Genomic DNA, 57,671 nt, shown 5'->3' on the forward strand with positions numbered 1-57,671 from the left:
TAACCCAAATCAAGAAGAGTAACTTGAAACTTATAATTAATAAAACCATCGTTAGATGGAACGCGGAATGCTTGGAAACTGGCACGTTCCGTGCGGAGCAGGGGAAAAGTTGGAGATAACTTCAAAGGCTTACCTATTGCTACTTTTATTGAAGATGGATATTGTCTAGATAAGTGTATTTGAAGTAATTGAATCTTGAGGAAAATAAAAAGAGGAGAGTTTACAGAGGGAGGTAGTTTGTTAGTGGAAAACAGTTTTGTAAAGCTGATTTTAGTGTTATCTATTTTTGGATTAGTCCTCTTTTTTGTTAATAAAGTTTTGAGAAAGTGGCTTAACATTGGAAGGAAAAAAATGTTTACATATGGTCATGTAAACGATAAACACAAAATAATAGATTGGACCATAAGATTCATTTTTATTGTCCTTTTGTCTTTTGGTTATTTCATTAACGTTCTACGTGACCCAATAAATCGAATTTGGTTTTTACAAACGCATATCCTTTTGTTCGCTTTAATAATTACGACTGAAACAGTTCGTGTAATTATGGAAAAGAAATATGCAGAAAACAGGAATGACCATGTATTTTCGGCAATTCAATTAGCAATAATATCAATATTTTTACTTTCGTTGTTTACGACAGATTTTTTTGGACTGTTAGAAGGGTGAAAAAAACTATCTTCAGTAATCGGGTGCGATAACTGTATACGTGTTGCATTTCAATCAGGCTAGTTAGAGGGAAAGGAGGAAACGGTATGATGAGTTTTGGAGTTAGACTTCTTATGGCTTTTGTACTTATGGCTATTTTATTTACCCTTATCATCTCATTTGTTGAACCGATAATGCTACGCTGGTTTTTAGTCGGTCTTAGTGTAACGATGGTTTTGACGTTTTCTAAATCCTCAATATTTACAAAACGAAATCGATGAATAGTGCCTGATACCCATCACCATTCCCGAATCGGGTGCGATTGTGTCACAAGTATTTTATGCGGACACCTAGTTAATCGGAGTGGAAGCCGGCGACTCTGGGAGGATCAGCAAGACAGGTGAAACAACAACGGGTTGGTCCACCGCTTGCCCTCCAGAACGCGTCCGGCTGCAACGCAGATTAACGAGTTTAACCCTATTCCAGATTCGTGTGCGATTGTTGAATATTTAATAATACAAAAGGGCCTTGATGGTCTTTTTTTATTGGGGTAGCGAAATGGATCATTGTGTTTTGACACGCAAATTGACAGTGGTATTAACACATACCTTAGCGGGATTACAATAGAAATTGTAATCTCGCTAATAGGCTTGTCAATAGGGTGTCTAATATAGGTGTGTTTCACTCACAAACCTTATTACATAGCAAAAAGAAAAGGGTCCAATTCCTATGCGAATTGGACTTAATAGTGTGATTAATTTCATTTTTGTACCACTCAACCGAACGGGTTACAATCAGATGTACACTACTTTTCTTATCATTTTCCCGTAATCCGTTGAACATAAAAAAGTAAGTCAAGTCACCCTAACTAGACGAAATTGTGCGTGGGGTAACCTGTCTTACTACATAGACTTTGATTATCGTCTTATAAATGTTTCGCTTGCTTTCCACTGATTAGATACTTCTCGGAATTACCTGCCCAATCCCGACAACATCCAGTACATTTATTGTTCCCTTCCTGCTTGAACAGGAACCATTGCATTACTACTTTGATTGAGCTCAATTTCTTTTTGACGCGTCGTTTTCCAATTTGATAAAAATATACCTACCAGAATTAACACTCCTCCAAATATGAAGGTTCCATTCAATTGTTCATTCAGAAAGAACCAACCGAAAGCTACAGCAAAAAAAGGAGTTAAAAAAAGAAACGCACTTGTTCTTTCTGGATTGCTCTTTTCTAAAAGATAAAACCAGATGGAGAATTGTATAATAGAGGCACCTACGACTAGCCATAGTAAAATAAATATGGAACTCGTATTTATTATGAAGAATGGTTTTTCGAAAAGGAAGCTAATTACAAAAAGAATGATTCCACCAAAAAGCATCTGATATGCAGTCATCACCCAACTATCAAATTTATGCCCTTGTGTTTTAATTACCAAGGTAGATATCGCCCAGGTTAAAGCAGATATTGAAGCTAGTAAAGTGCCTATTTTTATATTTATAAACCCGCCCATTATTATAAAAACTCCGACAAAGCCAAGAAGTACGCCAATCCATTGGTGAATTTGGTAACGAATCTTTAAGAATATCGTTCCAAATATAATGACAATTAAAGGATTCATAGATGTTAAGATAGAACTTTCCCCTGCTGAAATCGTACGCAATGCCATAAATAAAGCACCCATTACACATGTCGTTTGCAAAAAGCCGATTAGTAGGATCCACATCCAATCCGTTTTTTTTGTAGGATGTGGTTTTTTTAATATTTTAACAATAACAGCCATTATCATTCCAGCCATTATAAAACGTACCCCTGTTAAAAAAAGTGGCGATGCATAAGCTAGTCCAAACTTTCCAACTGTAAACGAAGACCCCATTAACCCCGTTGTCACTAGTATTAAGACTATGAAAAGTGTTCTATTCACCAAATTCCCCCTTATGTCCAAACCCCATACACTCTTTACTATACACTGAATGTATTTAATAGTTAGATAATTTGATTGGTAAAATAGTAAATCCTCATCTTTAAATTATGAACCCTTGACGCTTCGGAGGCCTCGAGAAACGAAAAGGGTTACGTTCCTTTGTAGTCCTTCTTGAGCTACCCTAACAGCAATAGCCGGCCTCTCTGCTAAGTAAATACGATTATTTTCTAGTGGACAACATTAATACAAGTGATTTTACTTGTAAATTTATTCTTGCTTATTCAATCACTTATTCGAAATGCAATTTTACCGAAGTTCTTACTTTCTTCAACATATTCAAATGCTTTTACTGCGTCTTCCAGGACGAACACCTTGTCCACAACAGGATGCAATCCGTATTGCTCTACATGTGCTATCATTTCACGCAGCTCTTCTCGACTTCCCATCGTTGAACCAAAAAGTTGGTGTTGATTATAAAAGAATTCGCGTAAGTTCAAATCAACATTATCTTCTGTTGTCGCACCAAAAACGACGATACGTCCACCTTTTTTCAAGATTTCCAGGGAACGATTAAAAGTGGCTCTTCCAATACTTTCAATGACTAGATCAATCACTTCTCCTTGAAGTTCTTTTTTCCAATCGCTAGAAGTATCTAGTGCAACGTCTGCCCCTAAAGCTAATGCTTGTTCCCGTTTCATTTCACTACGCGATGTAACAATGACTCGTGCCCCTATACTTTTGGCGAATGAAATGAGGTAGGTTGCGACGCCGCTACCCGCTCCAGGGATAAAAACAGTCTCTCCTTCTTTTATATTCCCTTTCGTAAATAATGCACGGTATCCAGTTAAACCTGCGAGTGCCAACACCCCGGCTTCCTCCCATGATAGATTTTTAGGTTTTGGTTCTACTTGGTCTACAGAAATAACAATCTTCTCTGCAAATGTACCATTGTCAGGCATTCCTAAAATATCAAATCCCTCAGGTGGTGCAATTGTATTATCTGCCCATCTTAATGAAGGGTTAATGATTACTTCATCACCTACTGAGACTGTTGTTACATCTTTACCGACTGACTCTATTATCCCCGCGCCATCAGAACCTAATACAAGGGCATCTGGAGTACTCCCTCTTCGGCTTGGTATATTTAAGTCTCTTCTGTTAATACCAGCTATACGAAGCTTGACGACAACTTCACGGTTACCAGCAACCGGGCTAGGAATTTCCTTGATTTTAAGCTCCCCATCTTCATGAACAAATGCTTTCATTTTTCTCATCCACCTTTTCTTATAGTGTTTTTTATAGATAGTAAAAACCTATTTCTACATCAGTATCCTGTTTTTTGACGTATGTAATTTTCTTCATTTTTCAATATATAAGCATCGATAATATTCTCGTAGGTAAATCCAAGATTTTTTGCAATCGCTCCGTAGTGAATCCAGACATTCTCATATGAATCTACTGTTAGTTCATTCAAAAACAGACAAATACTTTCCGTTGTTCGCAAGAATAATTCTGTTAAACTACCATCCAGTTCCGCTTCTGGCCAGGTGGTCATACAATCCAATTCTTTTTCGATACCTAAAGACAGTAGAAAATGGATTGAGTCAACGTACTCTTCAAGTATCACACTTTTTTCTGAGGGCCCTTTACTACTCCAAAATTTAAAACTCCGTGTTTCATTTGCTAGTTCAGCAAGTTCGACAAGGAGAGCTAAGCCTTTTTCTCTGAAAACATCAACTTCCTTTGAACTATTTCTCTGAATAAATGCGTCAAGTTCTCGTTGCATTTTAAAAAGCTGTGACAACTCCATAAAAAAACCTCCAATTTAATTATTAATTATTGAAACCTTTTCCTAAGTCATCCGTATATCAAATGACTAAACCTAATTAAGGGGGATCAATTATTATGATTTTCGCACTTCTGATCCGCTTTGTCATCGTAGCATTCATCGTTTATTTATTTTACCGTGGCATACGATATTTGACAGACCCGAAGCGAAAGCTAGACGAAGCTTACGAAGAAGAACGTTATTATTTTTATGATGACGTGAAAAATGTCCGAAAAAACTTTTTTATAACATACAAAGGTGCCATGTTTGAAGGCGAAAAGTATTTAGGTACTACCGAAAACTCTTTTGACGTTATAACTATTTTTGTTTGGGTAAAAAATGAAGCGAAGTTACAAGGGTTTACAAAAGATGATTTCAATTTCTTGAAAGCGGAAATTTCAACTTACTATCCAATGGCTACTATCAGTTGGAAAAACCCAATCGAAGAACTAATGAATAAGTAATTCCTCCCCTCCACTAATTTAGCGGAGGGGCTTTTCACTTTTCTCAAGAAAACTATACTCCCGGATTTCCAGTTACGTTAAAACCCAATAAATATAATATGACAACGCAATAAATTAGTGTTAAAAAAAGGAAGCCTATTCGAAATGATGTATGCCTAGTTTTATGGCGAAATGAGAGCATTCCTAAATATGCGCCAATACCCCCACCAAATATTGCAAGCATCCATAAATTTTTTTCTGGTACACGCCTACCTTTTTTAATCGCTTGACGCTTATCGTATCCCATTGCAGTAAATGCCCATAAGGACATAATTCCTATCAATAGTAACAAGGATTTCTCTATAATCTTCTCCCCCTTTGCCCTTTCTCCATCTTACACAACTTGAAGTTGTATAAACAAAAAAATGCCTTCTGATTGGATGAACCAATTCAGAAGACATGAATAAACCTCTTATTTTGCGATTGATTTTTTAGCTACATCTGCAAGTTGCGTGAACGCTTGTGCATCTGTTACTGCTAAATCAGCTAGCATTTTGCGGTTTACATCAATTCCAGCTACTTTCAAGCCGTGCATTAATGTGCTGTATGATACGCCATTAAGACGTGCTGCAGCGTTAATACGTGTGATCCATAATCTACGGAATTCACGTTTTCTTTGACGACGGTCACGGTATGCATAGTTATATGATTTCATGACCTGTTGGTTGGCTACTTTAAATAGTTTATGTTTAGAACCATAGTAACCTTTTGCTAACTTCAATACTCTATTACGACGCTTGCGCGTGACTGTTCCACCTTTTACGCGTGGCATAGTTCATAACCTCCTGCTATTCTATCCGAATTTAATATTATTTCATGTACGTAATCATAAAGCGAATGCGTTTGTAGTCGCCTGAAGAAACAAGTGATGCTTTACGTAAGTGACGTTTTGCTTTTGTTGTTTTGTTGGCGAAAAGGTGACTTGTGTATGCACGGCCACGTTTAATTTTACCAGTACCGGTTTTTTTGAAACGTTTCGCTGAACCGCGGTGTGTTTTCATTTTTGGCATATCGGGTTCCTCCTAAATCATTCATTGTTACTGCTTCTCAATAGTTGGAGCTAGTATGAGAAACATACTACGACCTTCCATTTTCGGCCTTTGTTCAACTGTCGAGAGTTCTTTACACGCTTCTGCAAAACGGTCTAATACGCGCTGTCCGATTTCTTTGTGCGTAATAGCACGCCCTCTAAAGCGAATTGAAGCTTTTACTTTATCGCCATTTTCAAGGAATTTGATCGCATTACGAAGTTTCGTCTGAAAATCATGCTCATCAATAGTTGGGCTTAAACGCACTTCTTTGAGAAGAATAATTTTTTGATTTTTTCTTTGTTCGCGTTCCTTTTTCTGTTGCTCAAATTTGAACTTTCCATAGTCCATTACACGAGCAACTGGGGGCTTTGCTGTTGGAGCAACAAGGACAAGATCCAAATTCGCTTGAGCGGCAAGTTCTAACGCTTCAGCGCGAGATTTGATTCCGAGCTGTTCACCATTATGATCGATAATGCGAAGCTCGCGGGCACGTATACCCTCATTTACATACATGTCTTTGCTAATAGTAATCCACCTCCGGATATTTCTCTAGTGAATACTCGGTTTGGGTACAATGTCCATTATGGACATTCCCGCAAGTCCATCAAAGCAAGAATAAACAATCCCTTGCTTAGCTTCCGTCTGTAAAGATGGTAGCCATTTGCTGAACAAAATAAAAAAAGACGGGTAGACAAATTGGATTTGTCTACCCGCGTATGTGTTACGCACACTAAATGTACGTTACCATTCACTATTGTACTGACCTGTCAACAACGCAATGGCGTCGATCAGGTGAGAAGCGGGTAGCCTCTTCTTATACCTCAAACTGTATTCATTAACCTTATTTACTTTAACACGGTGCATTTACTTTGTCAACAGTAATTATTTTAATGAACTTGTTTCCTCTTGCAATCTAGCTAGGAAGTCTTCGAAAGGCATGCTTTCCGAATTCTGTTCACCGTATTTCCGAACGTTTACTTCACCAGACTCTGTTTCTTTATCACCCAGCACAAGCATATAAGGAATTTTTTGCATTTGTGCTTCACGAATCTTATACCCAATCTTTTCTTCACGCTGATCCATATCAATACGGTATCCAGCGGCAACTAGTTTTTCTTGTACGTCTTTTGCATAATCGAAATGTACAGTTGGTGAAACCGGAATAACTTGAACTTGAATAGGTGCTAACCAAGTTGGGAAAGCTCCTTTGTACTCTTCTATGAGAAGTGCTACAAAACGTTCCATCGTTCCAATAACTCCTCGGTGGATAACAACCGGACGATGTTGTTTACCATCCTCTCCGACATAAGTTAAATCGAAACGTTCTGGAAGTAAGAAGTCCAACTGAACTGTAGAAAGAGTTTCTTCCATTCCGATAGCTGTTTTTACTTGAACATCGAGTTTAGGGCCGTAAAATGCCGCTTCCCCCTCTGCTTCAACATATTCAACATCTAGCTCATCCATTACTTCTTTTAACATGCCTTGTGCACGTTCCCACATAGCATCGTCATCAAAGTATTTTTCTTTGTCTTCAGGATCTCGGTATGAAACTCGGAAAGAATAATCTTTTATATTGAAGTCTTTATAAACACCAATAATTAGTTCGACAACTTTCTTAAACTCATCTTTGATTTGATCCGGGCGTACAAATAAATGTGCATCATTCAACGTCATCCCACGAACTCTTTGCAAGCCAGAAAGTGCTCCCGACATTTCATATCGGTGCATCATTCCTAACTCCGCAATGCGAAGTGGAAGGTTACGATACGAGTGAATGTCATTTTTGTAAATCATCATATGGTGCGGACAGTTCATTGGGCGAAGCACAAGATCTTCATTGTCCATACTCATTACAGGGAACATACCATCTTCATAATGACCCCAGTGACCGCTCGTTTTGTAAAGCTCTGAACTACCCAACACTGGCGTGTATACATGATGATAACCAAGCTTTTCTTCTTTATCTACAATATACCGTTCTATGATACGTCGGATTGTAGCGCCTTTTGGAAGCCACATTGGCAGACCTTGACCTACTTTTTGTGAGTTCATGAATAGATTCAATTCTTTACCAATTTTACGGTGATCACGCTCTCTAGTTTCTTCAAGCATTTTCAAGTGTGCCACCAATTCTTCTTTCTTGAAGAATGCTGTTCCGTAAATACGTTGCAACATTTTGTTGTCTGAATTTCCACGCCAGTATGCACCAGCAATACTCAATAATTTAAATTCCTTCAATTTTGCTGTCGATGGAACGTGAACACCACGACACAAATCAACAAATTCACCTTGTTGATAGATTGTTACTTGCTCATCTTCTGGAATCGCTTCTAGAAGTTCAAGTTTATATTCATCGCCAATTTCTCGGAAGATTCTTTCAGCCTCTTCACGAGATACTACAGATCTGTTAAATGCGACGTTTTCATTTACAATTTTCTTCATTTCTTTTTCAATTTCGATTAAATCATCTGCCGTAATTGGCTCAGGAGAATCGATATCATAATAAAAACCATTATCAATCGCAGGACCGACACCGAACTTTGCGCCTTTGAAAAGTCTACTAACTGCTTGAGCTAGTACGTGAGCCGTGCTATGACGTAAAATTTCAAGTGCCTCTGGATCTTTAGGTGTAACAATAGATATAGCTCCATCTTGTTCAATTGGAGTTGTAAAATCAATTAGATTCTCATCTAATTTTCCCGCAATTGCACTTCTTCGAAGCCCCGGACTTATTGAAGCAGCCACTTCTTCTGTAGTTGTTCCTTGTGGAAATTCTTTAATTGTTCCATCTGGAAATTTTAAGTTTATTAACTTTGACATGTAAATACACTTCCCTTTCATTTTAGACAAACAAAAAAAGCCCCATCCCTGGAAAGGGACGATGCTTTCGCTCGTGGTTCCACCCTTGTTTCTTCATTCAAGCACAAATAAGCCTGAGGTTAAAGAAGCTTTACATCGGCTAACGGGCCGGCACCGTCATCAGCTACGAATTAAAACAACAATTTTTCACTGATGCTGCTCCGAGGTGGTCAATCGATTCGTCTTGCCTTAAGGGTTTCCAGCCAATGACCCTTTTCTCTGTAGGTTAACGAAATAATTGGTGTCCTCATCCATGCATTTAATCACTTTAATAGTGTTGATTATACGATGAGTTGTTCTGAATTGCAAGTTCAATTAAGACTTTTTCATCGGTATGCCTTATTCATCACGTCTATTTCTTCCTAATAATTCGATAGGTGCAGACACAGTTCGTATTCTCTCCATTATCCGAGCAGCTTTAACAACTTCTTTATCTCCTCGTTGTGAGAACGTCAAATGATGTTCTAAATCTTTCAGATTAAAGTTAGATGTAAAAAATGTTGGTAATTTCTCTGCCATTCGGTGCTGTAAAATTGTACCAAGCACTTCATCTCGGGTCCAGGCAGACATCGTTTCTGCCCCAAAATCATCCAACATAAGAACTTGAGCTTTTTTTACAAATTCGATTTTTTCATTCAATGAGTTGTCTTGAATAGATTGTTTCATATCACGTAAAAACTCAGGAACGTAAACAGCAACGGTTCGTATTCTTCGCTTTGCTAGCTCATTGGCCAGTGCTCCAAGAATATAAGACTTCCCCGTCCCAAATGGACCATGTATGTATAAACCACGCTCCGGTAGTGTTCCTGTTTCATCAATAACTTTCAGGAATTGTTTTGCTTCCTCCACAACGTCAAGTCGACTATCGTCATAAGAGATATCTATATCTGGAAGTTGTGCCTTCATGACGTCTTTTTGCATATGCATACTTTCAATCATGCGAGAAATCATCCGTTCATCTTCATCCAACAATTTATTCGGACACTTCATATATTCAACGTCGATAAGTCCTCGTGCTAATACTAATTTAGGTTCAAAGCCCTTTAACATATTGATACAGTTAGCCAGATCAGTACACTTATCGCATCGATGCGACCCAGAAGTATATTCATATAACTTACCGAGACTTTTTTCAACGACATCAGTATTTATTTCACTGGAATGCTCTTTCAAGAATTGTTGCACGCCTGGATTTCGAATAATCTCCTGGCGCATCTCATCGTAACGATTCGCAAAGTTTGGTGCTTTTACAACACGATTTAGTGTATCCCCGATTCGTTCCATTTACTTCACCTCATTTCTCATTGCATCTAATTCAGCTTGCAATCTACGACGTCTTTCCATTATCTCTGCACTTGGTTTCGTTTCTTTTTCAATTTGTTTTTCTTCTTTTTTATAAAACCAATCCGGCACTTTTTCCTCACGTGTGGATTGAGTCCTTCTTTGGGCAGGTTTTTGCCCCTCGTTTTTCCACTGCATATACTTATCATGTTCTTTTCTAGAGAATTCCAACGCTTCTTTTGCTGTTGCTACTTTCTTATTCATCCAGTGAGAGGCAATACGCTCCACATAATTGTTCGTGATTTTTCCATCATTTCGAATGTGAACATACTGCATTAACACATTGACAACACCAATTGGTAAGGCATGTGTATTTACAAGCTTCTCGACTAGTTGCACATCAACAGAAAGCGGTTCCTTCCCGTTAATATCTCTTAGCATTGAAACTGGGGGTGTTTGCTCCAGGTATTGGAGGAGCTCGTCTTCGCGAGTTAAAACACCACTTGAATCCTCGTTTTGTACGGGTTGCACAAACACCTTTTGGAGTACTGGTGCTTCTTTAGAAACGCTCATTTTATAAAAATCAATCGCGGACTTTCGAAGTTTCACTTCTGATAACTTCATATCCTCATCAAGTGCCATCATTACAACCTTTTGCATATCAAGAGGTGTTAATGAGTAAAGAAAGGCTAGTTTAGCAATTGTTTCTCTAGGAACTGTGGAAAGTGCGGATTGCGGAACCATTTGTTCAGATAAACCCGATTTAAAAAGGTCATAATCAAACCCACTTGAATCGAACGGTATGTCTTTTGGCTCACTTCTACCGACTAATTCGTCAGCATCAACGACTTCCCCGCTGTACCCGTTATTAATTGGTTTATATACGTCAAGAAATGTTCTAGATACCTCTTCAAACCCTTCCATTCCTTCTACATTTGCAGTAAATCTTGCTCTTAAGCTGCGGTAAGCATGCTCGCCAATTTTACTGAATAGAAATGTGGATAGCAATGGATCTGTAAAAAACGCCTTCGCATCAAGAGGAGGGAGTAACTCATAAACAAATAAGCGATTTTCTCCATCTTTTTTCATTAACGTTCGAAGTAGTCCAATTGCTTCAAGAGATATACGGGCTTCAAAAATCGGCCCAAGTGGCAACGTCAATACGTTCATTAAATGATAATGATTGTACTCCGTCTCTTCCCCCTGTTCAGCATCCGCCCAAAGAGTCATAAATAAGCTCATTGAATCCGACCCGATAAGTGGTTGGTAAAACAAAGTAAGAAGTTGCCGGTCATAATCCGAAAAAGGATAGGGCAACCGAATTTTATATGTGTCAACTGGCTGTAATTCTTTATATAAGGTTACCACCAAAACTCCTCCTTTTAAAGCATGCAAAAGAAGTCCCATCTTAAGCTAATCACATATAGATAGTTAAACTTTCATGCGTTAATTAGTCATCTGAACGATTTTGAAGATTCTTTAATTCTTCGATAAATACGGATATATCTTGATATTGACGATACACCGAAGCAAACCTTACGTAAGCCACTTCATCGACATCTGCCAATCGCTCCATCACCATTTCTCCTACTTTATCGGAGTTGATTTCAACAATTCCAGAACTACGAAGTTCTTTTTCAATTGAATAAACAATATCTTTAAGGTCGTCCAATGATACCGGTCGTTTCTCACACGCTCGAATTAAACCACGAAGAATTTTTTCTCCACTAAATTCATCACGCGATCCGTCTTTCTTAACAACAATTAAAGGCGTGTCTTCAATTTTCTCGAAAGTAGTAAATCGAAATGTACATGATTCACATTCTCTACGTCGCCTAATTGACCTACTTTCATCTGCTGGCCTTGAATCAATGACCCGAGAACCATTATATTGACATGCTGGACATCTCATTGAAGTATCCTCCGCTTTTTCATTTTAATCAAAGTAAAAAACCTTTGCTAATACAAGTTGAATTAATTATAACAGAAGATGTCGATAAAAATCGAAAAAAGCAGAGGTTTGTACCTCTGCTTGTGAATTTCATATTTATTTCATTATGCTTTTACAGTTGTTTTCAATGCATTTCCAACTTTTTTTGCTAGATCTACAACACGCGCGGAGTAACCCCACTCATTATCATACCATGCTAGAACTTTGATTTTGCGATCACCAATTACAATTGTGGAAAGTCCATCAATAATGGCCGATTCCTTTGTAGAGTTAAAGTCAACAGATACAAGCGGTTCTTCAGTCAAGCTAATAATCCCTTTCATAGCACCATTCGATGCATCTTTAAATGCATCGTTAACCATTTCAATCGTTACATCTTGTTTTACATCAACTACAAGGTCAACTAAAGAAACATTTGGTGTTGGAACACGCAGTGCCATCCCATGAATTTTACCATCCAATTCTGGCAGTACAAGTGACAGTGCTTTCGCAGCGCCAGTTGAAGTTGGAATGATTGACTGTGCGCAAGCCCGTGCACGACGAAGGTCTTTATGTGGGTTATCTAAATTATTCTGATCCGTTGTAAAAGCATGAACAGTAGTCATTAGCCCATTCACAATGCCGAATCTATCGTTTAATACTTTTGCTACTGGAGCCAAACAATTCGTTGTACAACTTGCATTTGAAATTACGTCATGCTTTTCGATATCAAGCTGATCATCGTTGACACCAAGTACAACCGTAATATCTTCATTTTTACCTGGAGCTGAAATGATTACTTTTTTGGCACCTGCTTCAAGATGAAGTGCTGCTTTATCACGAGAGTTGAAAACTCCTGTTGCTTCGATAACAACATCAATTCCGAATTCTTTCCAAGGTAGTTGAAGCGGGTCTCTATTCGAGACAATCTTAACACGTTTCCCGTTTACAATAACGGCATTTTCTTCCGCAACTACATCCCCTGGGAATGTTCCATGATTCGTATCGTATTTAATTAGATGAGCCAGTGTTTCAGATGGATACGTAGCGTTTATCGCAACGACTGTTACATCTTCCTCCATGATCATTTGGCGGAATACCATCCGTCCAATTCGTCCAAACCCATTAATCGCTATAGAAGTTGTCATGTATTGATCCTCCAGTAAGTGTGTTATACTCTACATCTTATATTCGTTAATTAGTATAACACATTACCCGTTAATGTATCACTACAAATAACTAGAAAGTAGTATTCTCACTTTTCAAACTATATTTCATCTGATAGTCGGTTATCTTAAAGTTTCACATTCCAACGAGAGAGAATAGCGTTAAGCTGGTTTTCAGATTCTTGAACAGTACCGTTATTATAAATTACTGCGTCAGCACCCTCTTCTTTTTGATGAATGGGAAGTTGAGATGCAATTCGCGCAGATGCGTCCGCTTCGGTTAATTCATTTCTCGACATAAGACGTTGCTTTTGTATTTCTGGGGTTACAGATACAACGAGTATTTTATCAACAAAATGTCCGAGTTTACTTTCAAATAATAAAGGAATATCCATAATGATTGTGTTGGAACCATTTGTAATCCATTCATTTTTCTGCCTCAACATTTCGGCTCGTATGGCGGGATGAATAATCGCATTTAATTTTTCACGTTCTGTTTTATCGCCAAAAATAATTTCTCCTAGTTTTTCTCGATTTAAAGTTCCGTCATTTTTAAAGACAATATCCCCAAAAGCCGCTTGTATTTTCAACATCACTTCCGTCCCAGGTTCAACAACTAGACGAGCAATCTCATCAGCGTCGACTATGGGAAAACCTTTTTCCTTCAACATATTCGAAACTGTAGTCTTTCCACTAGCAATACTTCCGGTTAAGCCGATAATCATAGTTGCATTTCCCTCCATCATCTCTGACAACTTGGACAATACACGGATGTCCTTCCGGCGATTTTCATGCTTTTAGTCTCCACTTGACAGCTCGGACATTTTTTCCTACCATACATTTGCAGATGATTTTGCATGTTACCCGATTCACCGTTTATTGTTCTGTAGTCCGAAATCGTACTTCCACCCGCATCGATGCTTTCCTGTAGAACGTTTACAATAACTTCAAATAACTCTATTTTGCGTTTTTCACTAATTCGTTCCGCTTTTCTGCCCGGATGGATATTCATCCGATACAATGCTTCAGTTGCATATATATTGCCACAACCCGAAATTACATGCCCATCCATAATCACTTCTTTTATGGCCTTTCGTGCATACTTAGGCTTTGCGGCAAATTCAAGAAAATGCGCGCAGGCTGTTTCATCGAAAGGTTCAGGTGCCATTTTCAATAACGGCGGATGATCCGCTTCGCGGGTTAAGAATCGAAGCTCTCCAAAACGACGTATATCTGAGTAAACCAGCATTCCGCCATCTTCCATCTCTAAAATAACATGAATATGTTTTCGAAATTTCAGTTCTACTACTTCATCAAGGGAATTAACGGCAAACCAAGCGCCTGACATTCCCAAATGGCTTACAAGAAGATAGGTTTGCCCCTCTTTTTTCAAATCAATATAAATATATTTACTTCTACGGGTTACATTTTTAATAGACATTCCAATCAAATCTTGTGTAAAACGATCCACACTCATCCCTTTTACAATTGCTTCCTTACCCTGTGCTTTTGATTCAATAACAATATCTGAAATGATTGCTTGACGGATTGTTCTTCCGATTGAAACAGGTGCAAGTTGGCGAACAAGACCCTCGACTTCAGGTAATTCAGGCATCTATATCCCTCACTTTGTATCGTACCAAGACTTACCAAATTCCCATTCTACTTTTAGTGGTACATCGAGAGCAATTGCGGACTCCATTACTTCTGGTACGATTTGTTTAAGTTTCTCAAGTTCTTCTTCAGGCGCTTCAAAAATAAGTTCATCGTGTACTTGAAGAAGCATGCGTGTTTTCATTCCTTCACTTTCTAGACGCTTGGACATATCAATCATTGCTTTTTTAATAATATCCGCGGCACTACCTTGGATAGGTGTATTCATAGCCGTTCTTTCTGCAAATCCTCGTATGTTAAAGTTGGAGCTTGTAATTTCTGGCAGATATCTTCTTCGATTCAATAAAGTCGTCACAAAGCCTTTTAATTTCGCTTCTGCTACGATGTCTTGCATATACTGTTTAACTCCAGGAAAGCTATCTAAGTAAGCCGTAATAAAAGATTCTGCTTCTTTTCGTGTAATATTTAAGCTCTGCGATAAACCATAATCACTTATTCCATAAATAATTCCAAAGTTAACAGCCTTAGACGATTGGCGCATATCCGAAGTAACCTCATCGATTTCTACTCCGAAAACATCCGCCGCTGTTCTCGTATGAATATCTGCGCCTTCTCTAAATGCTTCAATTAATTTCTCATCTTGTGAAATATGCGCTAATACTCGTAACTCAATTTGAGAATAATCCGCTGTAAACAAACTCCATCCTGGCTCAGAAGGAACAAATGCCGCCCTTATTTTCCTACCTTCCTCTAAACGTACTGGTATATTTTGTAGATTCGGGTTGATGGAACTAAGGCGCCCAGTTTGTGTAAGTGCTTGCTGGAATCGTGTATGAATTTTACCATCCTCATGAATCTCTTTTGAAAGACCGACAATATAGGTTGAATTCAGTTTAGCAAGTTGACGGTAAGTTAGTATATGACGAATCACCTCATGCTCACTTTCCAACTTCTCGAGTACATCCGCAGCTGTCGAGTAACCCGTTTTCGTTTTTTTAATTGGTGTAAGCCCCATCTTTTCAAAAAGAATCACACCTAATTGTTTCGGTGAATTTAAATTAAAACTTTCCCCTGCAATTTCATAAATAATTGTTTCAAGTTCAAGGATTTTGGCTGAGAGTTCTTTACCAATCTCTGCAAGCGTTTCTTTATTTGTCTTTACTCCAGTCGATTCCATCTTCCCTAGAATCGTTGCAAGTGGCAGTTCCAAATCATGATATAAATCGAACTGATCGTTTTCTTTTAATTTTTCTTCTAATGATTCACGCAACTCCCAAATTGCTTGCGCTTTTCTACTGGCATGATCTGCAAGTACATCTTCCGTTGGTACTGCCATTTTCGCACCTTTTCCATATACTGATTCATCTGTTTGCACGGCACGATAACTAAACTCCCTAGCAATTGAAGCGACGTCTGTATACGTTGTCGCTGGGTTAACAATATATGAGGCGAGCAGCAGGTCAAACTCGATGCCTTTAATTTCAAAGCCGTGATTTGCCATTGAAGCTAAAGCAGCTTTTGAATCTGAAGCGTACTTCGTTTTGCTGCTATCCAGAAGCCACTCTTTAAATAGTGCCGATTGTACAGCTACTTCAACTGGAATGTATAGAGTTTCTTTTTCCGATGCAAGACCAATTCCTAATATATCTGCACGCAAATAATTTTCTTCCATCATTTCAACGTGGATCGCCATTTTATCTAGTAGTTGACTTTCGGTTATTTCTGTGGCGATTGTAACTTTGATTTCTTCCTGAGGTTCTTCCTCTAACTCTGGTGCAATTTTTTCAAGAAGGGTTTTAAAGCCAAGTTCTTTATATATATTTATTAATTCTTCTGTATCTGGACCTTCATAATCTAAATCGTCAATTGCGATTGTTATAGGAGCATTTACTTCAACCGTTGCCAATTCTTTACTCATAAATGCTTTTTCTTCGTTTTCCGTTAAGTTCTGGTGTAATTTTTTGGCCGTTATTTTATCTAATGATTTATATACATTTTCAATTGAACCGTATTCCTTAAGCAGTTTTAATGCTGTTTTTTCTCCAACTCCTGGTACTCCAGGGATATTATCAGATGGATCGCCCATTAATCCCATCATGTCAATAATTTGAAGTGGTTCAATTCCATACTTCTCCATTACATGTTCAGGCGTATATTTTTCAGTATCCGTAATCCCTCTGCGAGTGATGACAACCGTTGTGTTCTTCGTTGCGAGTTGTGTCAAGTCTTTATCTCCGGAAATAACAACAACTTCCGCATCCTCTTTATTTCCATCTTTACTTAACGTTCCAATAATATCATCTGCTTCGTACTCGTCTAATTCATATTGTGAAATATTAAATGCTGTTAATAACTTTCTTATATAAGGAAACTGTTCCGATAACTCCGACGGTGTTTTCTGGCGTCCTCCCTTATATTCCTTAAAGGTTTTATGCCTAAATGTCGTCTTACCCGCGTCCCACGCAACAAGGATATGTGTTGGTTTTTCATCGGCAAGTATATTTTGAAGCATCATAGTAAAGCCATACACCGCGTTCGTATGAACACCATGATCATTTGTTAAAGGGGGCAATGCAAAAAAGGCTCTGTATGCAAGGCTATTTCCATCTATTAAAACTATTTTCTTTTTCGTCAAGTAAGCTCCACTCCTATTCATCAGATTAAACGTATATTCCATGTGATAAAAAAACATCATCTCCATCTATCTTACACGAGGTAAGGATAAATGAAAATGATGTACATTGATAAGCTAAATCCCTATAACTAGTTACTCGAGGTAACCCGTCAATATTTTTGCATATGGAGAATCTGATGGTAAGATGATTACCGTGTCTTCACCAATTGTTTTAGAATACGATTGCAGCGTTCTGTATAAATTATAAAACTCTGGATCTTTGGAGAACGCTTCGTTATACGTTCTTGCTGCTTCAGATTCACCTTCTGCATGAATAATAGCCGCTTCTTTATTTGCAGTTGCAAGCATTTCTTGCACTTCGCGATCTGTTTCTGCTTCAATCCGCCTCTTATCTGCGTCACCTTCAGACAAATACGTTTGCGCAGTCGATTGTCTTTCAGAAATCATTCGAGTATAAATCGACTGTTCGTTTTCTTCAGGAAGATCAATTCGTTTCATACGAACATCAACCACTTCAATACCAAAGTTTCCTGATTCCAAGAACTCATTCACTTTTTCAGTTACACGATCGTTCAAGTTTCCACGTGAAGGGTTTTCATCATTTACGACATCAACATAGTCAAGTTGACCAAGTTCAGATCGAACTACCGAGTAAATAAACTCTTGCATTCTTGATTCTGCATTTACAATCGTTCTTGCGCTAGAAATCATTTTTTGGGCATCAGTGATTTTCCAAACTGCATAATTGTCAATAATAATCCGTTTTTTATCGCGTGTATTTATTTCTGCTTCAGAAACATTTGACGTCATCTGACTCTTTAGTAATGTTGTAACGTCTTGGATAAATGGTATTTTCATACTCATACCAGGCTCATCTACAATACGTACAATCTCACCAAACTGACGAACAACTTTATATTCATTCTCTTTAACTATAAATAGATTAGCAATAAGAATAAGTACAATAGCAAAAATAGCAGTTAGAGTTAGCGTTAACTTAACGTACTTCTTTCCTTCAATCGGCTTTTTAATTTGCCCTGGCTCGTTTGGTCCACCTTGTACTTTTCTCTTCGCTTTTTGTCTTTCAAGAAATTTTTGTTCTATACTTTTAAATGGATTGTTTTCGTTACTCAATTTCCTTCTCCCCCTTCTACTTTTTCTGTAATTGGCGGAGTCGTATTATTATCTAATTGTCCTAAAGGTAAATACTTAAGGGTTTCACCAGTGTCGTTCATTATATATATTTTCGCCTTAGGTAAAACTTTTTCTAACGTTTCAAGTACTAGACGCTGACGAGTAATTTCTTTGTTCTTGGCATACTCTGCATTTAATTGATTAAACAAAGAAACATCACCAAGCGATTGCTCAATACGTGCTGTTTTTGTACCTGTTGCACGTGAAATAATCGCGTCACGTTCTCCAATTGCTTCATTCTTTTTCTGGTTTTCATATTTCTTTGCTTCGTTTATCTTCGTGTTTTTAGTTTCTCGGGCATCTGTTACTGCAGTAAACGCTGCACGTACTTCTGCATTCGGGAGTTCAACATCTTGTAATTTAACACTTTGAATTGCGATTCCAATGTTATATTTTTCGATTAATGTTGAAAGTAAATCCCTCGTTTTAGCTTCAATTTCTGCTTTCCCATCCGTTAAAGCCGAGTCAATCGTTGAACTACCGATAACTGAACGAATAGAAGCTGATGTTGCATCATGAAGGATTTCTCTTGGATTTTCAGAGTTAAATAAATACTGTTGTGGTTCAGTAATTTTCCATTGAACGACAAGATCCGTTAAGACAATATATTCATCACCAGTAATCATTTTTGTTTCCTTATCAAACTCAACCAGTTCTCCACCTTGATCTTGTTTAAAACCAAAACTAAGGCTAAATGTTTCCTTCGATAATTTTTCTACATGTTGGATTGGCCACGGTAATTTGAAATGCAATCCAGAATCAGTAATAGGCATATCTGCTTTACCAAATGTAATTACAACCGCTTGTTCCGATTCATCGACAGTGTACCACGTTGTGAAAGCTGCGACGACTAGAATAAAGCCTGTAATTACTAAACCGAAAACGGTTAATATACGGCGCGAACTCATAAAAATAAACCTCCTTAAATTATGTATCAATAGTCTATACGTACCTAAAGCGTAAAGGTTTCAACTATTTACCCTAGGTAGTTGAACTTTAAAGCTGGTACCCTTACCTAATGCACTTTCAACAACAACTGAACCATTATGCGCTTCAACCAAATGCTTGACGATTGCAAGACCTAATCCAGTTCCACCAGAGTCTCGGCTCCTCGCACGGTCCACACGATAAAACCTTTCAAATAGACGTGATAATTCTGAAGGGGCAATCCCAATCCCTTCATCTTTTACTTCGATAATGACATAACTCTTATAATCCTTAACCGAAACTTTGACCGTTTTTGCTTCTTTCGAGTACATAATTGCATTGGTAAGAAGATTAACCATGACTTGCATTAGCCTTCCTTCATCACCTTCAATTAGAACTTCTGATGGCATGTCTACTTCTAAATTCATCTTTTTACGTTCAATCTTGACAGATACCGAATTTAAAGCATCATTAATCAGTTCCATTAAGTTTACTGTAGAGTATTTGAGTGTAAAGCCTTCACTTTCCATTGCTGACAACGCAAGTAAATCATCAATAAGAATTTGTAAGCGATCTCCTTCTTTTTGAATGATTTGTAAAAAATCGCGCGCTACTTCTGGTTCATGCATTGCCCCAGAGAGCAACGTTTCCGTAAACCCTTTTATAGATGTTATCGGTGTGCGAAGTTCATGGGAAACATTCGCAACGAAATTCTTTCTTACTTTCTCCAGTTGAACAAGTTTTGTAATGTCATGCATAACAACAACAATTCCAAGCCAGTTTCCATGATCCCCAATAACAGGTGCTCCATATACACTTACATACGAAGAAGTAGATCCATTCGTTAAACGAACTTGTTTCTCACTTGGTTGTTCGGTCATAAAAACCGATTCGATTAATTGCGTAATTTCCTCAGGTAAACCGATTCGATTATACGTTTTTTTAATGATTTGCTCGGATGTAAATCCAAATGTTTCTCTGAAAACACCATTAACTAGATTGACAGCACCTTCACGCCCAATCATTAAAAGCGCGCTCCCCATACTTTCAACTAACGTATTCAGTCTTTCTTTTTCCATTACTCGTAGAATAGACATCTCATGCAGAGTACTAGCTATTCTGTTAATCGCTGTAGATAATTCATTTTCTGTTCCCGGTTCAGTAAACTCGATACGTGCATTAAAATCTTCTTTTGATATACGTAAGGCAGCTTCAGTAATATTATCAATTGGTATTGTATATCTCTTCAGCAATCGGGCAGCCATAAGTAAGGATAAGATAAATGCTACACATAAAATCGATAGTAGAAAAACAAGATACTTTTGTTGTATCTCATCATTGGGGCTATCCAAAACCAATGGAAAAAACTGGCCAAGGACAACTCCTAGACCAGCAAACACTGCTAACAGTAAAATGGCGTAAGCGAGAAATAACCGCCTATATAGACCTTTTATCATTTGTTTTGCTCCTCAAACTTATACCCAATGCCCCGTACAGTCTTAATAAAAAACGGTTTCCTCGTGTTCTCTTCAATCTTTTCACGCAAATGACTTACATGAACATCTACAATTCGTGTATCTCCTACAAAATCATAGTTCCAAACTGCGCTTAGCAATTGGTCACGTGTCAATGCCCGATTTTTATTTTGAATGAAAAACAGAAGTAGTTCAAATTCTTTAGGCGTAAATTCAAGTTCAGCACCATTTAAATAGGCTTGATATCGATCTAAATCAATACTAAGCGCACCTGAAACGAGTAACTTACTAGAAACTTGAGAATCGATTGATCGGTCTGAACTTCTCCTCAATACAGCCTTCACACGAGCAACAACTTCCCTAGGGCTAAATGGTTTTGTCATATAATCATCGGCGCCAATTTCGAGGCCCTGCAACTTGTCTAGCTCGTCACCTTTTGCAGTAAGCATAATTATAGGTATATTAATGCCTTTATTGCGCAAAGTCTTACACACTTCAATGCCATCCATTTTGGGCAACATTAGATCTAAGAGCAGAAGGTCAGGATTTTCAGATTCTACCTTACGTATTGCTTGCTCACCATCTGCAACAAGTATCGTTTCATAGTTTTCTTGTTTTAAATTATAATCAAGTAATGTTCGAATCGATTGTTCATCTTCCACGACCAGTATTTTTTTACGAGCTACTTCCATTCCAATCATCTACTCCCCATTAAAAGTTATCCATCGCTTGAGAAGTTAGCCGATCAACCACTTTAGGTGGAACTACTGTTATCACTCCTGAAATAACAGTATCTTTTTGCTCATCTATTGCTTCTATATTGACTTCTATTAAATTTTTTTCTGTATTAACAAGTGCAACTTCGAATGAAAACTCAATTGTGGAATAATGGTAAACCACTTTCGGAAATTGAAGATTCTGCCCAACTACATGAGACCCTGGTCCAGGTAAATACTTTGACGTTGCAGAAGTTACGATACCAGTAAGCATAATTGAAGGAACAATCGGTTTTTCATAGACCGTTTGTGAAGCAAAATCATGCTGAATATAAAGAGGGTTTGCATCATTGGTAAGTCCTAAATACAAAAGTAAATCCTTATCCTCTATTTTTTCAGTTAACATTAACTTTTCTCCAACTTTAATGTCTTCAATCTTCCTACCGAGACGTCTTTTCTTCCCAAGTATCAACATAATTCCCCCTTGTTCATAGTACTACTAGTCTAACAATAATCAGAAAAAAAATCGAGTGGCTTAAGCCACTCGATTTTCAGTAGAATTCAACTTAGAAGTCAAAGTCTCTTCTAAAATTAAAGGTTCTTGATAAGCTCGTTTGCAAATTCAGAAGTTTTCACTTCAGTTGCTCCGTCCATTAGACGTGCAAAATCATAAGTAACAACTTTTGAAGCGATTGTTTTCTCGATAGAGTCTTCAATCATTTTTGCAGCTTCATCCCAGCCAAGGTGTTGCAACATTAGAACTCCAGATAGAAGTACTGATGATGGGTTTACAACGTCTTTTCCAGCATATTTCGGAGCAGTACCATGTGTAGCTTCGAAAATAGCATGTCCTGTTACATAGTTAATGTTCGCTCCAGGCGCGATTCCAATACCACCTACTTGTGCAGCAAGTGCATCAGAAATGTAGTCACCGTTCAAGTTCATCGTTGCAACAACGTCAAACTCTTTCGGGCGTGTCAAAATTTGTTGAAGGAAGATATCAGCAATTGCTTCTTTAACAATAATCTTCCCAGCTGCTTCAGCATCTGATTGTGCTTTGTTTGCTGCGTCTGAACCTTCTTCTTCTTGAATCTTGTCATACTGTCTCCATGTGAATACCTTATCGCCAAACTCTTCTTCAGCAACTTCGTATCCCCACTTAGCAAAAGCACCTTCAGTAAATTTCATGATGTTTCCTTTATGAACAAGCGTTAATGATTTACGGCCTTCTTTAAGAATATACTCAAGCGCACCACGAACTAGACGCTTTGTTCCATCTTCAGAAATAGGCTTAATTCCAATTCCAGAAGTTTCTGGGAATCGAATATTTTTAACACCCATCTCATTTTGAAGGAAATCAATTAGCTTCTTCGCTTCGTCTGTACCTTTTTCATATTCAATTCCTGCATAAATATCTTCAGTGTTCTCACGGAAGATAACCATGTCACAGTCCTCTGGACGTTTTACTGGTGAAGGTACTCCATCAAAGTAACGAACAGGACGTACACACGTGTAAAGATCTAGTTCTTGACGAAGCGCTACGTTCAATGAACGGAACCCTCCACCAATTGGAGTTGTAAGTGGTCCTTTAATAGCAATCAAATACTCCTCAATTGTGTCAAGCGTTTCCTGTGGTAGCCATTCGCCAGTTTCGTTGAATGCTTTTTCACCAGCAAGAACTTCTTTCCAAACAAGCTTCTTATTACCATCATATGCTTTTTCAACAGCCGCTTCAAGAACACGTGAAGCTGCATTCCAAATATCTGGACCTGTACCGTCACCGATAATATAAGGAATTATTGCGTGGTTTGGAACATTTAATACACCATTTGTTACTGTAATTTTTTCACCGTTCGTCATTAAAATTTCCTCCTCAATTCAAAATCATAGGGCTAGCATAGATTTATGCCGCCCTCTTCATTTTTATCTTTCGTCAATTGAAACATATTTTTGCATGCCTGGTCCAGTGTACTCAGCACGTGGACGAATTAACCTATTATTTGCATACTGCTCAAGAATGTGAGCAATCCAACCCGAGATACGAGAAACTGCAAAGATAGGCGTAAACAGGTCATGGTCAATATCTAATGAGTGATATACAGATGCTGAGAAGAAATCTACGTTAGGTGGTAGATTCTTTTCACCCGTTACGATTTCTTCGATTTGAATACACATATTATAATATTTCTCTTCACCACGAAGTGTTGTTAGTTTTTTGGACATTTCACGAAGATGCTTCGCGCGTGGATCCCCTTTACGGTATACGCGGTGTCCAAAGCCCATAATTTTTTCTTTGTTGTCTAATTTCTCTCTAATGTATGGTTCTACATTCTCTTCCGAACCAATTTCCATTAGCATTTTCATTACTTGCTCATTCGCACCACCGTGAAGTGGTCCTTTAAGTGCACCTATTGCAGCTGTAACACCAGAGTATACATCAGACAACGTTGCTACACATACACGAGCAGTGAATGTCGATGCATTCAACTCATGATCTGCATGAAGCACAAGTGCCTTATCAAACGCTTCAATCGCAATATCTTTCGGCTCTTCGCCAGAAAGCATGTAAAGGAAGTTTGCAGCATAGCTAAGTTCTGGCTTAGGTGCTACCGGCTCTAGGCCTTTACGAATACGAGAAAATGCAGTTACAATCGTTGCGATTTTAGCTTGTAATTTAATTGCTTTTTCATAGTTTGCTTCGTCAGACATATCTTCTGCTTTGTCATCGTATAATCCGAGAAGGGAAACCGCTGTACGCAAGGCAGCCATCGGGTGTACTTCCCCGATAGGATAGGTTTTAAAGTGATTAAGAACTTCTTGTGGAACAGACATGTTATCTGCAAGTTGTTTTTTCAACTCTGCCAATTCCTCTTTCTTTGGCAAACGCTGATGCCATAAAAGATAAACTACTTCTTCAAAACTGGCATTATCTGCAAGATCGTCAATGTCGTAACCTACGTATGTAAGTGTGTCATCAATGATTGAGCTTATTGCTGACTGCGTTGCTACGATGCCCTCCAACCCTTTGGGTGATGTCATGTGAATCGCTCCTTCTTTCAATGTTGCCGTTCTTCCCATAAAAAAAGGCAGGAAACGGCCTGTCTGCTAGTGCGCTATTTAAAATGCTTACAGAATCCATTATAATCAACTTTGTCCGTTTTGTGAATAAAAACGCTTAATATATTTTGTTTTTCCCGAAAGGAAGGTTTAAAATGTCACTTAGCGCTGCTAAAAAAAACCTACTACAAACAGTATTTATTAAATGGACTCCTGCATTAATAACCGCGGTAATGATTTACCTCGTCCCACCAGTAGCTCTAGCTATCATTCTAGCATACTTTTCAGCACCAATCCTACTTGCTGTAAAATCAGTTACAAAACTACCGTTGACGATCGCTACTTTACTCGTTATGTCGTTATTACTTTTTTTGACAAGCACATTTACTTATGTTGCTCTTCATGGTTTTATCGACATCGTGCCAACTATTGAACAGCATCTTTCACCGTATACAAAAAACACAGATATCCCAGGTAAAACAATTACTTTCCTTGAGGAAAAAATTATTCAGTATGGACAGGCAATGTTGGAATATGCGATCACAACTATACGAACAATACTTCAGCAACTGTTTAGCCTCTTTATTTTCCTAGTTGCTTTCTTTTTCAGTTTAAGAGAATCTGGTAAAAACAAATTTTGGTTTCTCGCATACTTTCCAACTGTAATTCGACAATCGGCAAGACGAATGTTGACAGCTGCCGGCAAGCTTGTCGGAACATTCATCTTCGTAGAACTACGACTCGTATTCTTTACATTCATTATTCTAGCACTTGGGTTTGTGTTTCTAAAGTTCAAATCCCCCATCGGTGTAGCTTTTATTATCTCACTTGTAGACAGTCTTCCTTTTTTCGGAGTCGGACTGTTCCTTATACCTATGGCCATATTCTTTCTATACTTAGGCGATTTGTATATTGGCATCGCACTGGTCTTACTCTATATTTTCACACTTGTTACCCGCCAAATTGCAGAGTCTTACATGTATGCTTCCACTTTTCAGCTTAAACCAATCCATACATTTTTCATTATGGCTAGCTCTTTTTATTTATTTGGCCTCGTGGGCATATTACTGACGCCTTTTCTCTTATTTGCAGCGACAAAAGTAAAAAGCCATCCACTTTTCACCTCAAAATAATTTGTCTGTTTTTCATTTTCTTGTAAATCCATCTCTGAATAGATGGACGGATTAAATTTCTTGGCCAGCTAAAAAGCAATAGAAAACCAATTATATCCGTTAAAAAACCGGGCATGAGAAGAAATATACCGCCAGTAAAAATACAGGCACTGTCAATTAATGCATCTCCAGGTGTCTCCATAACTTCCATGCGTCTTCTTAATTCATTCCATGCTTTCATCCCTTGCCGCTTTGCCAAATAGGCGCCACCTATTCCTGTAGCAAGGATAATTGCTATCGTTGGTAGTAATCCAATCAACTGGCCTGAATAGATCAATAAGACGAGCTCGGCTGTAGGTATAATGATAAACGCTAGTGCAATCCATTTCATTCGTAAAGCCACCTCTTTCAATTATCAAATGCGAGTAAGTTCATTAAATAAAAAAAGAAAGCTGCTACCGAAAGTTTTCGGAAGCAGCCGTTTTTCAAAGAACACTCGCGTGTCCGTTATAAATAACTCCTGATTCGGCATCCATAGTAATATCGTTACCTTTTTTAATTAGTTCTGTTGCATTTTTCACTCCAACAATTACTGGAATTCCAAGGCTTAACCCTACGATTGCGGCATGGCTAGTTAGACCGCCTTCTTCAGTGATCAACCCTGAGCATTTCTCGATGGCAGGCATCATATCTTTATCAGAGCTTTGTGTTACTAAAATTGCGCCTTCAATGTTTTGTGCCAGTGCTTCATCAAGCGTATTGGCTACGACTGCACGACCAAAAGCAACTGATTTACCGATTCCCTGTCCTTTTGCTAGAAGGTCACCAACAACATGAATTTTCATCAAGTTTGTTGATCCAGCTTTACCAACTGGAACACCTGCTGTAATAATAACAACGTCACCATGACTCACATATTGGTGCTTCACACTTTCTTCTATTGACTCTTCTAAAATTGCATCGATCGAGGATACTTCCTGACCTACAATTGGATAAATCCCCCATACTAAAGTAAGTTTATTAGATATACTTTCGGAAGAAGTTAGTGCGATAATTGGGCACCCTGGACGATACTTTGAAATCATTCTTGCAGTTTGTCCACTTTGTGTTGGTGCTAAGATTGCTTTAACTTTTAGATTAATAGCTGTGTAAGAAGCAGCTTGGCCAATCGCTTCCGTCATATTACCATGCTTTTCCCGACGGCGTGTTGAAACAACTTTTTGGTAATCAACAGCAGCTTCAGTACTACGTGCAATTCTATCCATTGTCAATACAGATTCAACTGGGTACAAGCCTGCAGCTGTTTCACCCGAAAGCATAATGGCATCTGAACCATCCAAAATGGCATTCGCTACGTCACTCGCTTCAGCACGGGTTGGACGAGGATTACGCTGCATAGAATCTAACATTTGAGTTGCTGTTATTACCGGCTTCCCCGCTTGATTACATTTTTCAATTAATCTCTTTTGGACTAGAGGAACTTCTTCAGCAGGTATTTCTACGCCAAGATCCCCACGTGCAACCATTAATCCTTCTGAAACTACGAGTATTTCATCGATATTATCGACGCCTTCTTCGTTTTCAATTTTAGGAATGATTTGGATATGTCCACCTTTATTTTTATCAAGCAATGTTCTAATTTCTAAAACGTCAGAAGCTCTTCTTACGAAAGAAGCTGCTATAAAGTCTACGTCTTCTTTAATTCCAAATAAGATATCTTCTTCATCTTTTTCAGTCATCCCTGGAAGTTGAACCGTAGCACCTGGCACATTCACACCTTTATTGTTTTGTAAAGATCCAGAATTGATTACCATCGTATGAATGAGTCCTTGTTTTACGTCTTTCCCTGTAACTTCTAGCTGAATCAATCCATCATCAAGTAAGATTGTGGAGCCCTCGTTAACGTCTTCAATCAACTTACTGTATGTAACCGAAAATACCTCATTGGTTCCTGTAACTTCAGTCATTGATATGTTAATTTGTTGGCCTGTTTGTAATTCAATTCTGTTATTTTCCATCGAATGGGTTCTAATTTCAGGCCCTTTAGTATCTAGTAAGATTCCAACAACCTTCCCTTTATTGCGGGCTACTTCCCTAATCCTGTCAATTCGAATTTTATGTTCCTCATGATTACCATGAGAAAAGTTTAATCGGGCAACGTTCATACCTGCGTCTATGAGTTGCTCGAGCAATTCCTCGGATTCACTTGCCGGTCCTATCGTACATACAATTTTCGTCTTTCTCATCAATAATCGCCTCTTTTTATGTGATTGTATAAAGTTATATACATGTATTTCTTATAGTAAAGTTCTCGCTGATCACGAAAGAACAACAACTTATATAGACAGTTCCTTGGATAGCTTATACATTGAAGCATCCAATTTATTACTTTTACTGAAAACGTCCTGTAAATCATATTCTATCACGACATTATTTTTCATGCCAACAGCTAAACTTCCTTGTCCCTTTAGTAAAACCTCCACCGCCCGAGCACCGAACTGACTCGCAATTACTCGATCGCGGGCAGAAGGTGAACCTCCGCGTTGAATATGCCCCAAAACAGATACATGTGCATCAATGCCTGCTTTACTTTTAAGAATTGAAGAAAGTTCACTTGCGGACATAACCCCTTCAGCCACGATAATAATGCTGTGTTTTTTCCCACGCCCCGAACCACTTTTGAGTCGTTCTATAATATCTTCAGTTTTCTCTCTCTCTTCAGGTATGAGGATTGTCTCTGCACCACCAGCAAGACCCGCCCAAAGCGCAAGATCACCTGCGTTACGCCCCATAACTTCAATAATAAAGGTTCTTTCATGAGACGAGGCCGTATCCCTAATTTTATCGACAGCGCCAATAACTGTATTTAATGCTGTGTCAAAACCAATCGTAAACTGAGTACCGTTTATATCATTATCGATTGTTGCTGGAACACCAACACATGGAATTCCTAGTGTTGATAATTCATAAGCACCTCTGAATGACCCATCACCACCAATAACGACAAGACCTTCGATTGCATGCTTTTTCAATTGGCGTAGACCTTCTTCACGCCCTTCTAAAGTTCGGAACTCCGGACATCGAGCAGAGCGTAGAACCGTACCGCCGCGTTGAATAATATCGCCGACTGAACCGAGTTGCAAAAGTTCAATCTTTCCATCAATTAAGCCTTGATAGCCATTAAGAATTCCAGCAACTTCTACCCCTTCATAAATCGCCTTCCGAACTACAGAACGCACTGCAGCATTCATACCTGGGGCATCTCCGCCACTTGTCAATACAGCAATTTTCTTCATTCAAGTCACTCCTATTATGTAGGTTGCACCCAATAACAAAGTATCTCTCGATACGATTTAATCAGTACTTATTCGGACTCGGTAAATACACCCATTGAACGAAACTTTTCATATCGATTATCAACCAATTCATTGGCACTCATACTTTCTAATTGTTGCAATGAGTTTTTAATTACTTCGCCAATATATACTGATTGTGCTTTCGGATTACGATGCGCTCCACCAAGTATTTCCGGGACAATCGTATCAATTATTCCCATTTCCTTCAAAAATGGAGCAGTTATCCTCATTGCTTCCGCAGCCTGTTTGGATAAACTTGCATCCTTCCATAAAATTGTCGCAGCACCTTCAGGAGAAATAACGGAGTAGGTCGAGTTATCGAGCATATGAATGTGATTCGCTACACCTAGTGCCAAGGCACCTCCACTTCCTCCTTCTCCAATCACAATAGAAATAACAGGTACTGTTAGACCAGCCATCTCAACCAAATTTCTAGCAATCGCTTCACTCTGGCCGCGTTCCTCTGCTGCTTTACCTGGATAGGCACCTTTTGTATCAATAAAACAAATAATTGGTCGATTAAACTTCTCAGCTTGCTTCATTAAACGCAATGCTTTCCGATAGCCTTCTGGATGTGGCATCCCAAAATTTCTTTTAACGTTTTCTTTTGTATCTTTTCCTCTTTGATGACCAATTACAGTGACAGGGATATTATTAAAATGTGCTATTCCTCCAACAATCGCTAAATCATCGCCAAAACCTCGATCACCATGCAATTGCATAAAGTCTTCAAAGAGGTCTTCTATATAATCAAGAGTTGTGGGACGTTGTGGATGTCTTGCTACTTGAACTCGGTCCCATGGCTCCATATTCTCATAGATTTCAATTTCTAATTTTTTTAATCGCTCTTTAAGTGTACCAATTTCATCGGATAAATCGACATCAGAAGACGCTGTAAATTCTTCAAGTTCACTAATTTTTTCCCGAAGTCGAATGATTGGTTCTTCAAATGATAACGTCTTCCCCATATCAGTTCGCTCCTTTCGAATGCAATCGTATAATTCGATCAAGTGATTCTTTCATTTCAGAACGATGTATTACCGCATCGAGCTGTCCATGCTCTAATAAAAATTCCGCAGTTTGGAAGTCTTCTGGAAGTTTTTCCCGAACTGTTTGTTCAATGACACGCCTACCCGCAAAACCTATTAATGCTTTTGGCTCAGCAAGGTTAATATCTCCAACTGATGCAAAACTTGCTGAAACGCCACCTGTCGTGGGATAAGTCATTACAGATATAAACAGCAATTTTTTCTCTGCATGGCGATTTAGTGCAACACTTGTTTTAGCCATCTGCATTAAAGATAGAACGCCTTCTTGCATTCTAGCCCCTCCACTTGCAGAAAATATAAGGATAGGAATATTCAATTCAGTCGCTTTTTCAATTGCACGTGTTATTTTCTCGCCAACAACAGAGCCCATCGATCCCATACGAAAGAATGAATCCATAATAGCAACTGCTACTTGGTTTCCGCCAATTTCCCCTACGCCCGTAAGAACTGCTTCATTCAAGCCTGTTTTTTCTGCATCTGCTTCTACTTTTTCAGTGTAAACAGGGAATTCCAGAGGATTTACTGTTCTTAAATGATTGTCCATAGACACAAACGTACCTTCATCGAAAATATGTTTAGCACGGTCTACAGCCGTCATTCGGTAATGGTAATCACATTGCGGACAAACTTGAAGTGCTTGAATCAAATCTTTAGTTAATATTATATGCTTACACTCCGGACACTTTGTCATAAGACCTTCCGGAACATCATTTTTCGTATGACTAGAAGGAATTGTTAATGGATGCTTCTTCCTATTTTTCATAAACATTTCACGTATCATTTCTACTATCCCTGCTTTCTCCTTCAACTAAGTCAATCCATTCCATATAAGCATGCAAAGCAATTTCCTCATTGCCATCAAGCACACCTTGAAGCAGATTGTTCAACAATTCGAATTCATTTTCATTTGTCATCTCATCAAAAGGCGGTTCGCTATATTGCTTCAACAGAAACCAAATCTTTAACGATAACCGATTTTCTGCAGCAACAAGAATTTCACGGATAATATCTTCTCGTAAAATTTCGCCATCCTCATTCATTTTTGCAAGTAAACCTTTCCATACAGGCAAGGTTCGTAATCGACTGTCTCGACAAACAGACTCGATTGCTGAAATTTCATGGATTCTACGAGTTCCACGAACATCATTTATCGAATCTGGCTGTTGCATAATGAATTCCGCTAAGACCTCTACTAGCTGATGTTTTCGAAAGTCCGTCAAGAACGTTCCTTCTCCTCGACGAGTTTCAATTAGCCCTAGTAATTCAAGGCTTCGAAGTGCCTCACGTATTGTAGATCTCCCCACTTTAAGTCGTTCGGCTAACTCCCGTTCAGAAGGCAATCTATCACCAGCCTGAATCCCTTCCTTCGAGATTAAAGCCCTTAACTCTCCGACAATATCTAGAAACATCTTTGATGATGTCTTTACATTTTCCATTTAGTAACCCCTTAGAAATCATCGTAACTGAAAAGTGGTCTGACCACTCCTGTATCTTAGCATACAGAAAAGGATGCCTGACGTAAAGTGAAAGAAGTAATTTTTAACTGTGGAACTGCTAATATAAATGGATTTCTAAACTGCATTTATTTGCTGAACAAGAATTTGGAGTTGTCCCTTCCTTCTTTCGACCGTACCATGCACAATAATCATGTTCTTTTCCTCCAACATTTCGGCGGCTGCCGTGTATTGTTTTGGAAATAAAGTGCACGAAACGATACCTGTTTCATCTTGTAAAGATACAAAGGCCATGGATTCACCTTTTTTCGTTCGAATTCGTTTAATGTCCGTTATTAATCCAGCAAGAGTCACATTTGCACGCTCGCTAATCCCTTTCAATTCAATCGCATCTGTAAAATTCAGATCATGCTGCTTCTTTATTTCTGAGGCAGGGTGCTCCGAAAGATAGAAACCAAGCACTTCACGTTCATTCTCAAGGTTTTCCATATGCGACAACGGTTTCCCTGGTGAATATTTTGGACTCGCTATCGAACTCATAACATCCGAAAGGAGATCATCTCCATTCTCAGGGCGAAGGAACAGCGCATGTGCTAACGCGGCATCTATAGATGCAAGCAAAACAGACCTTGGTTCATTAAATTCATCAAGTGCTCCTGCTTTAATGAGCGCACCAATACTTTTCTCAGTGAAAACATCTGCACCGAGGACCACTGCCAGATCAAACATATTTTTCCACGTTTCACCTTGACTTCTGGTCTGTCGTAAAGCCTGATAAAACGAAGGTGTCACTCCCTTAATTGAACTTAGACCCATTTGAATCGCTCCGTTACGAACGCTATACAAATACTTACTTTTGGCGACGGATGGGGATAGGAATACAATCCCCTTCGCTTCAGCTTCCCGCTTTATCTCGGCAGTTTTTTCCCCATTACCGATAGTTGAGGACAAAAGAGATGCATAAAAATAGGCTGGTTCATTCGCTTTCAAATAGGCTAATTGGTAGGAGATCAAAGAATAGGCAACCGCGTGACTTTTTGCAAATCCATAATCCGCAAACTTTACAATTAATTCGTAGATTGCTTTGGCTACTTCTTCCGAAAAACCATTATTCACCGTACTTGTGATAAAATGCAGTCTCTCTTCATTAAGAATAACGTGACTCTTTTTACTAATTGCACGTCGCAAAAGGTCGGCTTCTGACATTGAGAAACCAGCGATATTCACTGCGATCTGCATGATTTGCTCTTGATACACAATTACCCCATACGTTTCCTCAAGGACTGGCGCTAACAATGGGTGAATATACGTAATCTGCTCCTCCCCATGTTTTCTTCGGCTATATAAAGGAATGTTATCCATCGGTCCGGGGCGATACAAAGCATTGATTGCATAAATATCTTGGAAAAGGGTCGGTTGTATTAAACGAAGTGCTTCTCTCATGCCATTCGATTCAAATTGAAATATGCCCGTTGTATCTGCCTTTTTAAAAAGTTCAAATGTCTTTTCATCATCCAAAGGAATTTTCTCGAAATCGATTCGGACACCTTTATCGTAAAGAATCATTGACCGAATTCGATCTAATAACGTTAGATTCCGAAGCCCAAGAAAATCCATTTTTAACAATCCTTGTTCTTCAACATCGCCCATTGGCCATTGCGTTAAATAAATCCCTTCTTCTCCACCTTGAAGAGGAACTGTTTCTACGAGGGGTTTTGGTGATAGGATAACACCGGCGGCATGTGTCGATGCGTTACGGGGAAGTCCTTCGAGAGTACATGCAGTCTCAAACCACTTGCTACGAATCGAATCCAACTTTACCCAATCGCTCAATCTTTTGGATTCTTTGACTGCTTGAGTTAGCGTAATTCCCGGACGGCTTGGAATCTCTTTCGACAAAAAGTTCATTTCTTCATTTGTAAATCCAAAGACACGTGCCACATTTCGTGCTACAGCTCTTGCAGAAAGTGTTCCAAACGTAATAATTTGCGCTACATGAGATTTTCCATACTTCTCTGCCACATACTGAATTACTTCTTCACGCCGATTATCTGCAAAATCAATATCAATATCTGGCATCGTTACACGCCCTGGATTTAAAAAACGCTCAAAAACTAATCCGTATCGAAGAGGGTCCACATCCGTTATTCCTAGCGCAAAGGCAACTAATGAGCCTGCAGACGACCCTCGTCCTGGGCCCGTTAGTATATTTTGGTTCATTGCGTAGTTCATGAAATCCTCGACGATCAGAAAGTAATCTACGTATCCCATTTCATGGATTATAGATAACTCATAGGACAATCGATCCTCATATGCCTTTTCTAGTTTCCCATTTCTTTTAATTAACCCCTCTAAACAATGCCTTTTTAGAATTGCATCCGTGTTTTCTCCTTCAGGAACTGGAAAAATAGGCATTAGTGTTTCACTTGGAGGTACTTCCGCTGTACATGAATGTAGAAGGTTAGACATATTTAAAAGCCAACTTTCCTTACCTTCAAACCAAGATTTCAACTCTGCTTCTTCTGGTATATACGCTTTTTCGTATGCTCTTTCCACTCCAGAAACATCTTCTAACTTATGCCCTTCTCGAATTGCTTCTGCAACTTCATAAGTAAACGCATCTTCAGGATGTATAAATCTTGATTCATTTACTGCCACGATTTCTAAATTCAACTCAATAGCGAGTAGTTCGATCAGTGCTTCCTCATCATGTTGAACTCCACTCTGCCTCGACACACCAACAACGACTTTAGAACTTCCTGAATTTTTTATTATCCTCTGCAACTTCTCTTCATCTCGCTGACTCTCCCAAGACGGGTCCGTCATAGGTAGAATTAGGATACATCCCTTGCTATATGCAGCAAGCCATTTCAGTGGCAATGCCTCTGTATCCCCTGTAGAAATTGCACTACTAATTTTCAATAAATTCCGGTAGCCTTCATCATTTTCAGCATACAAATAGGAGTAAAGATTACTTTCTTCTCCAATATCGAGAGGAATAGACAAACCAATAACTGGATGAATATTATATTTTTGCATCGTTTTATAAAATGACCTTACACCGTATAATTTGGAATTGACAATTGCCGCAGCACTAGCCCCTCTCCGTTGCAGAAGGGGGGCTAGATGGTTAAGTTTAATAATTCCACGTAAAAGGTCTGCGCCTGTAACTAATTGCGGATAGGCTAATGTCAACAGAATCCCTCCGCTCGTATTATTTCACACATAGTTCTTTAAGTTTCATTACTAACTCGTCTGCCTCTTCCCACGAACGCACGGATGCCCCAGAAGCAAGCGGGTGTCCACCACCTCTATATTCTTCAGCGAGGGAATTAATCGCAGGACCCTTAGATCTTAAACGAGCACGGATTTGATGCTCTTCTTCAATAAATATGACCCATGAACAAATACCTTTCACTTCACCAAGAGCCCCACCTAATTGAGATGTTTCAATGGGCGATACATCGAATTTCTGAAGGGTAGCACGATCTAATTTGATAAACGCCGCCCCATTATCATCTATTTCAAAGTTTTGGAAAATATAGCCTTGCAGATGAAGTAATTTTCGTTCAACCTCGTACATTCCTGCAAATAATTCCGCACGGTCAAAATCATATTTAATTAATTTACTAGCTCGTTCGAAAGTTAGGTCCGTTGCACTTGGGAACATGAAGCGGCCAGTATCTCCGACAATTCCAGCAAACAACAGGCGTGCAGCATTGGATGGCATTTTCCATCCACGGTATACTTCCCCCTCTTCAAATAATGCAGTTATCATCTCCGAAGTAGAGCTAGCTTTGGTATCAACCCACTTAACATCACCATAAGGATCTGTATTGGGATGATGATCTATCTTCATTAACAATGCGCCTTTCGTATAAAAATCGCTGTCGATACGCTCTGTATTTCCTGTGTCCGTTACAATTATTAATGCCTCTTTGTAGAGTGATTCTTCAACTACATCTGGACTTCCAAGATAAGATAGAGATTCTTCGTGCTCCCCAACTGCATAAACTTCTTTTTCAGGATAATTTTCTTTTATCAGTTCTTTAAGACCCATTTGAGACCCATAAGCATCTGGATCTGGTCGGACATGGCGAATAATTATAATTTTATTAAACTTTTCAATTGTGTCTATGATTTGTCTTTGCATAGTTATTTCTCCTCGCGTTTCAGTATATTGTGGTCGCAATCTAAATAAAAAGCCGATACAATGAATTAAGATCTGCTATCAATGGAGGGCTTTAATGTTTAACTTATTTTTAGTGTTTGTAGTTATCGCATCTGCTGTTTTTTATTTTTATTTTAAATTGCGTCAATTCCGCACCACACGTGTATTGCCTATTCGAAAAAAAATGTACGCGAGTATGGCGGGTATTTACCTCGGTACCTTACTTATATTTTTTGGACTCAATCAATTTACGTTAGACATTGGAATCACAAGGTATATCATTGCTGCAATTTTCATTCCAATCGGTGTGTATGTTTCTATCTTTAATTACAGAGCAAGTAAGCACTACAAGCAATTTATAGAAGAAGAAGCTCGAATTAACGAACACTGATGCAAATCTATGCATCAGTGTTTTTTTGTGGAAACTCACTATCTCATTTCAGTTTCCGACTTTTTTACCTCTCAAATAATTGATAAGTTATCATAGCTTTACAAACAATATCTCCTTCAGAAAGAACGTCAAAGTCTACTTTAACAAGTCTTCGACTCATTTGCATAATTCTCGGTTCTACACGAACAGTCGTCCCTAATTGGACATGCTTAATAAAATAAATCGTCATATTTTCAGGGACACTTTCACCGCGTTTATGAATTTTAATTGCACTATTTCCGGCATCTGTGAGCAGTGTAGTCATCGCACCGTAAGATAATGTTCCAAACTGATTGGTTAACTGAGGAACAACGGTAAATTCAACTGCAAAATCTTCATCTGAAACAACTTCCATTTGATTTTTCACAATATCATCAATCGTTTCGCCTTGTTGAGGTTGACGTTGTGCCATTTGGAAAGCCTTGAGGACATCTTGCCTACTCAGAATTCCCGCAAGGATTCCTGTGTCTGTAACAACTGGAATTAAGTCTAGACCTTCCCAAATCATGCTATGCCCTGCTGAAGTAACACTCGTCTTCTCCGTAACCGTAATCGGATTCCGAGTCATTACTTTTCGGATCGAATCGTCTAGCGATTTACCAATCACATCCCTGGATGTGATAATACCCACCAATTTCCCCGAATCTTCGATAACTGGATATCCCGAGTGTTGGGTTTTTTGATTAATCGCATTGAATTCACTAACTAAGGCATTCGGCGATAAAACAACCGTTTCTGAAAATGGAGTTAATATATCTTCTGCTAAAAGTATCTTCTTCTCAATTAGCTGGTCAAAAATGGCACGATTCAACATCGTAGCTACCGTAAATGTGTCATAACTTGTTGATATTACGGGTAGTTCCAACTTATCTGCAAGTTTTTTCACCTCTTCAGAAGCGTCGAATCCACCTGTTACAAGTACCGCAGCACCAGCCAATAACGAGGTTTTATGGGCTTTCTGTCGATTCCCTACGATAAGTAGGTTGCCCGCATCTATGTATCGCATCATATCATCAAGCTGCATCGCACCGATGACAAATTTCGTCAATGTTTTATGAAGACCATCTCGTCCACCAAGAACTTGACCATCCACAACATTTAATACTTCAGCAAAAGTTAAATGTTCTATATTTTCTCTTTTTTTCTTTTCGATTCGTATCGTTCCAACACGCTCAATAGTATTAACCAGTTTTCTATTCTCTGCCTCTTTAATCGCTCGATATGCAGTTCCTTCACTTACAGAAAGTGCCCGTGCTACTTGTCGCACAGATATTTTTTCACCGACGCTAAGACCTTTTATATACTGAAGGATTTGTTCGTGTTTTGTCGCCATCTCTTCACCTTTTTCTTTATCACACTCTATGTACATTCTACCATAAAGCAGCCCATTTAAAACGACTTGAAGGATTTCTGAGTAAATTTAGTTCCATCAACTTTTATACCTTCAATCGAAAATAAATCCGGGATGGGAGGTAACCACCCGGATTCATATGTTAGAGTTCGATAATCTCGCCTGCTTCCAGAATCTTTACCTCACACTCTTCAACTAGCTTTTTAAACTCATTCGGGTCTTGTTCAATCGGCGGAAATGTATTGAAGTGAATCGGGACGGCGTATTTTGGCTTTAAAAGTTCGACTGCATATGCCGCATCTTCAGGACCCATTGTAAAGTTATCTCCAATAGGAAGAAATGCAACGTCAATCGGATGACGTTTTCCAATTTGCTCCATCTCCATAAATAGAGCCGTATCCCCAGCATGATAGATTGTCTTTCCTTCCGCCATGAAAAGGATTCCAGCGGGCATTCCAGTATAAATAATTTCATTTTCTTCCGTCGTATAAGAAGAGCTATGAAATGCTTGTGTGAATTTTACAGTGCCAAACTCAAATGTTTTTGCGCCACCAAGATTCATACCGTGTGTTCGAACTCCTCGCCAACCAAGGTAGATTGCCAGCTCATTTGGTGCAACAATAAGTGCATCGCATGCCTTTGCGATAGCTACCGTGTCTCCAACATGATCATTATGTCCATGAGTTAATAAAATCACATCTGGCTTTTCATTTTCAACAAGAAGATCGGTCAATTTGTTACCTGTAATAAAGGGATCAATCAAAATCGTAAAGTCTCCTGTTTTAATTTTCACGATTGAATGTCCGTGGTATGAAAGTTGCATATGTATACCCTCCCCAATTATTTATGTTACCTACATAATCATTTCGCTGCACAAACACGAAACCCTCTTTTCTGGTATAATTGTTACATTCTTAGAGGAGGGTATTTAATTGAAGACAATTGAAAAAATACAGTATTATTTACAATCTAACAATCTAGATGCAGCGTTTATTTCGACACCCGCAAACGTTTTTTACCTATCAGGATTTGATAGTGACCCCCACGAGCGTTTGCTTGGTGTAATGGTATTTAAAGACCAGGAGCCCTTCATCATTTGTCCGTTAATGGAAATTCCGGATGTAAAATCTGCTGGGTGGGTTTTTGAAGCTGTAGGTCATGAAGATACTGAGGATGCGTGGGATGTAGTACAAAAAGTAGTACATGAACGTGGAATAACATTGTCTTCCGTAGCAATCGAAAAGACTCATTTAACTGTTGAGCGCCTTGAACGTATAAACGAATTATTCCCGGGCGCCACCGTTTCTAGAATCGATGAACAATTGAATGCAATGCGCGTCATTAAAAATGAAGAGGAATTATCCTATCTGCGGAAGGCTGCAGAACTTGCCGATTATGCAATTCAAGTGGGTTGTAATGAAATTGCAGAAGGTAAGACAGAATTAGAAATTTTAATGGCAATTGAATTTGAAATGAAGAAAAAAGGCGTTCAAAAGATGTCGTTCGACACAACAGTGCTTTCTGGCCCTAAAACCGCTTCTCCTCATGGAACTCCTGGGGACCGTAAAATAACAGAAGGCGACTTTGTCTTATTCGATCTCGGTGTCGTATATAAAGGATATTGTTCCGATATTACCCGAACTGTTGCTTTTGGTGAGCCAACTGATGAAAAGCGTGAAATTTATGAAACTGTTAAACGTGCAGAACAGGCTGCGATCGACCTTGTACGACCAGGTGTAAGAGCTATGGATCTGGATAAGGCATCAAGAGACGTTATTGTTAATGCAGGTTATGGCGAATATTTCACTCACCGACTTGGCCATGGCCTTGGAATATCCGTACACGAATATCCTTCTATTACAGCAACAAACGAGATGGAACTTACAGAAGGAATGGTATTCACCATTGAACCCGGCATTTACAATCCAGATATAACTGGCGTTCGAATTGAAGACGATGTAGTCGTAACAGCAAATGGTGTAGAAGTCTTAACTAAGTTCCCTAAAGAACTAATTGTTATCAAATCCTCATAAAAATAAGGTTGTAAGCTTATATTTAAGCTTACAACCTTATTTTATTATTAGCACAGTTAAATAATAATGTTGATAAAGCTAATTTCACAATAGTGCTCGAGTAAGTGTATCTAACACGTTGATTTCCGTTTCAGACGGACGCGTTTCCGGAGGGCAGGCGGTGGACCAACCCGTTCGCTTCGCTCCCGTTGGTTGTTTCACCTGACCCGCTGTCCTCCCGGAGTCGCCGTCTTCCACTTCAATCAACTGGAAGTGTACAAAAATCTCTTGTTACACTACCCCGACGTCGCTTACCTTGAATCCAAACGATACAGCGTCGAAGCGACAAGTGTGAGCCGAAGTAGTAAGACCGACAGCGATCTTCTGACGGGCTTACTACGGAAGGCCATCACCGAGCGACAAAGCGATATTTTCACGCCTCCCACTCCATTCGACAAGGAGTATACAAATACTTTATCAACTATCAACAAGGTTATTTAACATAGTCTTATTATTTAGCTATTAAGAGCCGATTCTGCTTCAACATATGCTAAATCTTGAGCATCTGCGACTGCTTTGTATGTTACGTGACCGTTATATGTGTTCAAACCTTTTTGAAGTGCTAAATTATCTAAGAGAGCCTGTTTAGGGCCTTTATCAGCAATTTGCAAAGCGTATTGAACCGTGTTATTTGTAAGTCCCAGTGTAGCCGTACGCGGAACTGCACCAGGCATATTTGCAACAGCGTAATGAACAACCCCGTGTTTCTCATAAGTAGGATTATCATGCGTTGTTACTCTGTCAGATGTTTCAAAAATACCACCTTGGTCAATTGCTATATCAACGATGACAGAACCTTTTTTCATTGATTTAACCATCTCTTCAGTAACAAGTTTCGGTGCACGAGCACCCGGAATAAGAACTGCACCAACAACTAGGTCAGCTTCCTTTACCGCATCTGCAATGTTATATGGATTAGAAACAAGAGTCTGAATATCGTTTCCAAACATTTCTTCTAACTGACGTAGTCGATCCGTCGAAAGGTCAATCACAGTTACGTATGCGCCCATCCCAATAGCAACACGAGCAGCATTCATTCCCGCCATTCCGCCGCCGATGATGGTAACTCTTCCTCGGGAGACTCCAGGTAGTCCACCAAGCAATATTCCTTGACCACCATTTGTCTTTTGTAAGAACTGTGCGCCTAATTGAGTCGCCATCCGTCCAGCTACCTCACTCATTGGAGCAAGAAGCGGCAAGGCGTTATTAGGAAGTTGAACCGTTTCATATGCAATAGCTGTTACTTTCTTTTCAAGTAACGCTCTAGTAAGTTGAGCCTCTTGTGCCAAATGGAAATAAGTAAATACGGTCTGACCTTCACGTAAAAAATCATATTCAGAGATTTGAGGTTCTTTTACTTTCATTACCATATCTGCATTCCAAGCATCTTGAGCTGAATCAACAATTTTTGCACCAGCCTCAATATAATCCTCATCTGAGAAGGTAGAGCCTAGTCCAGCACCTGTTTGGATGAGTACTTCGTGCCCTGATGCTTTTAGTGTCAACACACCTGCTGGCGTTATTGCAACTCGATTTTCATTGTTTAATATTTCTTTGGGAACACCAATACGCATACTAATAGAGCCTCCTATAAATTAAGTGAATCTCTGTCAAGAACGTTCCATTTCGTACTTGACTATCCTCCTATATTTTAGCAGACTACTAAGACTTCTGCTTGTTTTTAACAATATCTACATGCATGTATCAACTTCAAGGGCTTTATTTAATTGTCTACGAAACCTGTAACACTTTCGACTTATTTGACGAATTCCTATTTTTTCTTCCGTAAAAATAAAGGATATCGGAATACATTTATTGAAAAGGTACTATGTAATACTAAATATATATGGAGGTGTTTGTTTTGACTCTAACTTACAAACAAATTCTCGTTGCTATTGACGGGTCTAAAGAATCGGATTGGGCATTTAAAAAAGCAGTTGCGATTGCCGAAAGAAACGACGCTGCATTGCATTTAATTAATATTATCGACACGCGTTCATACGCTTCTGTTGAGGCATATGATCGAACAATCGCAGAACGAGCTCAAAAGTTTGCTGAAGAACTACTTGGTACGTACAAGGTAGAAGCTGAAGCTGCTGGATTAAGCCATGTAAATGTAGTCATTGATTATGGTTCACCTAAAACAATGATTGCACGTGAGTTATCTAAAAAGCTAGAAGCTGATTTAATTATTTGTGGAGCGACAGGCTTAAATGCAGTTGAACGCTTTTTAATTGGAAGTGTATCCGAAAATATCGTCCGTTCTGCTAAATGCGACGTACTCGTAATTCGTACACCAGAAGAAGCATAATCAAAAAGGTTTCCCTAACTCCATTATCTGGAGTGTAAAGGGAAACCTTTTTTATAATCTCGCTACACGAACGGTATCTCGCGCAATCATAATTTCTTCATCTGTTGGAATGACAAGTACTTTTACAGGAGAATATGGAAAACTAAGATACACTTCTGCGCCTCTGGTATCATTCAAATCCGGATCAAAGTAAACTCCCATGAATTCAAGCCCTGCTAATACTTTTTCTCGAACAACACTTGAGTTTTCACCAATGCCAGCAGTGAAAATGATCGCATCAACACCACCCATTCTCGCAGCATAAGAACCGATATACTTATGAATGCGATCAGCAAATACATCCAAAGCAAGTTGAGCTCTTTCATTACCAGCCAAAGCTTCAATTTCGATATCCCGAAGATCGCTAGAGAAACCAGAAACAGCTAACATTCCAGACTCTTTGTTCAATACATCTAGTACACTTTCAACAGATTTACCTGTTTGTTCCATAATATATGGAATAAGTGCGGGATCGATATTTCCCGACCGTGTTCCCATAGTCACTCCAGCAAGTGGTGTGAAACCCATCGAAGTATCCAGAGATTTACCACCTTCTACAGCAGCAATACTTGCTCCATTTCCGAGATGACATGAAATGAGTCGCGTTTTTTCAAGTGGACGATTTAGTAATTCCGCCGCCCTTTCAGTAACATATTTATGGCTCGTCCCATGAAAACCATATTTACGAATTCCATACTTTTGGTAATACTCATATGGTAACGGATAAAGAAATGAACTTTCTGGCATGGTTTGATGGAATGCGGTGTCAAAAATAGCAACAGCAGGGGCTGATGGTAACGCCTTTTTAAACTCTAATATCCCTGTTAAGTTAGCTGGATTATGAAGTGGTGCAAGTTCAGATAGATTTTCAATTTCAGCAACAACTTCATCATTAATCAAAACTGAATCGCTAAAAACTTCTCCACCATGTACTACTCGGTGGCCTACCCCATCAATTTCATCGAACGATTTAACAACCCCTTCACTAAGAAGCATCCCTAGAAGGATTGTTGCAGCTTCCCCATGATTATTAATATCCTTAATTATTTTCACATTTTCACTCTCAGTTTTCATCGAAAAAATAGAATCAGATAGACCTATTCGTTCAATTTGACCCTTTGCAGTCACTACCTCTTCTGGCATCGTTAACAATTGAAATTTCAATGAAGAACTACCAGCATTAATCGCTAAAATTTTCGGCATTAAACACACCCCTATTCAAAATGAAGTAACAATTTATAGATATCAATATAAAATGCCCTGTTATTCTTCAACCCACATGTCGACTTTTTTGAAAAATAACGCCATCGCCTGTTTATTTTTCATATCTGGAACTTTTGCAAGAAGAACTTCCGGAGTCACTTTTATTTCTGGTGATGGTTTTTGAAGAATTAAAATGCTTTTTGAATGTGCAGTATTTTTAAATAATGTTTCTGGTAATTGAATGACCGCACGTATAATTGTGTGATTTTTAAGGAAAGGATGTAGGTTTGCAGATTGGTCCGAATCAAACAAGTTTGCTGGAATGATAAATAGGGCGTAGCCGCCAGGTTTTGTATGATTTATTGACTGCTCTATAAATAAATGATGTGCATAAGCGTGTCCTTTTATAGGCATCAAATGATAATTTGATGCATTATCATCATCTGGGTAATACCCCACCGGTAAATCACTAATTGTGACGTCTACTGGATCAATCAGCAATGGCTTTAATGCATCTTGCACATAAAACGTGACTGGATGCTCAAGTAACTCAGCAGTCACAGCAGAAAGCCGGACAAGTAATTCGTCAATTTCGACGGCCGATGCGCTTACTTCTTTTCCAATTGAATTCATAACAGTATAAAGTAAATTACCCGTTCCAGCCGCAGGATCAAGGAGTGTAATCCCCTCGGCACCTTTTGTTAGTTTTTCAGCAATATGACCAATCAACATGCCAATTGAATCTGGGGTCATCTGATGATGGGGTTGTGCATTTTGTTGCATACCTTTCAGTATTGACAGTTGAATTCCACGGCGAATTTCCTCTTTAGAAGCATCGCCTTCAATGTCTGGTTTTTGCTCGCCCGAAAGCCAAAGTTCGCAGGCTTCAACTACACCTTCTAAATAGAGTGCTTCCGAAGACGTAGCATATGTATCAATAAATGAAAATATCTTTTCTGTCGTTGTTTTCAATAGTATCCCTCAATTACTAAAAACCCACTCGTTTCCGAATGGGTTTTATTTATTAGTTAGTTAATTCTTTTACCGCTGCAATTGCTTTTTCGTAATCTGGATGATCCGTCACTTCGGAAACATATTCTACATACGTTACTTTATCTTCTTTATCTACAACGAAGACTGAGCGTGTTAGTAGACGTAATTCTTCAATAACTGTGCCGTATGCTTCGCCGAATGATAAATCTTTATGGTCAGAAAGCGTTTGAACTGCTTCAATACCTTCGGCGCCACACCACTTCGCCAGTGCGAAAGGTAAATCGCATGAAATAGTTAGTATTTGAACATCTTCACCAAGCGATGTCGCTTCTTTATTGAAGTTACGAGTTTGCTGAGAGCAAACGCCTGTATCAATTGAAGGTATCACACTAATCAGACGGACCTTTCCGCTTGAATCTTCTATGGTTACAGGACTTAAATCATTCGCTAGTACTGTAAAGCCTGGTGCCGAATCACCTACTGAAATTTTCGTGCCTAACAGTGTTACAGGATTGTTCTGAAATGTAACTTTTGCCATTAAAAAACGCCTCCCTTTCTACTTAATCATACTAAACTACTCTACCTTCTGGCAACTGTTCGGTTTTATTGGGGTATATACCTTCTAGCCCTTTTTCATAAACATATTCATGCACAACATACGTATCTGCAAAAAGATCGTGAAGCGCTTCTTTTCTCGGCATAAATACAGGTAGCAAGTAAGGTATTAGCAACATTTTCGATATGAATCTTCCGAAAACCTCTCGAAACACTACAGCACCCCATGTAAGTTTTTCACCATTATTTGATACGACCTTTACACCAAAAATCATTTTCCCTATTGTTTGCTGAAAAAACTTCGTCATAAGTGCAAAGTATAGCAGCAACATAATGAGGGCTGTTATTTTGTACGTATTAAAAAACAGGAAAATCGGGCTTGAAACCGACAAGTCAGCGACTCTAAATAATGGCTTTATTAATATGCCACTAATTGCATAAATGATAAGTAAATCAATTGAATACGCCCAAAAGCGAATCCAAAACCCCGCAACTTTCGGGCTAAATCTTTCATTCTCCATTATTTGCTTGCCATTTGTACGATCTAAATAACTGGGTTTTCCATCTTCACTCGCTTGATACTCAATAGTTTCGGACAAAATGACCCCTCCTTATTTATCACCGTATAAATACATCATTCTTGGTGTACTATGATCTGACAGTAACTTTGCAATTACTTCTGATTCAATGTTTCCACCACTCAAAAAGGACTTGGCTTTCAATCCAAACAACGAACTAAAGCTTTCATTCAATGAATACTCAAAAACCGTTGCGTCTTCCAGGTCAAAATCTGTTTTCATAGCTGCAATCACATCAGACGATTTTCCATATTCATCTGCAAGTCCAGCTTCTATTGCCTGTCTCCCATTCATAATACGGCCATCCGCAACTTTTTTAACTTCTGCTATGGACATTCCACGACCTTCAGCAATAATTTCAACAAAACGATCATAAGAATCTCCTATCATTTCTTCAAGCATTAGACGCTCTTCACCCGTCATTTCACGAGATCCACTCATAATATCTTTGTATGGACCAGTCTTTATGGTATTGAAAGATATTCCGTACTTTTCAGCTAGCTTCGAATAGTCCAAGCTTTCCATGATAACTCCTATAGACCCTGTAATCGTTTCGCGATTTACAAAGATTTTGTCTGCAGGTGCAGCTACGTAATACCCACCTGAAGCTGCCATACCTCCCATTGAAATATATAAAGGAATCTGCTTTTCTTCCTGTATGGCAATTAATCCATCATAAATATCTGCAGATTCAACTACTCCTCCACCTGGTGAATTCACTCGAAGAACGACACCCTTTACGCTGTCATCCATGCGAATTTCATTTAATTGATTCATGAAAAACTGATGATTATATCCCGTCCCCATAAATGAAGATAGTCCACCGGTATCCTGAATAACACCATCTAAATTTAGGACAGCAATCTTGTCACGTCCTACCCCGCTTTCGATTACCGATTCACTATACTCTGAAGACGAAGACATAGCAAATTCATCAAATAGTTGAGAAAAATCCCTTGTAAAAAAATAAGATAACGAATTGACACCTACTGAAATAAAAATAAGTGCCCCTGTAATTATGATGGCAATCCATCGTTTTGCTGTCATTCAATATTCCTCCTTTATATACCTCACTTAACTTATACGTATTACTTACCCAAATGTTTCATTACGTGATAAAATATAAATAACTCAATTATAAGGGGTGCGTGCATTGACAGAAAGAATGAATATATACATATATCATAAACACGATGCTGATTCGCTTGATAAAAAAACGAATGTTGAAGAAGCATTGATTCACGAAGGTTTTACAATGACCAAAAACAGTAAGGACGCAAATATCATTTTAAGCATTGGTGGAGATGGCGAGTTTTTACAAGCAGTTAGAAAAACCGGATTTAGACAGAACTGCCTCTACGCTGGTATCTCTGTTGCAGGAAAACAAGGATTATATTGTGATTTTCACTATAACAACATCCACGAAATGACAATAGCCATAAGAGAATCTGAACTCGAAGTTCGACGCTATCCACTAATCGAAGTAAAAATCGATGATCAACGCCCATTTTACTGTTTAAATGAATTCAGTATACGTTCTAATATTATTCGCACATTTGTACTGGACGTCATTATTGATGACAAATTATTTGAAACATTCCTTGGCGATGGACTTATCATTTCGACTCCCTCAGGAAGTACTGCTTATAATAAATCTGTTAGAGGTGCAATCGTTGATCCATTACTTGCGTGTTTCCAAGTAACCGAGCTTGCCTCCGTCAATAACAACAAGTATAGAACGCTTGGCTCCTCATTTATTATGAGTGGTGAAAGGAAATTACGTCTTCACGTTCATCAAGACGGGAATGATTTTCCTCTAACAGCAGCCGATAATGAAGCGTTGGGGATACGTAATGTTGAAAATGTAGAAATAACTTTAAGTGATAAAACAATCAAGACCGTTAAACTGAAAAACAACTCTTTTTGGGAGAAAGTACAACGAATTTTCTTATAGAATTAAATCGCCTAGTTTAAGGCGATTTTTTTAATTCTTTTTTAATTCTTATTGCTTCCATAACTTTTGAAACTGTGAAAAGAATTAACGCAGACCAAATGAATGCAAATGACAATAAGTCCAGTTTCCCAAAGCTTTCATTGTATATGACAACTCCCAAAAATAACATCATCGTTGGTGCAATATATTGAATAAAACCAGCCAGGTAAAGAGGAATTCGCTGAACTGCTTTTGCAAAAAGAACCAGTGGTATTGCAGTTGCGGCACCAGTAAAGATTAACAAGATGTCTGTTTTTAAATCCACGTGCATGAAGGCGGCACTCTTATTACGAAAGAGCCATATGTAATAACCTAACGCCAACGGAACAATGAACATAGTTTCAATTGTTAGACCACGTAGCGCGTCTAACTTAATTCTTTTTTTAATTAATCCATACACTCCAAATGTAAAGGCCAATGTAAACGACAGCCAAGGAAACGCACCATAGGATATCGTCAAAATCGTGACACCAATAAATGCCAATAAAAATGCAACAACCTGCCCCTTCGAAAGTCTTTCCTTTAAGAAAATAATTCCTAATACAACTGAAACAAGTGGATTTATGTAATAACCGAGACTTGTCTGCACAAGAAAATTATGATTCACGGCCCATATATACAAAAACCAATTAGTTGAAACAAGCACAGCAGCTAAAGACAAACCCCAGAATTCTTTTTGATTACTCCAAAGTACTAGTAAATCATTTTTTAATAGGCGGCCATTCTTCATTAGAAGGACAAGTAATAATGTCATAATAAATGCCCATATAATTCGAGAAACTAATATCTCAATGCTAGCAACATGCTCAAGACTTTTCCAATAAACCGGAATTATTCCCCATAATATATACGCAGCAACCGCCAAAAGTATCCCGCTTTTTTCAGTACCTATGACGACACCTCTTTTATAGTTTTATTGAACTTTTAATTAAATATTCCAAACTGTTGATATCTCTGCAAATAGAAGGAACCGTTTTACTTGCCCAATCACCTTGGCACTCAAAAACGGTTCGTTTTCTCCTATTATTTTTGTTCCTTTTTTCGAAGTTCAACGCGCATTATTTTACCCGAAGCAGTTTTCGGTAATTCTTCCAAAAACTCAATTTCACGAGGGTATTTATAAGGTGCAGTTAATTGTTTAACATGATCTTGAAGTTCCTTTACAAGACCAGGACTTTTCTGCTCTTCTGAGTTTTTTAACACAACAAAAGCTTTTACGATATTCCCTCGAACTTTATCAGGACTTCCGACAACTGCACACTCTCGAACCGCTGGATGCTTGACTAAAGCATCTTCTACTTCAAAAGGTCCAATCGTATAACCTGAACTTACAATGATGTCATCGCCACGGCCTTCAAACCAATAGTATCCATCTTCATCAATCCTCGCGCGATCTCCAGTTATATAATACTCTCCACGAAACTGCATAGCAGTTCTTTCAGGATCACCTAAGTACTCTTTAAATAAAGCGGGAGTTGATACATGCACTGCAATGTCACCCGTTTCTCCTGATGCCACTGGGTTTCCTAAGTCGTCGATAATTTCTACCCTGTTACCCGGTGTTGGTTTTCCCATCGATCCAGGTCGCGCTTCCATTCCTAGCATAGTTCCAACAAGTAATGTATTTTCTGTTTGTCCGTACCCATCTCTGACTTGGATTGAGAAATGCTTTTCGAAAATATCAATCACTTCTCTGTTTAATGGTTCTCCTGCGGATACTGCGCTACGTATCGAAGACAAATCAAATTCAGCTAACCGCTCATCAGCAGCCATAAATCTGTATTCGGTAGGTGTACAACAAAGGACATTCACATTGTATTTTCTAATCAATGTTAAATAGCTTTCGACATCGAACTTACCATCATAAACTATACCTGTTGCTCCACTCCCTAAAACCGACAAGAATGGTGTCCAAATCCACTTTTGCCAACCTGGTGCCGCTGTAGCCCAAACTACATCCCCTTCTTCTATTCCGAGCCAACTCGCTCCAGTTGTTCGTAAATGGGCATATCCCCATCCATGAGTATGTACAACACCTTTAGGTGCGCCTGTTGTTCCGGATGTGTATGAAAGAAATGCCATATCAGAACTTTTCGTTTCTGGGGCTAAAAATTCTATAGATGCTTCTTCCATTGAATTCGTTAATGATACTTGTCCTTCCATTGCTTCGCCAACAATGAATAATTGGACATTCTCAATATTTTTCACTTCGTCAAATTGATCTGAAAACTCGCTAAATGCCACAATTGCTTTGGCATCGCTATGCGTCAAGCGATATTCAATATCCGAAGCTCGAAGCATCTCAGAACTTGGAATCACTACAAGTCCCGCTTTCAGTGCGCCAATATAGGTAACATAGGATTCAATTAGTCGTGGCACCATGACTAAAATGACGTCCCCTTTGTTCAAACCATTCTCCTTAAAAACGTTTGCGGCCTTATTTGATAAATTCATCAACTCGGCATATGTAATTTCTTTTCTCTCTCCTTGGGAATTTACATAAATAAGAGCCTTCATTTCTGAATCTGTCACATACTTTTCAAACTCACTCACAATATTGTAATACTCTGGTGCAATAAGTTGTTCACGATTCACTAAAATTCCCCCTTTTATGTACTCATCTATTATACAACTCAAGGTTGATAATTCAAAAGTATTTCACTTTTCGGATTAAATCCATTAAAAAAGGCTACTCCAGTATATTACTGGAGCAGCCTTCACTTTAGATACATTGTTATTTGTTCTGATTTCCACTCATTTGTTGCTGAGCTTGACGAACTAATCGCTTTGTAATTTCGCCGCCGACAGATCCGTTCGCACGAGATGTTGCATCTGGTCCCATTTGAACCCCAAATTCTGAAGCAATTTCGTTCTTCATTTGGTCAAGTGCTTGTCTTACACCTGGAACTACAAGCTGGTTTGAATTGTTTGGCATAAATAACACCTCCTCGTGCATTTAGAATGCGCAGGAATGAAAATATCATGCGTTTTATATCTTGGTAAATTCATCAATAAAGTTTACTCCGGTATACTACCGGAGTAATTATCACTTTACTTACAATTTTATTTATTTTTGATATCCGCTCATTTGTTGCTGGGCTTGACGAACTAATCGCTTTGTAATTTCTCCGCCGACGGATCCGTTGGCACGCGACGTTGCGTCTGGTCCCATTTGAACGCCAAATTCTGAAGCAATTTCGTTCTTCATTTGATCAAGCGCCTGTCTTACTCCTGGAACTACAAGCTGGTTTGAATTGTTTGGCATAACTAACACCTCCTTGTGCATATAGAATGCGCAGGAATGAAAAAATCATGCGAGTGTTTTAGTGGTAATTTTTTCATCTAGTGTGGAAGTGTGGTCCAAAGTTATCTAAACCAGTACAGAAGCCACAACATTCTTTATTCTTAGCTTCAAAATTAGTATTCCTTCTTTTATTTTAGCTTTGTTAAATGGCAATGTTGATAAAGCTTATTAGAGAATAGTCCTGTTGATTTCCGTTTCAGACCCTAAGTGCGGAAAGATAGAGTTCGATCTTTCCCTGACACGTTCCGGAGGGCAGGCGGTGGACCAACCCGTTGTTGTTTCACCTGACCCGCTGTCCTCCCGGAGTCGCCGTCTTCCACTTCAATCAACTGGGAGTGTACAAATTCTTTATCAACTATCAACAGAGTTATTTAACATAGCCTTTATTTTAAAGTAAATCTTCAAACTCATCTTTTTTCTGAATTGGTAAATCATAAGTAACGCGACCATTCACCGCTTCACTAATAAGTGATTCAAAATCAGTAAAACTTTCATAATAAGTAATTTTCTCAAGTTTCGGTTTCGTTTTTGGATTAGCAGGTGAAAAAATCGTACAGCAATCCTCATAAGGTCGTATTGAAATATCATATGTACCTATTTTTTTTGCAAGTTCAATGATTTCAAGTTTGTCTGAGGTAATGAGGGGTCGTAAAATAGGTGTATTTGTAACTGCGTTGATTGCCGTTAGACTTTCTAACGTTTGGCTAGCTACTTGCCCAAGACTTTCACCCGTAACGATACCTAGTCCACCTATCTCCATTCTAACTTTTTCCGCTATTTGAAGCATCATTCTACGTGTAGTAGTCATTACAACATTATCAGGTACTTTTTCAACGATCATTTGCTGAATTTCGGTAAATGGAATAATATGCAATCGAATCGAAGCACCGAACGAAGAGAGACGCTCACAGAGATCAATAACTTTCTGCTTCGCTAATTCACTTGTAAACGGAGGACTTTCAAAATGGATAGCTTCAATTGAAACTCCTCGTTTCATCATTAGATAACCCGCAACAGGACTGTCAATACCACCTGAAAGCATAAGAAGTGTCTTTCCATTTGAACCAACAGGCATTCCTGCGGCTCCTTTATAAACACTTGCCGTGAGATAGGCGCCATCCGAACGAATTTCAACAAGTAATGTGATATCTGGCTTTTTCATTTGGACTATAAGTTCTGGAAAGTTTCGCAACACATGAGAACCAATCTTTAGTTGCAATTCACTTGTCACAAATGGAAATGTTTTATCCAGTCGCTTAATTTCAACTTTAAATGTTTTTCCGTTTGTTTCCTGTGCCCCTACAACTTCAAGCGATTTTTTGAATATCGCATCTAACTCTGGATCACATTTCGCTACAGGGCTAAACGATTGAATTCCAAATATATTAGGAATTCTAGCTATCGCTTCCTCCATATCATCTTTGCCATCTGCATGTAGAAACATACGGTCACGTTCAGGTTTTATTTGAACTGTCGGAAGATCACTTAGTGCCTCTTCAATGTTTTTCTTTAGTTTTCTCACGAAAAAGTTTCGATTTCTACCTTTTAAAGACAATTCACCATATCGAATTAACAGTTCATTCCATTCCATTTGTTTTTCCCCTCCTAAGTAACTCCATAAATTGTAGGAGTGTTTTTTCAAACTTTATCATATCGTCTTCTTCATTGATTTCACCAAAACTAATTCGAATTACACCATGCCTATAATTTTCCGGAAGTTGTATCGCCTTTATAACATGTCCAACATCATTAATTTTTGATGAACATGCACTCGATGTCGAAACAATAATGTTGTTTTCTTGAAAAAAGTTGACAGCAACTTCTCCTTTGATTCCGTTAAAAGCAATCGCTAAAATATGCGGTGCTCCTGAAATTTCAGCAAGCACTAGTATATCTTCAAATGTTTTTAAAAAATCAATTAGACGATTTCTCCAGAGACTAAATTGCTTAACCTTATTTCCTAAAACGCTAAGACGCATTGCCTTTGCTATCGAGACTGCATTCGGAACAGATACCGTACCGCTACGGATTCCACCCTCTTGTTCGCCACCGTAGTTTATAGATTCTGGTAAAAGATCTTTTCTTAAAGCTAAAATACCCGTTCCCTTTAGCCCGTTTATTTTGTGACCCGAAATTGTTAGTGCATCCGGACCACCAGACGCGAGTCCAATCGGCAACTTCCCAAAGCTCTGAACAGCGTCTGTATGAAAAACTGCGCGAGAATAAGATCTGATAATTCCAGCACATTCATCAATTAATTGAACAGATCCTATTTCATTATTCACATGCATTATGCTAACTAGTATAGTACTTTCACGAAGTTTTGCTTTCAATTCATCCAGAGAGATTAAACCATCTTTATCCACCGATAAATAATCGACTTCAAATCCTTCTGTTTCTAAACGCTTAAACGAATACAAAACGGATGGATGCTCAATCGCTGTTGTAATTACATGCTTGCCTTTCGATTGGAGCTTACGAGCAAGACCTATAACCGCCAAGTTATTTGCTTCAGTACCACCGGAAGTAAAAATAACTTCCCCTTCGATTTCACCGAGAATGCTTAGGATTTGCTCTCTAGATCGTTCTAAAAGCAATTCAGCTTCTTTTCCAGCACGATGAAGTGAGGCGGGATTTGCAAAAAATCGTTGATTTGCTTTTACAAATGAAGTTAGTACTTCTTCATTCGGAGTTGTTGTCGCGCTATTGTCCAAATAAATCATTCTATTCATTTCCTCTCATTGCTGTAAGCGTGACAAAGCCACCTGCACTAATATCTGCCGGTGGCTACGTCACTCATACATTTACAAACTTTATGCAGTCTCTCCTACAAGTTCTTCAATTCGCTTCATGGCACCAGGTTCTACTGCTTCAACTGCTGTTGCAGCCTCTTCTAATGCTTTTGCATACCTAAACTGTCTAAACGACTCTTCCGCTTCCTGAAGACGGGCATGCATTTCAGGATTGGAAGTCCGATATCTATTTCCGTATTGAATAATCCATTCGATCAGCATGACATTCTCAAGGAGCTCATTCACTTTTTCAGTTACATCGTCCACTGATTTTTCCGCATTTTTTACATACGCAGTAACAAGGCTCATATTAAGAGGTACTTCTTGCAAGCTTTGAGTTACTATATAAATTTGCTCCTCAGCTTCTTCGAGTCGGGCATCCATTTCATCAGGAATTCCAGGAATATTACCTTTGTGAAGCTTTCGATCTGTGTTTTGTAATTTCCGTGATAATTCCTCTAGTTTTGCGCGAACACTGTTTTCATCGTCTCTCAAATTTTCCAAACGTCGAGCAAAACTTTCATGTTCCATAGATATCATTTCTAATTCATTACTAATTTCTTGCAATTCCTCTTGTAGACTTGAATAAGCAGAAGCTTGGTCTTCAACCCTTATCGAAAGTAACTCAAAACGTTTATCTATAAGGTCGAGTTTTTTTAGTGCATCTTGTGGCACTTTCGCTTCCTTCTCTTCAATACGATAACTCTGTTGAACTGCTGCAGTTTCATCCGAAATTTCCCTAGTAACCGTTCTAAGTTTGACTAATTTGTCTGCCATATGTTCGTGATTATCATCAACATACCGCTTCGCATTCACTTCATTTTCAAGCATGTCATAAAATGAATCGACGCGGTCATTTATTTCGACTGTACGTTGTTGTACAGAGTCAATTTGGAGTTCAGCCATTTTTGACAACATCTCTTTTAATTCTTCTTCAATTTGATCGAGATGCTTAACTAATTCCAAATGCTTTAAATAATATGACTGGTCTTCCATTTCCAATATGCCGCTCCGAAGTTCCCGAATTGATGTCGGTATTTTATTTTGCAACTCTGTAAGTAGTGAAGGAATTGCATCTATTAAAGAAAATACATGTTCACCTTTTTCAGCAAGTAATAATACCAACTCGCGAGCTTGCAAGTAATTACCATTCGCAGTTAGTTCTTCATACTCAGCAAATTTCGGATTAAATGTTTCTAATTCTTTTTCTAACGGATTAGCAGTCATTCCGAATGAATGTTGATGAGCAAGAATTGTCTTTCGCGCAGCTCTATGTTGCTCTTGCAACTTTTCCATCTCAATCCGATTTTTCTCTTCGCTACCGACTAATTCATGTAGCTCGGCAAGTATCGTATTCATTTTGTTGTCACAAAACTTAATTTCGTCTTCAATGTTTTTTTCGATTTCAATAACCTTTCGAAAACGCAAACGATCGACCGCATCTTCAGCATCAAATAACAACGAGTCAACTTTTGGCATATGAACGTCCATCACTTTTGTCCATTCATTTCTCCAGCGCTCAAATTTCTCTTCAGTTTCACCTGTCATATTAAGTTGTTTTATTTTCGTCATTTCTTCCAGAATAGGTTTATGTTGAATTTGTAATTTTAACTGCTCTAACTTTTCAATTTCAGAGATATGTTTACGTCTATATAAAAAGGCAATGATAGTAACGATTATAAGTGCAATAATTGCTATGATTATGTAAGTCATTACGTTCTCCATTATGGTCCCCCTGTCTCGAAATCCCTGTAACATTATACTACCCTATATAATAGCACGTTTAAAGAAATTTAGTTGCGAAAAGGAAAGAATTTTACGGTTTCATGGCGATTTATAAAGAATTAGCCTAAGTTGATTGATTCAGAGACTGCAGAACTGTATACTTCAAATAATAAATTTAGATAAGGGGTGCCGCATTTGTTTATTCAAACGGATTATGCTGAAGAAATTAGTGTGAAATATTCACAACTTGCAAAACAGTTAGATGCTCTTTTATCTGGCGAGAAAAATAAGGTTGCCAATTTAAGTAATACGTCGGCCTTGCTCAACCAATTTTTCGATCAAATTAATTGGGTGGGGTTTTACTTATTGGAAGATGATGAACTCGTTCTTGGCCCATTTCAAGGACTCCCTGCTTGCATCCGTATTCCATTAGGTAAAGGAGTTTGCGGAACAGTCGCTCAAACGTGGGAAACCATCATCGTACCGGATGTAAATGCATTTCCAGGACATATCGCTTGTGACGCTGCCTCTCAATCAGAAATTGTATTGCCAATTATTAAAGAAGGTAAGCTAATAGGAGTTCTAGATATCGATAGTCCGATATTGGACCGCTTTTCTAAAGACGACCAAATCGGTCTAGAAAAAGTAGTTGACATCTTGATTTCGCATCTCTAAGTACAAAAACGCCCCGACCCCATCAACTAAATGGATGTCGAGGCGTTTTCTTTAATTTTTCACTAACGACTTTTCAATAATTTTAAATGCTACGTCTAAATCGGCAATTAAATCTTCCGCATATTCCAAGCCTACCGAGAGGCGTAATAAGGAATCTGTAATCCCCATAGTCAGACGCTCTTGTTCTGGCACACCAGAATGCGTCATCGTTGCCGGGTGTTGAATTAGTGTCTCTGCATCCCCAAGACTAACTGCAATTTTTATTAAACCAAGATTGTTTAAAAATCTTTGCGCAATTTCTTTTCCACCCTTGATTGTAAATGAAATCAGCCCTCCGCCCGCTTTCATTTGACGCTTCGCAATTTCAATTTGTGGGTTATCTACATCAAAGGGATAGTATATTTCCTCGACAAGTTTTTGGCTTTTTAGATAACTTATTATCTTTTCTGCGTTGGATGTATGGCGTTCCATCCGAACAGATAACGTCTTTAGACCACGAATGAGAAGCCATGCATCAAACGGTGACATGATACCTCCATAATCCTTTTGGATTGTCATTCGAATTGTCTCAATTTCTTCTTTATCATTCCCTACAAGTAATCCAGCAATCACATCACCATGTCCGTTAATATACTTCGTGGCGCTATGGAGAACAAAGTCAGCGCCTATATCAAGTGGATTTTGTAAATACGGAGAAGAAAATGTATTATCAACCACAACCCGAAGACCATGACGTTTCGCTACATTAACTACTGCAAATAAGTCAACAAGTTCCATAGTAGGATTTATTGGGGTTTCAACATAGATACATACCGTTTCAGGCTTAATCGCACGCTCAATTTCCTCTTCAGTCCTCATTGGAACGAGATCATGTGTAATGTTGTACTTGTTTTTCATGATACCCAAAAGACCAAACGTACATCCATAAATGCCTTTCGAACAAAGGATATGATCTCCTGTTTTAGTTAAATGAACAAGTATTGAACTTACTGCCGCCATTCCTGAACCAAATGCAAGCGCTCCTGCTCCGTTTTCAAGGGCGGTCATTCGCTCCTCAAGAACCCGGACAGTTGGATTGCCTAGCCTAGAATAAATATTACCTTCCTCTACACCAGCAAATCTATTTTCTCCCTGTTCAGCTGTTTCAAATGAATAAGTTGCGGTTTGATATAAAGGAACAGCCAGACTTCCAAAATGCTCTTTATCGTTATATCCTTCATGAATAACTTCAGTATCTTTGTGTAGGCGTTCTTTGCTCATTAACTTTGCACCCTTTCTAGTCTGTTAGAAAATTCTCATCTTTCAAATACTAGTTTACCCTTAGTTTATGAAAAGAAAAAGGGAAAGCTCAACATTAATCATGCAATAAACAATCCCTTGCATTTTACAATTTGATTTTTCCCCATATCTTTTGCTATATAAAGTGCTTTGTCTACAAAATGGAAAAGCTCTTGGAATCGAATTGGATCATCTGAAGTCCAACTTTTAAGACCGCCAGAAACAGTAACAGAAGGGTCCGTGACAAGCGGTAGATTTTCAGCAAGTTGACGGGCGAACAACTCTCCCTCTTTCTCACTGTAATTCGGTAAATAGATTGCAAGTTCTTCTCCACCCCACCTTGCTGCTATTCCTTTATCCGCTAACTCAGTGATTATATAAGTTGATGTTTGTCTTAATACTTCGTCACCCGCTTCATGACCATAAGTGTCATTAACTGTT

The 57,671-nt window shown here is 38.6% G+C and carries 56 protein-coding genes (1 of these 56 running past the window's edge); 9 read left to right on the forward strand and 47 right to left on the reverse strand.

Annotated features, from left to right (window positions below; genetic code table 11):
- The first annotated feature begins 243 nt into the window (after positions 1 to 243).
- Both ACXYMX_RS12160 and ACXYMX_RS12165 read left to right on the forward strand, forming a co-directional pair.
- Positions 244 to 666: a DUF4181 domain-containing protein gene (locus ACXYMX_RS12160; protein WP_459044507.1), complete on the forward strand. Its 423-nt coding sequence runs from the start codon at positions 244 to 246 to the stop codon at positions 664 to 666.
- Positions 667 to 752: 86 nt separating this feature from the next.
- Complete coding sequence (locus tag ACXYMX_RS12165; RefSeq protein ID WP_381536130.1) at positions 753 to 926, forward strand: hypothetical protein; 174 nt, start codon at positions 753 to 755, stop codon at positions 924 to 926.
- 723 nt (positions 927 to 1,649) lie between these two features.
- On the opposite strand, the gene ACXYMX_RS12170 is transcribed toward ACXYMX_RS12165, so the two are convergent.
- From ACXYMX_RS12170 to ACXYMX_RS12180, 3 genes are all read right to left on the reverse strand, one after another.
- Complete coding sequence (locus ACXYMX_RS12170; RefSeq protein WP_459044508.1) at positions 1,650 to 2,573, reverse strand: DMT family transporter; 924 nt, start codon at positions 2,571 to 2,573, stop codon at positions 1,650 to 1,652.
- 281 nt (positions 2,574 to 2,854) lie between these two features.
- Entirely contained in the window at positions 2,855 to 3,838 is a 984-nt protein-coding gene (locus ACXYMX_RS12175) for a zinc-binding dehydrogenase (protein WP_459044509.1), read from the reverse strand.
- A 59-nt stretch (positions 3,839 to 3,897) separates the two neighbouring features.
- Entirely contained in the window at positions 3,898 to 4,383 is a 486-nt protein-coding gene (locus tag ACXYMX_RS12180; protein ID WP_459044510.1) for a dUTP diphosphatase, read from the reverse strand.
- A 98-nt stretch (positions 4,384 to 4,481) separates the two neighbouring features.
- Between ACXYMX_RS12180 and ACXYMX_RS12185 the strand changes: the two genes are divergently transcribed.
- Complete coding sequence (locus ACXYMX_RS12185; RefSeq protein WP_459044561.1) at positions 4,482 to 4,865, forward strand: sigma-w pathway protein ysdB; 384 nt, start codon at positions 4,482 to 4,484, stop codon at positions 4,863 to 4,865.
- A 52-nt stretch (positions 4,866 to 4,917) separates the two neighbouring features.
- Here ACXYMX_RS12185 and ACXYMX_RS12190 read toward each other — a convergent pair whose 3' ends face one another.
- From ACXYMX_RS12190 to citZ, 19 genes are all read right to left on the reverse strand, one after another.
- Positions 4,918 to 5,196 carry a DUF1294 domain-containing protein gene (locus tag ACXYMX_RS12190; RefSeq protein WP_459044511.1) on the reverse strand — a complete coding sequence of 93 codons (279 nt, stop codon included), beginning with the start codon at positions 5,194 to 5,196 and terminating at the stop codon, positions 4,918 to 4,920.
- A gap of 120 nt (positions 5,197 to 5,316) precedes the next feature.
- Positions 5,317 to 5,676: a 50S ribosomal protein L20 gene (gene rplT / locus ACXYMX_RS12195; protein ID WP_459044512.1), complete on the reverse strand. Its 360-nt coding sequence runs from the start codon at positions 5,674 to 5,676 to the stop codon at positions 5,317 to 5,319.
- 37 nt (positions 5,677 to 5,713) lie between these two features.
- Positions 5,714 to 5,914 (reverse strand): 50S ribosomal protein L35, encoded by a 201-nt coding sequence (gene rpmI, locus ACXYMX_RS12200; RefSeq protein WP_459044513.1) that lies wholly within the window; start codon positions 5,912 to 5,914, stop codon positions 5,714 to 5,716.
- A gap of 27 nt (positions 5,915 to 5,941) precedes the next feature.
- Positions 5,942 to 6,448: a translation initiation factor IF-3 gene (gene infC / locus ACXYMX_RS12205; protein ID WP_459044514.1), complete on the reverse strand. Its 507-nt coding sequence runs from the start codon at positions 6,446 to 6,448 to the stop codon at positions 5,942 to 5,944.
- Positions 6,449 to 6,817: 369 nt separating this feature from the next.
- The gene (gene thrS / locus ACXYMX_RS12210) at positions 6,818 to 8,755 is read right to left on the reverse strand and encodes a threonine--tRNA ligase (RefSeq protein WP_459044515.1); all 1,938 of its coding nucleotides are present in this window, start codon (positions 8,753 to 8,755) and stop codon (positions 6,818 to 6,820) included.
- A gap of 378 nt (positions 8,756 to 9,133) precedes the next feature.
- Positions 9,134 to 10,078, reverse strand: coding sequence for a primosomal protein DnaI (gene dnaI, locus ACXYMX_RS12215; RefSeq protein WP_459044516.1), 945 nt, complete (start codon positions 10,076 to 10,078; stop codon positions 9,134 to 9,136).
- Entirely contained in the window at positions 10,079 to 11,443 is a 1,365-nt protein-coding gene (locus tag ACXYMX_RS12220) for a replication initiation and membrane attachment family protein (protein ID WP_459044517.1), read from the reverse strand.
- Between the two features lie 82 nt (positions 11,444 to 11,525).
- On the reverse strand, positions 11,526 to 11,987 hold the full coding sequence (nrdR, locus tag ACXYMX_RS12225; RefSeq protein WP_459044518.1) for a transcriptional regulator NrdR: 462 nt from the start codon (positions 11,985 to 11,987) through the stop codon (positions 11,526 to 11,528).
- 143 nt (positions 11,988 to 12,130) lie between these two features.
- Entirely contained in the window at positions 12,131 to 13,153 is a 1,023-nt protein-coding gene (locus ACXYMX_RS12230) for a glyceraldehyde-3-phosphate dehydrogenase (RefSeq protein WP_459044519.1), read from the reverse strand.
- 146 nt (positions 13,154 to 13,299) lie between these two features.
- Entirely contained in the window at positions 13,300 to 13,896 is a 597-nt protein-coding gene (gene coaE / locus ACXYMX_RS12235; RefSeq protein WP_459044520.1) for a dephospho-CoA kinase, read from the reverse strand.
- Between the two features lie 17 nt (positions 13,897 to 13,913).
- The gene (gene mutM, locus ACXYMX_RS12240) at positions 13,914 to 14,786 is read right to left on the reverse strand and encodes a bifunctional DNA-formamidopyrimidine glycosylase/DNA-(apurinic or apyrimidinic site) lyase (RefSeq protein WP_459044521.1); all 873 of its coding nucleotides are present in this window, start codon (positions 14,784 to 14,786) and stop codon (positions 13,914 to 13,916) included.
- 9 nt (positions 14,787 to 14,795) lie between these two features.
- Positions 14,796 to 17,420: a DNA polymerase I gene (gene polA, locus ACXYMX_RS12245; protein ID WP_459044522.1), complete on the reverse strand. Its 2,625-nt coding sequence runs from the start codon at positions 17,418 to 17,420 to the stop codon at positions 14,796 to 14,798.
- Positions 17,421 to 17,552: 132 nt separating this feature from the next.
- Entirely contained in the window at positions 17,553 to 18,554 is a 1,002-nt protein-coding gene (gene hflC / locus ACXYMX_RS12250) for a protease modulator HflC (RefSeq protein WP_459044523.1), read from the reverse strand.
- Entirely contained in the window at positions 18,551 to 19,522 is a 972-nt protein-coding gene (gene hflK, locus ACXYMX_RS12255) for an FtsH protease activity modulator HflK (RefSeq protein ID WP_459044524.1), read from the reverse strand. Before hflK ends, hflC begins: the two co-directional genes overlap by 4 nt.
- Positions 19,523 to 19,582: 60 nt before the next feature.
- Entirely contained in the window at positions 19,583 to 20,995 is a 1,413-nt protein-coding gene (gene pnpS, locus ACXYMX_RS12260) for a two-component system histidine kinase PnpS (RefSeq protein WP_459044562.1), read from the reverse strand.
- Entirely contained in the window at positions 20,995 to 21,708 is a 714-nt protein-coding gene (locus tag ACXYMX_RS12265) for a response regulator transcription factor (protein WP_459044563.1), read from the reverse strand. Before ACXYMX_RS12265 ends, pnpS begins: the two co-directional genes overlap by 1 nt.
- A gap of 19 nt (positions 21,709 to 21,727) precedes the next feature.
- Positions 21,728 to 22,204 carry a MaoC/PaaZ C-terminal domain-containing protein gene (locus ACXYMX_RS12270; protein ID WP_459044525.1) on the reverse strand — a complete coding sequence of 159 codons (477 nt, stop codon included), beginning with the start codon at positions 22,202 to 22,204 and terminating at the stop codon, positions 21,728 to 21,730.
- Positions 22,205 to 22,323: 119 nt separating this feature from the next.
- Positions 22,324 to 23,592, reverse strand: coding sequence for an NADP-dependent isocitrate dehydrogenase (gene icd, locus ACXYMX_RS12275; RefSeq protein WP_459044526.1), 1,269 nt, complete (start codon positions 23,590 to 23,592; stop codon positions 22,324 to 22,326).
- A gap of 63 nt (positions 23,593 to 23,655) precedes the next feature.
- Positions 23,656 to 24,771: a citrate synthase gene (gene citZ / locus ACXYMX_RS12280; RefSeq protein WP_459044527.1), complete on the reverse strand. Its 1,116-nt coding sequence runs from the start codon at positions 24,769 to 24,771 to the stop codon at positions 23,656 to 23,658.
- A gap of 173 nt (positions 24,772 to 24,944) precedes the next feature.
- On the opposite strand from citZ, the gene ACXYMX_RS12285 reads away from it, so the two are divergent.
- Positions 24,945 to 25,922, forward strand: a complete 978-nt coding sequence (locus ACXYMX_RS12285) for an AI-2E family transporter (protein ID WP_459044528.1) — start codon at positions 24,945 to 24,947, stop codon at positions 25,920 to 25,922.
- On the opposite strand, the gene ACXYMX_RS12290 is transcribed toward ACXYMX_RS12285, so the two are convergent.
- From ACXYMX_RS12290 to ACXYMX_RS12325, 8 genes are all read right to left on the reverse strand, one after another.
- The gene (locus ACXYMX_RS12290; protein WP_459044529.1) at positions 25,909 to 26,292 is read right to left on the reverse strand and encodes an FxsA family protein; all 384 of its coding nucleotides are present in this window, start codon (positions 26,290 to 26,292) and stop codon (positions 25,909 to 25,911) included. The two genes, ACXYMX_RS12285 and ACXYMX_RS12290, sit on opposite strands and share 14 nt — an antisense overlap.
- A gap of 94 nt (positions 26,293 to 26,386) precedes the next feature.
- Positions 26,387 to 28,147 (reverse strand): pyruvate kinase, encoded by a 1,761-nt coding sequence (gene pyk / locus ACXYMX_RS12295; RefSeq protein WP_459044530.1) that lies wholly within the window; start codon positions 28,145 to 28,147, stop codon positions 26,387 to 26,389.
- 90 nt (positions 28,148 to 28,237) lie between these two features.
- Positions 28,238 to 29,197, reverse strand: coding sequence for a 6-phosphofructokinase (pfkA, locus tag ACXYMX_RS12300; RefSeq protein ID WP_459044531.1), 960 nt, complete (start codon positions 29,195 to 29,197; stop codon positions 28,238 to 28,240).
- A gap of 68 nt (positions 29,198 to 29,265) precedes the next feature.
- On the reverse strand, positions 29,266 to 30,225 hold the full coding sequence (gene accA, locus ACXYMX_RS12305; protein ID WP_459044532.1) for an acetyl-CoA carboxylase carboxyl transferase subunit alpha: 960 nt from the start codon (positions 30,223 to 30,225) through the stop codon (positions 29,266 to 29,268).
- A 1-nt stretch (position 30,226) separates the two neighbouring features.
- Positions 30,227 to 31,087: an acetyl-CoA carboxylase, carboxyltransferase subunit beta gene (gene accD / locus ACXYMX_RS12310; protein WP_459044533.1), complete on the reverse strand. Its 861-nt coding sequence runs from the start codon at positions 31,085 to 31,087 to the stop codon at positions 30,227 to 30,229.
- Positions 31,077 to 31,742: a FadR/GntR family transcriptional regulator gene (locus ACXYMX_RS12315; RefSeq protein WP_459044534.1), complete on the reverse strand. Its 666-nt coding sequence runs from the start codon at positions 31,740 to 31,742 to the stop codon at positions 31,077 to 31,079. Before ACXYMX_RS12315 ends, accD begins: the two co-directional genes overlap by 11 nt.
- 135 nt (positions 31,743 to 31,877) lie before the next feature.
- Positions 31,878 to 34,955 (reverse strand): DNA polymerase III subunit alpha, encoded by a 3,078-nt coding sequence (locus ACXYMX_RS12320; protein WP_459044535.1) that lies wholly within the window; start codon positions 34,953 to 34,955, stop codon positions 31,878 to 31,880.
- Positions 34,956 to 34,974: 19 nt separating this feature from the next.
- Positions 34,975 to 35,913 (reverse strand): DHH family phosphoesterase, encoded by a 939-nt coding sequence (locus ACXYMX_RS12325; RefSeq protein WP_459044536.1) that lies wholly within the window; start codon positions 35,911 to 35,913, stop codon positions 34,975 to 34,977.
- 94 nt (positions 35,914 to 36,007) lie between these two features.
- On the opposite strand from ACXYMX_RS12325, the gene ACXYMX_RS12330 reads away from it, so the two are divergent.
- Positions 36,008 to 36,322 carry a YtpI family protein gene (locus ACXYMX_RS12330; RefSeq protein ID WP_459044537.1) on the forward strand — a complete coding sequence of 105 codons (315 nt, stop codon included), beginning with the start codon at positions 36,008 to 36,010 and terminating at the stop codon, positions 36,320 to 36,322.
- A gap of 64 nt (positions 36,323 to 36,386) precedes the next feature.
- On the opposite strand, the gene ACXYMX_RS12335 is transcribed toward ACXYMX_RS12330, so the two are convergent.
- Positions 36,387 to 37,694, reverse strand: coding sequence for a DRTGG domain-containing protein (locus ACXYMX_RS12335; protein ID WP_459044538.1), 1,308 nt, complete (start codon positions 37,692 to 37,694; stop codon positions 36,387 to 36,389).
- Between the two features lie 160 nt (positions 37,695 to 37,854).
- Positions 37,855 to 38,535: a metal-dependent hydrolase gene (locus tag ACXYMX_RS12340; protein WP_459044539.1), complete on the reverse strand. Its 681-nt coding sequence runs from the start codon at positions 38,533 to 38,535 to the stop codon at positions 37,855 to 37,857.
- 109 nt (positions 38,536 to 38,644) lie between these two features.
- On the opposite strand from ACXYMX_RS12340, the gene ACXYMX_RS12345 reads away from it, so the two are divergent.
- The gene (locus tag ACXYMX_RS12345; RefSeq protein WP_459044540.1) at positions 38,645 to 39,745 is read left to right on the forward strand and encodes a M24 family metallopeptidase; all 1,101 of its coding nucleotides are present in this window, start codon (positions 38,645 to 38,647) and stop codon (positions 39,743 to 39,745) included.
- Positions 39,746 to 40,239: 494 nt separating this feature from the next.
- Here the strand turns inward: ACXYMX_RS12345 and ald are convergent, their stop codons facing one another.
- Positions 40,240 to 41,358, reverse strand: a complete 1,119-nt coding sequence (gene ald, locus ACXYMX_RS12350; protein ID WP_459044541.1) for an alanine dehydrogenase — start codon at positions 41,356 to 41,358, stop codon at positions 40,240 to 40,242.
- A 287-nt stretch (positions 41,359 to 41,645) separates the two neighbouring features.
- Here ald and ACXYMX_RS12355 point away from each other — a divergent pair, with 287 nt between their 5' ends.
- The gene (locus ACXYMX_RS12355; RefSeq protein WP_459044542.1) at positions 41,646 to 42,095 is read left to right on the forward strand and encodes a universal stress protein; all 450 of its coding nucleotides are present in this window, start codon (positions 41,646 to 41,648) and stop codon (positions 42,093 to 42,095) included.
- Between the two features lie 51 nt (positions 42,096 to 42,146).
- On the opposite strand, the gene ACXYMX_RS12360 is transcribed toward ACXYMX_RS12355, so the two are convergent.
- From ACXYMX_RS12360 to sppA, 5 genes are read right to left on the reverse strand one after another with little or no spacing between them, the layout of a single operon-like run.
- A complete protein-coding gene (locus ACXYMX_RS12360) occupies positions 42,147 to 43,337 on the reverse strand; it encodes an acetate kinase (protein ID WP_459044543.1) in 1,191 nt (396 codons plus the stop codon).
- A 60-nt stretch (positions 43,338 to 43,397) separates the two neighbouring features.
- Positions 43,398 to 44,309 (reverse strand): class I SAM-dependent methyltransferase, encoded by a 912-nt coding sequence (locus ACXYMX_RS12365; RefSeq protein WP_459044544.1) that lies wholly within the window; start codon positions 44,307 to 44,309, stop codon positions 43,398 to 43,400.
- A gap of 52 nt (positions 44,310 to 44,361) precedes the next feature.
- Positions 44,362 to 44,868: a thiol peroxidase gene (tpx, locus tag ACXYMX_RS12370; protein ID WP_459044545.1), complete on the reverse strand. Its 507-nt coding sequence runs from the start codon at positions 44,866 to 44,868 to the stop codon at positions 44,362 to 44,364.
- Between the two features lie 31 nt (positions 44,869 to 44,899).
- Entirely contained in the window at positions 44,900 to 45,484 is a 585-nt protein-coding gene (locus tag ACXYMX_RS12375; protein ID WP_459044546.1) for an RDD family protein, read from the reverse strand.
- A gap of 12 nt (positions 45,485 to 45,496) precedes the next feature.
- A complete protein-coding gene (gene sppA / locus ACXYMX_RS12380) occupies positions 45,497 to 46,510 on the reverse strand; it encodes a signal peptide peptidase SppA (protein WP_459044547.1) in 1,014 nt (337 codons plus the stop codon).
- A 118-nt stretch (positions 46,511 to 46,628) separates the two neighbouring features.
- Here sppA and ACXYMX_RS12385 point away from each other — a divergent pair, with 118 nt between their 5' ends.
- On the forward strand, positions 46,629 to 47,417 hold the full coding sequence (locus ACXYMX_RS12385) for an NAD kinase (RefSeq protein ID WP_459044564.1): 789 nt from the start codon (positions 46,629 to 46,631) through the stop codon (positions 47,415 to 47,417).
- Between the two features lie 16 nt (positions 47,418 to 47,433).
- Here ACXYMX_RS12385 and rarD read toward each other — a convergent pair whose 3' ends face one another.
- The 7 genes from rarD to ezrA all read right to left on the reverse strand — a co-directional run bounded on the left by rarD (position 47,434) and on the right by ezrA (position 55,265).
- A complete protein-coding gene (rarD, locus tag ACXYMX_RS12390) occupies positions 47,434 to 48,321 on the reverse strand; it encodes an EamA family transporter RarD (protein ID WP_459044548.1) in 888 nt (295 codons plus the stop codon).
- 158 nt (positions 48,322 to 48,479) lie between these two features.
- On the reverse strand, positions 48,480 to 50,051 hold the full coding sequence (gene mbcS, locus ACXYMX_RS12395) for an acyl-CoA synthetase MbcS (RefSeq protein ID WP_459044549.1): 1,572 nt from the start codon (positions 50,049 to 50,051) through the stop codon (positions 48,480 to 48,482).
- Positions 50,052 to 50,190: 139 nt separating this feature from the next.
- Positions 50,191 to 50,391, reverse strand: coding sequence for a small, acid-soluble spore protein, alpha/beta type (locus ACXYMX_RS12400; RefSeq protein WP_459044550.1), 201 nt, complete (start codon positions 50,389 to 50,391; stop codon positions 50,191 to 50,193).
- A gap of 132 nt (positions 50,392 to 50,523) precedes the next feature.
- On the reverse strand, positions 50,524 to 50,721 hold the full coding sequence (locus ACXYMX_RS12405) for a small, acid-soluble spore protein, alpha/beta type (protein WP_459044551.1): 198 nt from the start codon (positions 50,719 to 50,721) through the stop codon (positions 50,524 to 50,526).
- Positions 50,722 to 51,148: 427 nt separating this feature from the next.
- Positions 51,149 to 52,351, reverse strand: a complete 1,203-nt coding sequence (gene thiI, locus ACXYMX_RS12410) for a tRNA uracil 4-sulfurtransferase ThiI (protein ID WP_459044552.1) — start codon at positions 52,349 to 52,351, stop codon at positions 51,149 to 51,151.
- Positions 52,338 to 53,483: a cysteine desulfurase family protein gene (locus tag ACXYMX_RS12415; RefSeq protein ID WP_459044553.1), complete on the reverse strand. Its 1,146-nt coding sequence runs from the start codon at positions 53,481 to 53,483 to the stop codon at positions 52,338 to 52,340. The genes thiI and ACXYMX_RS12415 overlap by 14 nt, the downstream gene beginning before the upstream one ends.
- Before the next feature lie 90 nt (positions 53,484 to 53,573).
- A complete protein-coding gene (ezrA, locus tag ACXYMX_RS12420) occupies positions 53,574 to 55,265 on the reverse strand; it encodes a septation ring formation regulator EzrA (RefSeq protein ID WP_459044565.1) in 1,692 nt (563 codons plus the stop codon).
- A gap of 207 nt (positions 55,266 to 55,472) precedes the next feature.
- Between ezrA and ACXYMX_RS12425 the strand changes: the two genes are divergently transcribed.
- Entirely contained in the window at positions 55,473 to 55,952 is a 480-nt protein-coding gene (locus tag ACXYMX_RS12425; protein WP_459044554.1) for a GAF domain-containing protein, read from the forward strand.
- Between the two features lie 51 nt (positions 55,953 to 56,003).
- Here ACXYMX_RS12425 and megL read toward each other — a convergent pair whose 3' ends face one another.
- Positions 56,004 to 57,212, reverse strand: coding sequence for a methionine gamma-lyase (gene megL, locus ACXYMX_RS12430; RefSeq protein ID WP_459044555.1), 1,209 nt, complete (start codon positions 57,210 to 57,212; stop codon positions 56,004 to 56,006).
- A 98-nt stretch (positions 57,213 to 57,310) separates the two neighbouring features.
- On the reverse strand, positions 57,311 to 57,671 hold the 3' end of the coding sequence (locus ACXYMX_RS12435; protein WP_459044556.1) for a sensor domain-containing diguanylate cyclase. 1,502 nt of this gene lie beyond the right edge of the window; the window shows 361 of its 1,863 coding nt (coding positions 1,503-1,863); its start codon lies off the right edge, out of view; it ends in the stop codon at positions 57,311 to 57,313.

It is taken from the genome of Sporosarcina sp. CAU 1771 (assembly GCF_054482775.1).

What these genes read in the sequence shown, in the direction of transcription:
- nrdR (WP_459044518.1), bottom strand. Translation starts at nt 11,987, where the DNA reads ATGAGATGTCCAGCATGTCAATATAATGGTTCTCGGGTCATTGATTCA.
- tpx (WP_459044545.1), bottom strand. Translation starts at nt 44,868, where the DNA reads ATGGCAAAAGTTACATTTCAGAACAATCCTGTAACACTGTTAGGCACG.
- sppA (WP_459044547.1), bottom strand. Translation starts at nt 46,510, where the DNA reads ATGACAGCAAAACGATGGATTGCCATCATAATTACAGGGGCACTTATT.
- ACXYMX_RS12180 (WP_459044510.1), bottom strand. Translation starts at nt 4,383, where the DNA reads ATGGAGTTGTCACAGCTTTTTAAAATGCAACGAGAACTTGACGCATTT.
- ACXYMX_RS12340 (WP_459044539.1), bottom strand. Translation starts at nt 38,535, where the DNA reads ATGCAACTTTCATACCACGGACATTCAATCGTGAAAATTAAAACAGGA.
- thiI (WP_459044552.1), bottom strand. Translation starts at nt 52,351, where the DNA reads ATGGAATGGAATGAACTGTTAATTCGATATGGTGAATTGTCTTTAAAA.
- mutM (WP_459044521.1), bottom strand. Translation starts at nt 14,786, where the DNA reads ATGCCTGAATTACCTGAAGTCGAGGGTCTTGTTCGCCAACTTGCACCT.
- ACXYMX_RS12400 (WP_459044550.1), bottom strand. Translation starts at nt 50,391, where the DNA reads ATGCCAAACAATTCAAACCAGCTTGTAGTTCCAGGTGTAAGACAAGCA.
- accD (WP_459044533.1), bottom strand. Translation starts at nt 31,087, where the DNA reads ATGATACGTGAAATGTTTATGAAAAATAGGAAGAAGCATCCATTAACA.
- ACXYMX_RS12405 (WP_459044551.1), bottom strand. Translation starts at nt 50,721, where the DNA reads ATGCCAAACAATTCAAACCAGCTTGTAGTTCCAGGAGTAAGACAGGCG.
- ACXYMX_RS12360 (WP_459044543.1), bottom strand. Translation starts at nt 43,337, where the DNA reads ATGCCGAAAATTTTAGCGATTAATGCTGGTAGTTCTTCATTGAAATTT.
- ezrA (WP_459044565.1), bottom strand. Translation starts at nt 55,265, where the DNA reads ATGACTTACATAATCATAGCAATTATTGCACTTATAATCGTTACTATC.
- dnaI (WP_459044516.1), bottom strand. Translation starts at nt 10,078, where the DNA reads ATGGAACGAATCGGGGATACACTAAATCGTGTTGTAAAAGCACCAAAC.
- coaE (WP_459044520.1), bottom strand. Translation starts at nt 13,896, where the DNA reads ATGATTATCGGCTTAACCGGAAGTATTGCTAGTGGAAAGACTACAGTT.
- infC (WP_459044514.1), bottom strand. Translation starts at nt 6,448, where the DNA reads ATGTATGTAAATGAGGGTATACGTGCCCGCGAGCTTCGCATTATCGAT.
- ACXYMX_RS12265 (WP_459044563.1), bottom strand. Translation starts at nt 21,708, where the DNA reads ATGGAAGTAGCTCGTAAAAAAATACTGGTCGTGGAAGATGAACAATCG.
- citZ (WP_459044527.1), bottom strand. Translation starts at nt 24,771, where the DNA reads ATGACATCACCCAAAGGGTTGGAGGGCATCGTAGCAACGCAGTCAGCA.
- ACXYMX_RS12290 (WP_459044529.1), bottom strand. Translation starts at nt 26,292, where the DNA reads ATGAAATGGATTGCACTAGCGTTTATCATTATACCTACAGCCGAGCTC.
- hflK (WP_459044524.1), bottom strand. Translation starts at nt 19,522, where the DNA reads ATGAGTTCGCGCCGTATATTAACCGTTTTCGGTTTAGTAATTACAGGC.
- ACXYMX_RS12325 (WP_459044536.1), bottom strand. Translation starts at nt 35,913, where the DNA reads ATGCAAAGACAAATCATAGACACAATTGAAAAGTTTAATAAAATTATA.
- ACXYMX_RS12285 (WP_459044528.1), top strand. Translation starts at nt 24,945, where the DNA reads ATGTCACTTAGCGCTGCTAAAAAAAACCTACTACAAACAGTATTTATT.
- rplT (WP_459044512.1), bottom strand. Translation starts at nt 5,676, where the DNA reads ATGCCACGCGTAAAAGGTGGAACAGTCACGCGCAAGCGTCGTAATAGA.
- ald (WP_459044541.1), bottom strand. Translation starts at nt 41,358, where the DNA reads ATGCGTATTGGTGTTCCCAAAGAAATATTAAACAATGAAAATCGAGTT.
- ACXYMX_RS12335 (WP_459044538.1), bottom strand. Translation starts at nt 37,694, where the DNA reads ATGGCGACAAAACACGAACAAATCCTTCAGTATATAAAAGGTCTTAGC.
- ACXYMX_RS12165 (WP_381536130.1), top strand. Translation starts at nt 753, where the DNA reads ATGATGAGTTTTGGAGTTAGACTTCTTATGGCTTTTGTACTTATGGCT.
- rpmI (WP_459044513.1), bottom strand. Translation starts at nt 5,914, where the DNA reads ATGCCAAAAATGAAAACACACCGCGGTTCAGCGAAACGTTTCAAAAAA.
- ACXYMX_RS12385 (WP_459044564.1), top strand. Translation starts at nt 46,629, where the DNA reads ATGAATATATACATATATCATAAACACGATGCTGATTCGCTTGATAAA.
- accA (WP_459044532.1), bottom strand. Translation starts at nt 30,225, where the DNA reads ATGGGGAAGACGTTATCATTTGAAGAACCAATCATTCGACTTCGGGAA.
- pyk (WP_459044530.1), bottom strand. Translation starts at nt 28,147, where the DNA reads ATGAGAAAGACGAAAATTGTATGTACGATAGGACCGGCAAGTGAATCC.
- pfkA (WP_459044531.1), bottom strand. Translation starts at nt 29,197, where the DNA reads ATGAAGAAAATTGCTGTATTGACAAGTGGCGGAGATGCCCCAGGTATG.
- ACXYMX_RS12175 (WP_459044509.1), bottom strand. Translation starts at nt 3,838, where the DNA reads ATGAAAGCATTTGTTCATGAAGATGGGGAGCTTAAAATCAAGGAAATT.
- ACXYMX_RS12315 (WP_459044534.1), bottom strand. Translation starts at nt 31,742, where the DNA reads ATGGAAAATGTAAAGACATCATCAAAGATGTTTCTAGATATTGTCGGA.
- ACXYMX_RS12230 (WP_459044519.1), bottom strand. Translation starts at nt 13,153, where the DNA reads ATGACAACTTCTATAGCGATTAATGGGTTTGGACGAATTGGACGGATG.
- icd (WP_459044526.1), bottom strand. Translation starts at nt 23,592, where the DNA reads ATGACGAACGGTGAAAAAATTACAGTAACAAATGGTGTATTAAATGTT.
- ACXYMX_RS12415 (WP_459044553.1), bottom strand. Translation starts at nt 53,483, where the DNA reads ATGATTTATTTGGACAATAGCGCGACAACAACTCCGAATGAAGAAGTA.
- thrS (WP_459044515.1), bottom strand. Translation starts at nt 8,755, where the DNA reads ATGTCAAAGTTAATAAACTTAAAATTTCCAGATGGAACAATTAAAGAA.
- megL (WP_459044555.1), bottom strand. Translation starts at nt 57,212, where the DNA reads ATGAGCAAAGAACGCCTACACAAAGATACTGAAGTTATTCATGAAGGA.
- ACXYMX_RS12330 (WP_459044537.1), top strand. Translation starts at nt 36,008, where the DNA reads ATGTTTAACTTATTTTTAGTGTTTGTAGTTATCGCATCTGCTGTTTTT.